Source organism: Belliella calami (genome assembly GCF_022549695.1).
In the GTDB taxonomy this organism is placed as follows: domain Bacteria; phylum Bacteroidota; class Bacteroidia; order Cytophagales; family Cyclobacteriaceae; genus Belliella; species Belliella calami.
Window position 1 is genome coordinate 115344 of record NZ_JAKZGS010000003.1, and the last position, 57671, is coordinate 173014.

General features: G+C 38.5%; 52 protein-coding genes and 1 riboswitch (2 of these 53 cut by a window edge). Of the genes, 33 read left to right on the top strand and 19 right to left on the bottom strand.

Annotated elements, in window-relative coordinates; genetic code table 11:
• From MM236_RS05180 to MM236_RS05190, 3 genes are all read left to right on the top strand, one after another.
• Positions 1-870, top strand: the 3' portion of a protein-coding gene (locus tag MM236_RS05180) for an Lnb N-terminal periplasmic domain-containing protein (protein ID WP_241273883.1). It extends 324 nt beyond the left edge of the window; only the last 870 of its 1194 coding nucleotides appear in the window; the start codon falls outside the window, past its left edge; it ends in the stop codon at positions 868-870.
• A gap of 205 nt (positions 871-1075) precedes the next feature.
• Entirely contained in the window at positions 1076-3118 is a 2043-nt protein-coding gene (gene uvrB, locus MM236_RS05185; RefSeq protein WP_241273884.1) for an excinuclease ABC subunit UvrB, read from the top strand.
• Positions 3119-3811: 693 nt separating this feature from the next.
• Complete coding sequence (locus MM236_RS05190; protein WP_241273885.1) at positions 3812-4447, top strand: AlbA family DNA-binding domain-containing protein; 636 nt, start codon at positions 3812-3814, stop codon at positions 4445-4447.
• Between the two features lies 1 nt (position 4448).
• Here the strand turns inward: MM236_RS05190 and MM236_RS05195 are convergent, their stop codons facing one another.
• On the bottom strand, positions 4449-5366 hold the full coding sequence (locus MM236_RS05195) for a 1-aminocyclopropane-1-carboxylate deaminase/D-cysteine desulfhydrase (protein WP_369415186.1): 918 nt from the start codon (positions 5364-5366) through the stop codon (positions 4449-4451).
• Positions 5367-5425: 59 nt separating this feature from the next.
• Here MM236_RS05195 and MM236_RS05200 point away from each other — a divergent pair, with 59 nt between their 5' ends.
• The gene (locus tag MM236_RS05200) at positions 5426-6466 is read left to right on the top strand and encodes an RluA family pseudouridine synthase (protein WP_241273886.1); all 1041 of its coding nucleotides are present in this window, start codon (positions 5426-5428) and stop codon (positions 6464-6466) included.
• Between the two features lie 753 nt (positions 6467-7219).
• A complete protein-coding gene (locus MM236_RS05205; protein ID WP_241273887.1) occupies positions 7220-11524 on the top strand; it encodes an AsmA family protein in 4305 nt (1434 codons plus the stop codon).
• Positions 11525-11607: 83 nt separating this feature from the next.
• Here the strand turns inward: MM236_RS05205 and mnmC2 are convergent, their stop codons facing one another.
• The 5 genes from mnmC2 to MM236_RS05230 form a co-directional block, all read right to left on the bottom strand.
• Positions 11608-12297, bottom strand: a complete 690-nt coding sequence (gene mnmC2 / locus MM236_RS05210) for a tRNA (5-methylaminomethyl-2-thiouridine)(34)-methyltransferase MnmC2 (RefSeq protein WP_241273888.1) — start codon at positions 12295-12297, stop codon at positions 11608-11610.
• 2 nt (positions 12298-12299) lie between these two features.
• On the bottom strand, positions 12300-12782 hold the full coding sequence (ispF, locus tag MM236_RS05215; protein WP_241273889.1) for a 2-C-methyl-D-erythritol 2,4-cyclodiphosphate synthase: 483 nt from the start codon (positions 12780-12782) through the stop codon (positions 12300-12302).
• A 312-nt stretch (positions 12783-13094) separates the two neighbouring features.
• On the bottom strand, positions 13095-14339 hold the full coding sequence (locus MM236_RS05220) for a M16 family metallopeptidase (RefSeq protein ID WP_241273890.1): 1245 nt from the start codon (positions 14337-14339) through the stop codon (positions 13095-13097).
• Positions 14340-14395: 56 nt separating this feature from the next.
• A complete protein-coding gene (locus MM236_RS05225) occupies positions 14396-14599 on the bottom strand; it encodes a heavy-metal-associated domain-containing protein (RefSeq protein WP_241273891.1) in 204 nt (67 codons plus the stop codon).
• A 105-nt stretch (positions 14600-14704) separates the two neighbouring features.
• Complete coding sequence (locus MM236_RS05230) at positions 14705-16885, bottom strand: heavy metal translocating P-type ATPase (RefSeq protein ID WP_241273892.1); 2181 nt, start codon at positions 16883-16885, stop codon at positions 14705-14707.
• A gap of 211 nt (positions 16886-17096) precedes the next feature.
• Between MM236_RS05230 and MM236_RS05235 the strand changes: the two genes are divergently transcribed.
• The 5 genes from MM236_RS05235 (at position 17097) to MM236_RS05255 (ending at position 21923) form a co-directional block, all read left to right on the top strand.
• Positions 17097-17762, top strand: a complete 666-nt coding sequence (locus MM236_RS05235) for a CBS domain-containing protein (RefSeq protein WP_241273893.1) — start codon at positions 17097-17099, stop codon at positions 17760-17762.
• A gap of 11 nt (positions 17763-17773) precedes the next feature.
• Entirely contained in the window at positions 17774-18649 is an 876-nt protein-coding gene (locus tag MM236_RS05240) for an NAD kinase (RefSeq protein ID WP_241273894.1), read from the top strand.
• Positions 18650-18944: 295 nt separating this feature from the next.
• Positions 18945-19892: a pyridoxal-phosphate dependent enzyme gene (locus tag MM236_RS05245; protein WP_241273895.1), complete on the top strand. Its 948-nt coding sequence runs from the start codon at positions 18945-18947 to the stop codon at positions 19890-19892.
• Positions 19893-19987: 95 nt separating this feature from the next.
• Complete coding sequence (locus MM236_RS05250) at positions 19988-20863, top strand: carbon-nitrogen hydrolase (RefSeq protein ID WP_305037096.1); 876 nt, start codon at positions 19988-19990, stop codon at positions 20861-20863.
• Positions 20850-21923, top strand: a complete 1074-nt coding sequence (locus tag MM236_RS05255; RefSeq protein WP_241273896.1) for an agmatine deiminase family protein — start codon at positions 20850-20852, stop codon at positions 21921-21923. Before MM236_RS05250 ends, MM236_RS05255 begins: the two co-directional genes overlap by 14 nt.
• Before the next feature lie 72 nt (positions 21924-21995).
• On the opposite strand, the gene MM236_RS05260 is transcribed toward MM236_RS05255, so the two are convergent.
• The 5 genes from MM236_RS05260 to porG form a co-directional block, all read right to left on the bottom strand.
• Positions 21996-22550, bottom strand: coding sequence for an OmpH/Skp family outer membrane protein (locus MM236_RS05260; protein ID WP_241273897.1), 555 nt, complete (start codon positions 22548-22550; stop codon positions 21996-21998).
• A 20-nt stretch (positions 22551-22570) separates the two neighbouring features.
• Positions 22571-23104: an OmpH/Skp family outer membrane protein gene (locus tag MM236_RS05265; protein WP_241273898.1), complete on the bottom strand. Its 534-nt coding sequence runs from the start codon at positions 23102-23104 to the stop codon at positions 22571-22573.
• 2 nt (positions 23105-23106) lie between these two features.
• On the bottom strand, positions 23107-25803 hold the full coding sequence (locus tag MM236_RS05270) for a BamA/OMP85 family outer membrane protein (protein ID WP_241273899.1): 2697 nt from the start codon (positions 25801-25803) through the stop codon (positions 23107-23109).
• Between the two features lie 7 nt (positions 25804-25810).
• Entirely contained in the window at positions 25811-26548 is a 738-nt protein-coding gene (gene uppS, locus MM236_RS05275) for an undecaprenyl pyrophosphate synthase (RefSeq protein WP_241273900.1), read from the bottom strand.
• A gap of 84 nt (positions 26549-26632) precedes the next feature.
• Positions 26633-27403, bottom strand: a complete 771-nt coding sequence (gene porG, locus MM236_RS05280) for a type IX secretion system protein PorG (protein ID WP_241273901.1) — start codon at positions 27401-27403, stop codon at positions 26633-26635.
• Between the two features lie 607 nt (positions 27404-28010).
• Between porG and MM236_RS05285 the strand changes: the two genes are divergently transcribed.
• A complete protein-coding gene (locus MM236_RS05285) occupies positions 28011-28682 on the top strand; it encodes a peptidoglycan DD-metalloendopeptidase family protein (RefSeq protein ID WP_241273902.1) in 672 nt (223 codons plus the stop codon).
• Here MM236_RS05285 and MM236_RS05290 read toward each other — a convergent pair.
• Positions 28666-29451, bottom strand: a complete 786-nt coding sequence (locus MM236_RS05290; RefSeq protein ID WP_241273903.1) for a type III pantothenate kinase — start codon at positions 29449-29451, stop codon at positions 28666-28668. The two genes, MM236_RS05285 and MM236_RS05290, sit on opposite strands and share 17 nt — an antisense overlap.
• A 71-nt stretch (positions 29452-29522) precedes the next feature.
• Here MM236_RS05290 and MM236_RS05295 point away from each other — a divergent pair, with 71 nt between their 5' ends.
• Positions 29523-29999: a GNAT family N-acetyltransferase gene (locus tag MM236_RS05295; RefSeq protein WP_241273904.1), complete on the top strand. Its 477-nt coding sequence runs from the start codon at positions 29523-29525 to the stop codon at positions 29997-29999.
• Between the two features lie 258 nt (positions 30000-30257).
• Here MM236_RS05295 and MM236_RS05300 read toward each other — a convergent pair whose 3' ends face one another.
• Positions 30258-30860, bottom strand: a complete 603-nt coding sequence (locus MM236_RS05300) for a trimeric intracellular cation channel family protein (protein ID WP_241273905.1) — start codon at positions 30858-30860, stop codon at positions 30258-30260.
• A 93-nt stretch (positions 30861-30953) separates the two neighbouring features.
• Between MM236_RS05300 and MM236_RS05305 the strand changes: the two genes are divergently transcribed.
• Positions 30954-31193, top strand: a complete 240-nt coding sequence (locus MM236_RS05305; RefSeq protein WP_241273906.1) for a Kazal-type serine protease inhibitor family protein — start codon at positions 30954-30956, stop codon at positions 31191-31193.
• Positions 31194-31195: 2 nt separating this feature from the next.
• Here MM236_RS05305 and MM236_RS05310 read toward each other — a convergent pair whose 3' ends face one another.
• Entirely contained in the window at positions 31196-31408 is a 213-nt protein-coding gene (locus MM236_RS05310) for a hypothetical protein (protein ID WP_241273907.1), read from the bottom strand.
• A gap of 65 nt (positions 31409-31473) precedes the next feature.
• On the opposite strand from MM236_RS05310, the gene MM236_RS05315 reads away from it, so the two are divergent.
• Both MM236_RS05315 and MM236_RS05320 read left to right on the top strand, forming a co-directional pair.
• The gene (locus tag MM236_RS05315) at positions 31474-32574 is read left to right on the top strand and encodes a vWA domain-containing protein (RefSeq protein WP_241273908.1); all 1101 of its coding nucleotides are present in this window, start codon (positions 31474-31476) and stop codon (positions 32572-32574) included.
• A gap of 5 nt (positions 32575-32579) precedes the next feature.
• A complete protein-coding gene (locus MM236_RS05320) occupies positions 32580-34103 on the top strand; it encodes a P-loop NTPase family protein (protein ID WP_241273909.1) in 1524 nt (507 codons plus the stop codon).
• Between the two features lie 363 nt (positions 34104-34466).
• Here MM236_RS05320 and MM236_RS05325 read toward each other — a convergent pair whose 3' ends face one another.
• The gene (locus tag MM236_RS05325; protein ID WP_241273910.1) at positions 34467-34889 is read right to left on the bottom strand and encodes a nucleoside-diphosphate kinase; all 423 of its coding nucleotides are present in this window, start codon (positions 34887-34889) and stop codon (positions 34467-34469) included.
• Positions 34890-35080: 191 nt separating this feature from the next.
• Here MM236_RS05325 and MM236_RS05330 point away from each other — a divergent pair, with 191 nt between their 5' ends.
• The 6 genes from MM236_RS05330 to deoC all read left to right on the top strand — a co-directional run bounded on the left by MM236_RS05330 (position 35081) and on the right by deoC (position 40483).
• Positions 35081-36121 carry a DHH family phosphoesterase gene (locus tag MM236_RS05330; RefSeq protein WP_241273911.1) on the top strand — a complete coding sequence of 347 codons (1041 nt, stop codon included), beginning with the start codon at positions 35081-35083 and terminating at the stop codon, positions 36119-36121.
• Complete coding sequence (locus MM236_RS05335; RefSeq protein ID WP_241273912.1) at positions 36108-37046, top strand: FKBP-type peptidyl-prolyl cis-trans isomerase; 939 nt, start codon at positions 36108-36110, stop codon at positions 37044-37046. The genes MM236_RS05330 and MM236_RS05335 overlap by 14 nt, the downstream gene beginning before the upstream one ends.
• A 131-nt stretch (positions 37047-37177) precedes the next feature.
• Entirely contained in the window at positions 37178-37723 is a 546-nt protein-coding gene (locus MM236_RS05340; RefSeq protein WP_241273913.1) for an FKBP-type peptidyl-prolyl cis-trans isomerase, read from the top strand.
• 25 nt (positions 37724-37748) lie between these two features.
• Positions 37749-38300: an FKBP-type peptidyl-prolyl cis-trans isomerase gene (locus MM236_RS05345; protein WP_241273914.1), complete on the top strand. Its 552-nt coding sequence runs from the start codon at positions 37749-37751 to the stop codon at positions 38298-38300.
• Positions 38301-38612: 312 nt separating this feature from the next.
• Positions 38613-39830: an NAD(P)-dependent oxidoreductase gene (locus tag MM236_RS05350; RefSeq protein WP_241273915.1), complete on the top strand. Its 1218-nt coding sequence runs from the start codon at positions 38613-38615 to the stop codon at positions 39828-39830.
• Positions 39827-40483: a deoxyribose-phosphate aldolase gene (gene deoC, locus MM236_RS05355; RefSeq protein ID WP_241273916.1), complete on the top strand. Its 657-nt coding sequence runs from the start codon at positions 39827-39829 to the stop codon at positions 40481-40483. The genes MM236_RS05350 and deoC overlap by 4 nt, the downstream gene beginning before the upstream one ends.
• 2 nt (positions 40484-40485) lie before the next feature.
• Here the strand turns inward: deoC and MM236_RS05360 are convergent, their stop codons facing one another.
• On the bottom strand, positions 40486-41658 hold the full coding sequence (locus MM236_RS05360; protein ID WP_241273917.1) for a Na/Pi symporter: 1173 nt from the start codon (positions 41656-41658) through the stop codon (positions 40486-40488).
• 326 nt (positions 41659-41984) lie between these two features.
• Here MM236_RS05360 and MM236_RS05365 point away from each other — a divergent pair, with 326 nt between their 5' ends.
• The 7 genes from MM236_RS05365 to MM236_RS05395 all read left to right on the top strand — a co-directional run bounded on the left by MM236_RS05365 (position 41985) and on the right by MM236_RS05395 (position 49096).
• Positions 41985-43115, top strand: a complete 1131-nt coding sequence (locus MM236_RS05365) for a hypothetical protein (protein WP_241273918.1) — start codon at positions 41985-41987, stop codon at positions 43113-43115.
• A gap of 256 nt (positions 43116-43371) precedes the next feature.
• Positions 43372-43815: a nucleoside deaminase gene (locus MM236_RS05370; protein WP_241273919.1), complete on the top strand. Its 444-nt coding sequence runs from the start codon at positions 43372-43374 to the stop codon at positions 43813-43815.
• A gap of 105 nt (positions 43816-43920) precedes the next feature.
• Entirely contained in the window at positions 43921-44523 is a 603-nt protein-coding gene (locus MM236_RS05375) for a superoxide dismutase (protein ID WP_241273920.1), read from the top strand.
• A gap of 562 nt (positions 44524-45085) precedes the next feature.
• A complete protein-coding gene (locus tag MM236_RS05380) occupies positions 45086-45274 on the top strand; it encodes a hypothetical protein (protein WP_241273921.1) in 189 nt (62 codons plus the stop codon).
• A gap of 1 nt (position 45275) precedes the next feature.
• Positions 45276-45467: a hypothetical protein gene (locus tag MM236_RS05385; RefSeq protein WP_241273922.1), complete on the top strand. Its 192-nt coding sequence runs from the start codon at positions 45276-45278 to the stop codon at positions 45465-45467.
• A gap of 5 nt (positions 45468-45472) precedes the next feature.
• Positions 45473-46456: a hypothetical protein gene (locus MM236_RS05390; RefSeq protein ID WP_241273923.1), complete on the top strand. Its 984-nt coding sequence runs from the start codon at positions 45473-45475 to the stop codon at positions 46454-46456.
• A gap of 207 nt (positions 46457-46663) precedes the next feature.
• Positions 46664-49096: a TonB-dependent receptor gene (locus MM236_RS05395; RefSeq protein ID WP_241273924.1), complete on the top strand. Its 2433-nt coding sequence runs from the start codon at positions 46664-46666 to the stop codon at positions 49094-49096.
• Positions 49097-49162: 66 nt separating this feature from the next.
• Here MM236_RS05395 and MM236_RS05400 read toward each other — a convergent pair whose 3' ends face one another.
• Positions 49163-51736, bottom strand: coding sequence for a M14 family zinc carboxypeptidase (locus tag MM236_RS05400; RefSeq protein ID WP_241273925.1), 2574 nt, complete (start codon positions 51734-51736; stop codon positions 49163-49165).
• Between the two features lie 104 nt (positions 51737-51840).
• On the opposite strand from MM236_RS05400, the gene MM236_RS05405 reads away from it, so the two are divergent.
• From MM236_RS05405 to MM236_RS05415, 3 genes are read left to right on the top strand one after another with little or no spacing between them, the layout of a single operon-like run.
• Entirely contained in the window at positions 51841-52047 is a 207-nt protein-coding gene (locus tag MM236_RS05405) for a PLDc N-terminal domain-containing protein (protein WP_241274168.1), read from the top strand.
• Positions 52044-52286 (top strand): PLDc N-terminal domain-containing protein, encoded by a 243-nt coding sequence (locus MM236_RS19685; protein ID WP_255742340.1) that lies wholly within the window; start codon positions 52044-52046, stop codon positions 52284-52286. The genes MM236_RS05405 and MM236_RS19685 overlap by 4 nt, the downstream gene beginning before the upstream one ends.
• 5 nt (positions 52287-52291) lie before the next feature.
• Positions 52292-52465 carry a PLDc N-terminal domain-containing protein gene (locus MM236_RS05415; RefSeq protein WP_241273926.1) on the top strand — a complete coding sequence of 58 codons (174 nt, stop codon included), beginning with the start codon at positions 52292-52294 and terminating at the stop codon, positions 52463-52465.
• A gap of 305 nt (positions 52466-52770) precedes the next feature.
• Here the strand turns inward: MM236_RS05415 and MM236_RS05420 are convergent, their stop codons facing one another.
• Positions 52771-53682, bottom strand: a complete 912-nt coding sequence (locus MM236_RS05420) for a TIGR01777 family oxidoreductase (protein ID WP_241273927.1) — start codon at positions 53680-53682, stop codon at positions 52771-52773.
• 137 nt (positions 53683-53819) lie between these two features.
• Positions 53820-53886, top strand: a riboswitch (Fluoride riboswitch).
• Between the two features lie 56 nt (positions 53887-53942).
• Here MM236_RS05420 and MM236_RS05425 point away from each other — a divergent pair.
• Both MM236_RS05425 and aspS read left to right on the top strand, forming a co-directional pair.
• A complete protein-coding gene (locus MM236_RS05425; protein WP_241273928.1) occupies positions 53943-55229 on the top strand; it encodes a voltage-gated chloride channel family protein in 1287 nt (428 codons plus the stop codon).
• A 468-nt stretch (positions 55230-55697) separates the two neighbouring features.
• Positions 55698-57455 carry an aspartate--tRNA ligase gene (gene aspS / locus MM236_RS05430; protein ID WP_241273929.1) on the top strand — a complete coding sequence of 586 codons (1758 nt, stop codon included), beginning with the start codon at positions 55698-55700 and terminating at the stop codon, positions 57453-57455.
• A 61-nt stretch (positions 57456-57516) separates the two neighbouring features.
• On the opposite strand, the gene MM236_RS05435 is transcribed toward aspS, so the two are convergent.
• Positions 57517-57671: the end of a hypothetical protein gene (locus tag MM236_RS05435; protein WP_241273930.1), read on the bottom strand. Its footprint extends 517 nt past the window's final position; only the last 155 of its 672 coding nucleotides appear in the window; its start codon lies off the right edge, out of view; the stop codon is at positions 57517-57519.

The window sequence follows — 57671 nt, forward strand, 5'->3', positions numbered from 1 at the left end:
CAAGTTCTTGACCTCAATGAAGAGCAAAAGCTGGAAGTCATTAAATTTCTCAAAATCAACAGCCTCCCCGAGAATAAGCTCTATCGATATGACTTTTTTTATGATAATTGTGCTACGAGAATCCGTGATTTGTTTGAGGAAGTACTGGGTAAGCAGCTGAAATGGAATGAAATAAATGATCCTGAGGAAAAGTCATTTAGGGATTTGATTGATGAGTATGTGTACCCTTTACCATGGTATGACTTGGGTATTGATTTGGCATTGGGATCTGTAATAGATGCAAAAGCGAGTGAGAGAGAAAAACAGTTTTTGCCTGATTATATGGAGATGGCTTTTGAAAGAGCAAGTATAGAAGGAGATGGACCTACTCGACCTCTTGTAAAGTCCCAAAGGGTAATTTTGGAGTTTCCGGAGAGAAACCTTTCAGGAAGTTTATTTAACCCATATTTAATTATGTGGCTGATTGCTATCATTTTTATGGTAATCACTTATTTGGGTTATAAGAGGAAAAGGCTATTTGTGGGTTTTGATGTTACTTTGTTTGGGGCTTTGGGACTTATTGGTTTATTGGTAGCAGTGCTATGGTTTTTGACTTTTCATTCACAGACTAAGTGGAACTGGAATATTCTGTGGGCATTTCCCGGTCATTTGGTTTTGGTTTATGGCCTGTTGAAAAAGAATGCATCTGCTTGGGTTAGAAAATACCTGATGTTTGCATTGATCATGGCTGATGCTGCTGTGGTCTTTTGGATTTTGGGATGGCAGTCATTTCACCCAAGTCTTATCCCAATCATGTTAGTCATTATTTTGAGGACTAATTTCCTTTATTACAATTATGAAAAAAGTAAATCAAGTATAAAATTGAAGTAATTCTCTAGAGTGAAAATGGCCGATTAGCTATGATAAACATGATAATTGTGGCTAAGATACGCTCTAATTGCGTTTTACAAATTTGCTATTTGAAGCCAATAGGAGTCAATGACACAAGAGTCAGAAGAATCAGATTTGGAAAAGTGAATTTATTAAAACTATTTGGTAGTCTTTCGTTGTTTAGCATTGATAGCCCAAAGACAATATGGATTTTAACTTACAATCAGAGTACAAACCAACAGGTGATCAGCCAATAGCCATTGAGCAATTGGTTCATGGAATCAATGAAGGTGATCCTGCGCAAGTTTTGTTGGGAGTGACAGGTTCTGGAAAAACATTCACTGTAGCTAACGTCATTCAGCAAGTTCAAAAACCAACTTTGGTATTGAGCCACAACAAAACCCTCGCCGCCCAATTGTATGGAGAGTTCAAGCAGTTTTTTCCGGAGAATTCGGTGGAATATTTTATCTCCTACTATGATTACTATCAGCCTGAGGCTTTTATTCCTACCAGTGGAACTTACATAGAAAAAGACCTTTCCATCAATGAAGAGATAGAAAAACTTCGATTGAGTGCAACTTCTGCACTTTTGTCGGGAAGGAGAGATGTGATTGTAGTAGCTTCTGTATCCTGTATCTATGGTATTGGAAACCCTGACGAATTTGCCAAAAATGTCATTCGACTTCAGGAAGGAGACAGAATCCCCCGAAATCAATTGCTTTTCAAATTGGTAGATATTCTCTACAGCCGAACCAATGCTGACCTTACACATGGTACTTTCAGGGTAAAAGGAGATACGGTTGATGTTTTCGTCGCTTATGCGGATTTTGCATATAGGATTTTCTTCTGGGGAGATGAAATCGAAGCGATCCAAAGAGTAGACCCCGCCACGGGAAAGAAAATTTCTGACGAGAAAATTATCTCAATTTTCCCTGCCAACCTTTTTGTAACCGGAAGAGATGTAATCGATACAGCCATTCATGAGATTCAAGATGATATGATGGCTCAAGTTTCGTTTTTTGAAAAAGACATGAAGCTTATAGAGGCCAAGCGACTGAAAGAGCGGACAGAATTTGATTTGGAAATGATCCGTGAATTGGGCTATTGTTCGGGTGTGGAGAACTATTCGCGCTATTTTGACAGAAGGATGCCTGGAACACGGCCTTTCTGTTTGTTGGATTATTTTCCTGATGATTTTTTATTGGTCATAGATGAAAGTCATGTCACTGTACCCCAAGTAAGGGCAATGTGGGGTGGTGATCGGTCCAGAAAGGTGAATTTGGTGGATTACGGATTCAGATTGCCATCAGCTTTGGATAATAGACCTTTAAAATTTGATGAATTCGAAAGTTTGACAAATCAAGTGATCTATGTAAGTGCCACGCCAGCTGACTATGAACTTGCTCAGACGGAAGGTGTGGTTGTGGAGCAAATCATCCGTCCTACAGGTTTGCTGGATCCATTGATTGAAGTAAGGCCAAGTGCCAATCAAATAGATGATCTTTTGGAAGAAATAGACCAGACGATCAAAACAGATGCAAGGGTTTTGGTTACAACCTTGACCAAAAGAATGGCAGAGGAATTGCAAAAATACCTAGAGCGAACAGGTGTAAAAAGCCGCTATATCCACTCAGAAGTGAAGCCTTTGGATCGTGTTGAGATCTTGAGGGAATTGAGACTGGGTGTGTTTGATGTGTTGGTGGGAGTGAACTTGTTGAGAGAGGGTTTGGATTTGCCAGAGGTTTCTTTAGTTGCCATATTAGATGCTGATAAGGAAGGTTTTTTGCGAAATGAAAGGAGTTTGGTGCAGACAATAGGACGAGCTGCCCGAAATGAAAACGGCCGTGTAATCATGTATGCAGATAGGGTTACAGATTCCATGAAAATGGCCATTGATGAAACCAAGCGAAGAAGAGGTGTCCAAATGGAGTACAATGAAAAACATGGTATCACGCCAAAAACTATCCTCAAGTCCAGAGAGAAAATCATGGGGCAAACCAAAGTCGCTGATAGCAAGAAAAATGCGAAACTGTATCAGGAGAATCTTGAGTTGGAAGCGATGGTTGCTGCCGATCCATTGGTTCAGTATCTCAGCAAAGACAAACTGGAAAAGTTGATTGGCCATACACAAAAGCAAATGGAAAAAGCAGCCAAAGAACTCAACTTCATGGAAGCAGCGCGTCTGAGAGATGAATGGCAAGGAATGAAAAATCGTCTTGCTGACATGGAGAGAGGAGTCAAGAAATAAACCTCCAAACCTTTGGGGTTTCCCAAAACCCCGAAGGTTTGTGCCAATGAAAAGCGAGAGAAGAGAAGCGAGCAGAAAGACCTAAAGAAGTGTGAAGATGAAAAGTGTCAAAATTTCAGTTCGAGATTTCTCCCCGCAATTCTGCGGGACAGGCTCCACGCCTCCCTTACGGGAGGTAAATTCGAAATGACCACCAAGTCACCTCGATCCTGAAAGCATTGGGGAGAAGCTTGTCCCACAGAATTGCGGGGAGGTCTAGTCCTTTCATTGATGGAAGCGAGACAGAAGCAGGGATGAGATCAACCACGAAGTGCCTGTCCCGAGAATCGGGAGCTTCAACATTTCAATAACTTGTCCGCCGTGACGGAACCCCGGATTGCTATCCGGGGATCAAAGTCGATGAGCGAAACAACAACCCCGAAGCGTCTGTCCCGACAGTTTCGGGAGGTTGAACTCTACTAATTGTAAGAAAAAGTGTCAACTATTTTCAGGATGAGACAGATGCAGGAAAGTTAAAATTGAACATGGAATGTGAAATTTTTCGTTAAATTTCTCCTTTTAATTCTACGAGGCAAGCTACTCTAGTCGAAATAAATTGTCTCTAAAACGAGGGGTAAGTGTAAAATAAGTCTCAACTATTTTAAAAATAAATTTAAACATAACGCCAAACCCTTTTCAATAAAAATCAGCAACATGACATTGCAAGACATCCATAGATATGCACAGCAAGGAGAGGGCTTGAAGATTGAATTCAAGAAAAAAGCAGCTTATCCTGAGAAAATCGTCAGGGAACTTATTGCTTTGGCAAATACTGAAGGTGGGGTTTTGCTGATAGGTGTAGATGATGATGGAACTGTAAGCGGTCAGCGATTTATAGAAGAAGAGGTTTTTGTGATGGAAAAAGCCATCAGGGAAAGGATTTTTCCCGTCCTAGATTATGAAATTGGTGTTTTTAAACTGAATCCGAAAAAAGGAGTAGCTGTATTTCAAATCCCTAAATCAGATGGAAGACCACATTATCTCAAAGAAGATGAAAGAAAAAAAGCTTATATCCGAGTAGGCGACAAGACTGTACAGGCAAGTAGGGAGGTTTGGGAGATTTTGAGGAGAGGAAAAAATCCCAAAGACATCGTTTTTACCTACGGTCAAAAGGAAACCATTTTGATGCAAGCCTTGGCAGAACGTGAGCGGATTACCTTGAAGGAATTCGCATATCTGGCAAAGTTGCCTAAGTTTTTAGCTTCCAAAACACTCATAAGGCTGGTATTGGCTAATGTACTAAAGATTATTCCCCAAGAACTCGAAGATCAGTATATGCTCAAGTCATAATTTACAATGGAAGCGATAAGCCATATCGATGATTGAAACCTGCCAAACCCTGCAATCCACCAGTGTGGAGGATCAGGATTTTTGAACCTGACTCTATTTGATCATCCTTGATCATTTCAAACAAGCCATAAATCATTTTTCCTGTATATATCGGTTCTATCGCAATTTCAAATTCTTTGTAAAACCACCTGACAAAATCAATCAAATCAGAATTGACTTTACCATAGCCACCAAAATGATATTGGTCAACAACTTGCGTCTTTCCTTCTGGTGTAATTTTATACTTTTCAAGTAGGAATTTTATTTCGTCATGGATAAAATCACCTTTCAGGGAAGAGAAACCCATAAGGATTTGATCTTTGTTGATTTTATTTGCAAGGCCTGAGAATGTGCCTCCAGTTCCAATAGAAGTAGTAATATGAGTAAATTCCGAATCATCTTGGGATAAAATTTCAGTTGTCCCTTTGATAGCCTCTTCATTGTTGCCACCTTCTGGAATCATGTAAAAATTCCCAAACTTTTCTTTCAATGAAACTAAGAAATCGCTTTCGGTTTTTTTTCTGTATTCTTCCCTGCTCACATAATGAATATGCATACCATGCTCCAATGCACTAGCGATAGTTGGGTTTAGCGGGAGTGTTTCCTCTCCTCGAATTATGCCAATGCTGTGGAGGTTTGCTGATTTTGCGGCAGCAGCACTTGCGTAGATATGATTGGAGTATGCACCGCCAAAAGTCAAAATAGTGTCATGTCCCTCACTTATTGCTTTTTCCAGATTGTATTTTAGTTTGAAAAATTTATTACCAGAAGCAAGTTCATGGATTTGATCCAGTCTTTTGATCGAAACTTCTATTCCTTTGTCCTCCCAAAGTGGGTAAGAGATTTTTTCGGTGGTGATCGATCGTGGTATTAGCATCATTGTTGGATTTATATGGGCAAATATCCGAAACTTTGTTAAACTAGCCTTACTTTTGTACCATGGCAGAGGAATTTGAATTAGAAAACTTCGAAGAAGAGGAAGTAGAGCTTTTTGAGCATTATAGTTTCAATATAGACAAAAAACAGTCTTTAATAAGGATTGATAAGTTTTTGACTGATAAAATAGCAAATTCGACTAGAAACAAAGTGCAGACAGCGATCGATAATGGTCACATTACTGTCAATGGAGGTGTAGTCAAGTCAAATTACAAAATCAAACCAATGGATGAAATCAAGGTTTACTTGGAAAAACCTGTGATGAACTCCGAAGTAATACCCGAAGAGATTCCATTGGATATAGTTTTTGAAGATGAATATCTTTTGATTATCAATAAGCCAGCAGGAATGGTCGTACATCCAGCCCATGGTAATTGGACGGGGACTTTGGTCAATGGGTTGGTGCATTATTTCAATCAATTGCCAGAATTGCCAGGAAACAGCGGTAGGCCTGGATTGGTGCACAGGATTGATAAAGATACATCGGGTCTGCTTGTTATCGCAAAATCCGAGACGGCGATGACTGATTTGGCAAACCAATTTTTTCACCATACTATAGACAGAACATACTTGGCATTGGTTTGGGGAGAACCTCAAGAGGATGAAGGAACGATCAATGCACATGTAGGTAGAAGTGCCAAGGATCGAAAAGTGATGGCTGCATTTCCAGATGGAAGTGAGGGCAAGCACGCGATTACACATTATAAAGTAATCAAAAGATTGAGATATGTTTCCTTGATACAGTGCAATTTGGAGACAGGAAGAACCCATCAGATCCGTGCCCACATGAAGCATATTGGCCATCCTTTGTTCAATGATGCGATGTATGGAGGAGACAAAATCAGAAAAGGAACACAGTTTTCGAAATACAAATCATTTATCCAAAATTGCTTCAAAATAATCCCAAGACAGGCGCTTCATGCGAAGTCCCTTGGTTTTGTACACCCTATCACCAAAGAAAGGATGTATTTCGAGGCGCCATTGCCAGAAGATTTTTTGACTGTATTGGAAAAATGGGATCAGTATGTAGTTTATGAAAGTTGAGTGCCAAATTTTATTTTGTTCAAATCCAAACAATAGAAAATGCATCGGTGCTTTTTCATTCATTTGGACCTACTGATTCGAAATCTATAATCAAGCTCGAAAAGAGGCTGAATTTTACTCTAATTTAGCCTCTTTTTGTTTCTGATACTGAATAACTAAAAGCTTTTAGCGTATTTAAGTGAGGTGGAAACTGATATGCAGTTATCAAGTTTTCAATAATTGAATTTTCGCAATCGTTGTAATTATTATTCGATCAAATAAAACGGCTTAAAATTAAATATAATGTAAATTTTTTAGCATTTCGTTATAATATTTTCAAGAATAAAATTTGGTGCTTATCTTTGTAAGGTAATCAGAGATAAAAAGTGTCTCTTTTTAATGTTTGAAGTGAGACGGTCACGATTCAAGAAATGAATAGAGGTTCGATTCCTTATCAATCATCAGGTTATTTTGGGTTTATTGTTAATTGACTAAGCTATGAAATTGTATTTCATAGCTTTTTTTATTTCTATTTGTGGGAGTTTGTTTGAATTTGGTAATTTTATCCATCGATTTTTACCACAAACATACCATAAACAATGGATTTTTGCGTTATCCAACATGCCTTGGCCTTGAGAGTAAATCTCAATCTCTTATCAGGGTGTGATATTGTCTTAAAACACTTCTTTTACATTCTAATTGTATTACTTTTACTTTAGTAGAATGATGATGCCTGATTCAAAAAGCCAAAATGAAAAATCAAAAAACAATGGTTTGAAGTATCTCAAACCAATTGGAATCGTCATGGCTATTCTTTTGACGCTACAGATCATTATTTATTATTCCTCTGATTTTTTTTTAAGAAGCTATGTCAAGCAGAAAGTCAGTGAGTCTTCTGAAGAAAAATATGAAGTGGATTTTGATAGATTTTACATTTCTCTTTTTCAAAGAGGGATTATTTTTGAGGGTTTCTCACTCAATCCAGTCGATGAGGTATTTTCTGATTTGACGGATATTCCTTATTATAAAATATCTATTCCTCAGATATCAATCACGCGCTTAAATTATCTTTTTAGAAAAAAAGAATTGCAATTAGGGATGATTCATCTCAAAAGCCCGTCGATTGAGTTTCGATTGGAAGATGAATTGGAAGAAATGTACCAAGAAGGTGAGACTTCTGCACTGAAATTACTGGAAGAAGAAATCAAAAAATCTTTCGGAGACATAGGTTTGGAGGAAATTAGGATCAAGAATCTTAATGTTGATGATGCAGATTTATTATTTAAGAATTTTATTTCTCAGCGTGCCATAAAAATGGATAATGCAAATATCCATCTAAAGGATATTCAATTGTTGAATTCCAGAAGTCCAGAAACGCCTTTCAATGCAGAAGGCTTCACCTTGGATTTGGAAAATTTTGAGATTTTATTGGCTGATAGTGTTCATACTATTCAGGCTCAAGAAGTTCATGTTTCTTCTTTAGACCAGTTTATTAAAGCAAAAAAAGTAGATATTACACCTGATTTAGACAGATTCTCGACCAATTATTTCCAAATCAGTCTTGAAGATTTAAAGTTGACAGATGCTGATATCAATAAGGTTTTTTATACCTCTGAAGTCGAAGTAGGAGAGTTGAAATTACTAAAGCCAGAATTTGTATTGTATACCACTGTCAATGAATCTAAATCAGATAAAGGGATATTTGATTTGTACGAATTGGTAAAGGGGATTCTTAGTGCAATCTCAATCCAAAACTTAAATATTGAAAAAGGGAAGTTCACCCAAAGAGATGTGAATGACCGCAAAAACCATAGAATAAAAGCTGATCAGATAAACTTTGAAATGCAGGAGGTCTATGTAGGTCCAAATGAAATCAAAAAGAGAGATCAGTTTTTTTATGCGCAAGAAGCATCCCTTGAACTTAAAAAAGTAGAAGTCGCTCTGGGAGATAAAATTCACTTGATTAAAAGTGAATTGGTGACTTTGTCCTCTTTTACTGATGACATCAATATCCAAGAAGCGGTCATAGCTCCTATAGACGACCTTCAAATCACCAACGAAGTGACCCTATTTGAAATCAAAGTGCCAGAATTGGGTATTAGTAAAGCCAATCTAAGGAAGATCTACAATGAAGGGATTATTGATATAAAAGATGTTTTTTTGGATCGTCCCGAAATTGTACTTCGGGATGTCGTTGGAGATTTTGATGGGGAAAGTAAGCCTTTTGATTTACAAGGATTGACGGAAGATTTTTTGAAAGCTATATATGTCCAAAGGTTTGAGGTAAACCAGGGTTCATTGGTAGTTGACAATAAGATTAGGGTAAGGCAGGATAGCATGTCTTTTGGAAACATCAGTTTTGTTTTGGAGAAATTTGCCTTGGATGATTTTACCAACAAAGGAGATCGAAAAGGATTCTTTTTGGCGGAAGAACTCCAATTGGAGTTGACAGATTATGCGCTAAAACTGGCTGATAATTTGCATGTTTTTAAGGCCGACAGGTTGTTTTTGGATACCAAAACTTCTAGAGTCCAAATTGATGGTTTTTCCTTAAAACCTTTCTCGCCAGATCAAATTCAGGTTTCTTTAGATAGATATGATAAAAATACAATATTGGATATTTCGGTGCCTCATTTTTTGGCTACTGGCGTGGATATTTCAGAAGCCATTTTCAATGATAAACTCAAAATAGATCAAATCCGTGTTCCTTCACCTAAGATCAATGTCTATAGCTACAGAAGTAAAGATGATGATGAGGAGGATGAAAAAGTGGAAAAAGAAGAGATTCTTGATTTGCTTAGAAATTATTTTAGTGAAGTTTCCGTCGATTCGCTCATCTTGATCAAAGGAAGTCTAAATTATGAAAACTATGTGAGAGACAGGATGCGGACATTTGCAGAAGATAATGTCAGCATAGCCATTAAGAATTTCCACATTCATAAGGATACCAAACCCGAAGATTTTAGACTGCTTTATTCTGAAGAGGTGGATTTGAGGTTGAACAATTACGTATTTAGCATCGCGGATGGGAAATACAATATCATCGCAGATAGAATAAATTTCAATACTTCTAGAGAAGAAATTGTTACGACAAATGTCCGGCTAACACCAAGTAATTCTACGGACTTTAAGACACAGGTTTCTGCAATTATCCCGTCACTTTCATTCACAGGAGTAGATCTGGAAGCATTCCTTTTCGACAACAGCCTTAGTTTGAACAAAGTGAAATTTTCGGGCTCCTCGGTAAATGTTTTGGTCAATCGTGACTTGGATGATGACGACAATTCTCAGACTGCAAAAAGCAGGGAGAGGACTTTGCCAAAAACAATCAATACCATAAATATCGATACAGTATCTGCTGAAAATGCAAATTTCAGTCTTTCTTTTCAAGAGGAGGGGAGCAGAAGAGAATTAGTGAATACAGGGATCAACCTTTCTGTATATGATTTCCTGCTAGATTCAGCAATTTTGGCAAAAGGTGATATTTCAGGTTTCTTTGGTGGATTGGCTCTTGATGTCGATGAGTTTTGGTTGACTCTGTCTGACAGTATCCATAAAGTGACATTTTCTAAAGTAGAGTTAGATACAAGGTATGAGGGTGTTTTGTTGAATAACCTGAGGGTGATTCCCAATACTTTGTCTGGAAACCCGGGCTCTCCTGTGTTTTCTGGCCATATTCCCACAGCTTTGATCAAAACATCCGCTTTAGCGGATATCCAAATGAAAAAAGACCTTTGGATCAGTGAATTGAGATTGTTTAGACCGGACATTGAGATTTTTTTGGATGATGTAGATGTGAAAGACCAAGAAAAAGAATTGAAAGAAGATGTAGAATCAGTGCTGGAAACCATCAGGATCGATGAATTCGAAATTGTGGATGGCAATGTGGCTATTTTCAATAAGGATACCTCCAAAGACCCAAGGCATTTCAATAACCTGAATATCACATTGGATAAGATGCATCTAAATCTAGATGATTTAGAGAATTTTGATAAATCAGATATCTTAAAAAAGGAATTTGAAGTTAGTATTCCAAATTATAAATTTTATACAAAGGACTGTTTGAACGTAATAAATATCGGCTTAGCTACTGTTAGAAACGATTTGATTTCTCTTCAAAATGTCACTATGAAACCTAGAATTGGGCGCTTTGCTTATGCTAGGCAAGTGGGGAAAGAAACTGACATTGTAGAAATTTTTATTCCTGAAGTCTTGGTGCACAATCCAAATCTGGAGTTGCTGATAGATCATCAAGAGCTTCAGGCCACTTTGTTGGAAGTTTTAGATCTGGATGCAGTTATTTACAGAGACAAAAGATTTCCTGCTCCAGAAGGTGTGTACAAGTTCATGCCTCAAGAGCTCATGAAACAAGTTGGGTTTGTAGCTCAATTGGATACCCTTGATTTGAAAAATGGAATAATAAAGTATGTGGAATTCCCTAAAAATGGGCTGGTACCAGGGAAAATCCATTTTGCAGAGCTTTATGCTACCATATTCCCTTTCCACTTGGGTAAGGATCAAGAAAACTATCAAGTGGAACAGGCTACACTTCTCGCATCTGCAAAACTTAATGGGGAAGCCGCACTCAACCTTCAAGGCGAAATGTCCTTTGTTGCACCTTACCCAATGACACTCAATGTGCAAATCGGTGAGTTTGACCTTCGATCGATCAATTCCATTCTAATCCCAAATGCATTTGCCCAGATTAGGGAAGGGACAGTCAAAAGTGGTCATTGGAACTTTACAGCGGATAATAAAGAGGCTGTAGGAAGTATGCTTTTTCTTTACAATGACCTCAAGCTTGACCTATTGGATGAAAGGACATTGGAAAAAGGTCTTGGAAGAAAGAAAATTTTAACCTTTGTCTTAAATGTGTTTGCTGTGCGAAGTAACAATCCCCGCAAATTCCCAAGGAACACAGTAAGAGGGTCAATCTACGAACCAAGGAATACCGAGAAATTTATATTCAATTATTGGTGGACTACCACTATTTCTGGCTTGAAGGGAAGTGTAGGCCTCGGGCAATCAAAACCACCAAAAAAACTTCCCATCTTGAAGAGGAAAGAGGATGAAAAATAACGCGAAATTAGTTAGTTTTTAAAGAGGGTTTTTTATTCTCATTTGACTAATAATCAATTTGTAGCGTGATTCTTAAAAGCGACTTAGAAATTCTTCTTTATTGCTCTAGTCATTTCTTTTTTTCCTGGAGGGCCAGGTAGCGTTTCCACTGTCAATCCTAACTCTTGCAAGTCTCTTTTGAGCTGTCCTTTTGCAGAGTAAGTCATAAATAGCCCTTCAGGGTTCATGAAATCAACCACCTTTGAAAGAATTTCTTTTGTCCAAAGCTCTGGCTGCTTGCTTGGTGCAAAAGCATCATAAAAGACGATGTCCGAAGGGTACAATTGTGCTTCCTCCAATGTGACAATATCTTTTTTCATGTTGAAATATTCAGTAACTACTCCTCCTTCATTCCAAGGCTCTTTGTGTAGAATTTGGAAAAATGGTTCGTAATGCATGATCGTTTCATCGATCTTGGTATAATTCAATTGCGAATAAATTGCTTCTTCCAAAGGAAATGGCTCGATGCTATGGTAGAGTACCGGGATTTTGTTTTGCTCTGCCCACACCAAAGTGAGCCAGGCGTTCAATCCTGTGCCAAAACCTACCTCAAAAATGCGGATTGGTTGAATGCCTTGATTTCTCGTAAACCATGTTTCCAATCCATAAAGCATAAATACATGTACAGACTCCCTATATGCACCATGAAAAGAATGGTATGATTCGTTGAGTTCAGGAAGAAACAAAGAATGAGATCCGTCCTCTGTGGTGATTATCTTAACTTCTCTTGACATAACTACTTTTTTTCAATTAATACGGCACAATAAGCTGAAACACCCTCTTGTCTGCCTACAAAACCTAATTTCTCAGTTGTGGTTGCTTTGATTGAAATATCTTCTTCATCGATTCCCATGACTTCGGCAAGGCATTTTTTCATTTCAGGAATATGCGGATTGATCTTTGGGAGCTGAAGGCAGATAGTAGAATCAACATTGCCGACCTGATAGCCTTTGTCACGTAGGAGAAGCATTACATCTTTGAGAAGTATTTTGCTGTCAATTCCTTTGTACTGTGGGTCAGTATCGGAGAAATGAAAGCCAATATCTCGCATATTTGCAGCACCTAACAGGGCATCGCAGATCACGTGGATCAATACATCCGCATCAGAATGGCCAACAGCGCCTTTTTCGAAAGGAATTTGTATTCCTCCCAACCAAAAATCATATCCTTCTTTCAGTTGATGGACATCATAACCAAAACCTACTCTAATTTTTCCCATTTTTTAAATAAAATAATTAATTCACGTGATTTTCTGGTGTTTCAAAATGACTTCTGTTTTCTCAAGGATTACAGAGGCGCAACGGTTGCAATGCAACTACCTGAAAACAGTTGACTCTTTTTTTATAATTACGAGCTCGCTTTTGAGCCAAGTCATTTCGATCCCGAAAGCATTCGGGAGAAGCCTGCCCCGTAGAATTTCGGGGAGAAATCTCCAACCGAAATTTAGATACTGTTCTTTTTCCTGCTTCTTTAGGCCTTACTTCCTAAGCCCCTTAATAACCTAATCAACTAATAACCAATTCCCAATACCTTAACTTGAGGCCTTACTCTTATAATATAATACCGACGAATTTTCTTCTCTCAGAAGTGTATTCGCCCAATCCAAGATTTTCTCAGAAGGGATTTTGGTTTTTTTCTCGTACTCTATTTGGTTATAATCAGGATTACCCAAATGGGCATAATACGCCAAACTCATCGCTCTATTCAGAAGTTGGATAGATTCATAGGTCTTCATGGCTTCTGCCTGATTTTTTACTTTGGATAGAATGCTGTCTGATATTGTGTTTTTCTTAAACTCCTCTATAACTTCATCCAAAGCCAATTCAGCATCTTCGGCACTTTGTCCCTTTTCCATTTTTCCGGAAAATACCATCAATCCAGGATCCACCGTGCCAAGAACATACCCGCCCACAGATGCGAAAATGTCACCGTTTTTGACCAAAGCTTGCTCTAAAGTGGAGGATCTGCCAAACCCAAGGATATCAGTAATCAAATCGGCTTCGAGATAGCCTTGATGCATTCTTCCTGGCACATGATACACTTTGTACAATGCGTCAGTCGGTACATCGGCTTCAATAAATTTTGTCTTTTTATTGATCTGTGGCAATTCTTCGGTGATGGTTTTCTTTGGGATTTCTCCTGAAGGAATATCAGCAAACCATTTTTGCGAAAGTTGTTTCACTTGTTCAAGTGTGACATCTCCAGCCACCACCATGACAGCATTGTCTGGTCTGTAATGGGTGAAGTAGAATTCCTCTACATATTCCTTTTTATAATTTACAATATCTTCAATGTTTCTGCCGATTGTAGGCCATCTGTATGGATGTCTATCGTAAGCCATCTCTCGAATATGATGGAAAACATCCCCGTAAGGTTGATTCAGATATCTTTGCTTGAACTCTTCAATGACTACCTTTCTCTGCGTCTCTATCGTTTTTTCATTGAGACTCAAGTGCATCATCCTGTCAGACTCCAACCAAAAGGCCGTTTCTAAATTGATAGCTGGGAGGGTGATGTAGTAATTTGTGATATCTGTATTGGTAAATGCATTGCAAGAGCCACCAACTTTCTCAAGCGCTGTATCGAATACTGGAACATGCTTAGAACTGCCAAACATCAAATGCTCAAAATAATGCGCAAGCCCTGTTTTACCTTCGATTTCATTCCTTGAGCCAACTTTGTACAAAGTATTGACCACGGCGATTTTGGTACTGTGATCCTCGTGGACTAGTACGTGTAAGCCATTGTCAAGTATGAATTGTTGGTAGTTAATCATATTATTGTTTTGGGCAAAGCTAAGAAAATAAAGCTATTTGATTGAAGATTGTTCCATCAAATCTTTTCCGCTTTATAACCTGATCTTTCCAGCGCTGCTGAAATCTCAATTTCAGTAGCTTCTCCTTCCACAGTTAGAATCCTATCCGGGTGGGTCAGATCTACTTTCCATACTGTTTTCCCCATTTTTTCCATTTCTGGAGTGATTGCAGCTACACAAGCTCCACATTTCACGTTAGTCTTAAATTGCTGTGTTTTCATGTGTTTAAAATTTGTTTTTCAGAGGTCACATGGTTGATAATCATCCCAGTGTGTGACGTTCTTCGTCATGCCTGTCTGCCCCAGGCAGGCTTGATTTCATATGTTTCATCTTTTTAGTCTCAAACTATTCATTACCACCGAAACCGATGAAAGTGCCATCGCAGCCCCAGCTACCATTGGATTCAAAAGGAAACCAAACATAGGAAATAACACTCCCGCAGCTACAGGGATTCCAATGATATTATAAATAAATGCCCAAAATAGGTTTTGATGGATAATTTTAATGGATTTTTTGGTGAGATTTAATGCTTTTGGAATATCAATCAAATCTGAATGTACCAAAGTGATCTCCGCGATGTCCATAGCGATATCTGTCCCGTGACCTATTGCAATACTCAGGTCAGCAACACTCAAAGCCTCACTGTCATTTATTCCATCTCCCACCATCCCGACTTTTTTTCCTTGAGATTGGAGTTTTTTGATGTATTTCGATTTGTGTTCTGGAAGCATCTCTGCTTGATAATGTGCTACTCCTACTGCTTTGGCAACCATACTGGCAGTTTTTTCCTGATCTCCAGTGAGCATATGAACTTCGATATCCATTTTTTTCAAGATAGCAATTGCTTCTTTGGAAGTTTCCTTTATGAGATCTGCTATTTTAAAGAATCCGAGTATTTGGTTATTTTTGGAAGCAAAAACTACTATAAATCCTTCTTCCAGCGCATTTTGAGACTTTTTTTCAAGTTCAGGGTGGAGGATTGTTTCTGAAGTTTTTATCCATTTTAAATTACCAACTTTATAGATTTGGTTCTCAGCTACTCCTTGTACACCATGTCCTGTCATACTTCTGAAATCCTGGATTGCCATTTCTTCTGCTGATAAATAATCTGCAATAGCATCCGCTAGCGGATGCTCACTTTTCTTTTCTAAGCTATAAATAACCTGCCTATCCAGCTTTGTGCAATTTCCCATTTCCACAAACTCAGAGACTTTAGGGCTTCCTTCCGTAATGGTGCCTGTCTTGTCAAGAATGATGGTGTCAATTTTAACTCCCTTTTCCAAGCTCTCCGCATCTTTGATCAAGATGCCCATCTCTGCACCTTTTCCCATTGCTGTGATGATTGCAGTTGGTGTTGCCAACCCCAAAGCACATGGGCAGGCAATGACAAATACTGTAATCATTGCCATCATTCCTCTCAGCCAAGCTTCTTCCACACCACTGAATCCCCAAACAACCATTGTAAGCAAGCCTATCAATAAGACTGCAGGAACAAAAACCGACGCTACTTTATCTACCAGTTTCTGTACAGGTGCTTTAGATCCTTGTGCAGATTTGACTCGGTCTACAATTTGGGATAAAAGCGTGTTTTTGCTGATCTTTTCTACTTCAAATACAAAACTCCCCGCTTGGTTGATTGTACCCGCAAAGACTTGTGAATGCAAGGACTTCAAGATAGGTATGGGTTCTCCTGTCAGCATATTTTCATTTACATAGGATTCTCCTTCGATAATTTTTCCATCCAGAGGGATTTTTTGCCCAGGTTTGATCAATATCAATTCGCCAAGCTGAACGTCGATAGTTTTTTTGGTAAGCTCTTCCCCATTTTTTAAAACAATAAGATCAGTCGGCTGCAATCCCATCAGTTTTTTCAAAGCCTCGCCTGTTCCTGCTTTAGCACCAGCTTCCAAGGTTTTTCCCAATAAAATAAAAAACAAAATCACTGCTGCGGCCTCAAAGTACACATGCGGATCAAGTCCCTTCACTTCTAGGAATGAAGGGAAAAATGTATTGAAGCTACTATACAAATAAGCAATTCCAGTACTGATTGCTACCAAAGAATCCATATTGGCGCTAAGATTTTTGGTTTGATTCCATGCGCTTCTGAAAAATTGATTGCCAAAAACAAATAGAATTGGTGTTGTAAATGCCCACATAATGAAGTTTCCATATGGCAAATTCATCCAAAACATTCCAATGATAAATACTGGCAAAGCTAAAAGCCCTGCATAGATTGTCTTGGCTTTGATTTTTTTGTAAGCGAGCCGCTGCTTTTCTTCTAATTCTTCTTGTTCAATATCGGCTATCAGCAGATCATATCCTGTTCCTTGGATTTGTTTTTGAAGTGCTTCCAAGGTTACTGTTTTCTCGTCCCATTCAATGGTAGCAGCATGGTTGGCATAATTTACCGCTGCCAACTTAACCCCGGGTTGGGATTTTAGTGTGTTTTCCACAGAAATGGCACAAGCAGCACAACTCATTCCATCTACAGGGATTTCCTTTTTCATACCTTTTCCTATTCATTTATACCAGCAAAGGTAGAGCGTAAGACTTTGGTTGGCTTACAAAATTTTTGATAAAGGTTATGTAAGGTTAAAAAAACTAATATTTCATTTTATCTTTAATCATTTCCCTATTCCATTATTTTCTCCCTTTTCCCGAACCTCTTATATCTATATTTAGTTTTATAATTCAATAGCAATTTAATATCTTTAGAACATGCAGGCCTACGACTTTATAAATAATCTGATTCCGCCATTGAAAGTTACGGACAATGCCAAAAAAGCATTGGCTTGGATGGAAGAAATCCGTATCAATGTCTTGCCTGTAGTTGATGATGGAGAATTCAAAGGCTTGGTAACTGATGATTTGATTTATACAGTCAATAACCCCAACCTAGAGATAGGGAAAATGGAAACCGAATCACTGGCTTGTTTTGTATACCAGGACAAACATATTTATGATGTATTGAGAGTTGCTTCCGAGCACCATTCTAATATGGTAGCAGTGTTGGATAGAGACCTGAGGTATTTGGGAGTGATCACGATGGAGGACGCAATTGCGGCATTCACCGATAGTCTTTCCATTCAGGCACAAGGAGCCGTTGTGGTACTTTCGATGTTTATGACCGATTATAGCATGTATGAAATTTCTCGCGTGATCGAATCGGAAAATGCCAAGATTTTATCCAGTTTTATTACAGTTGACCCTTTGGATGATAGCAAGATTAAAGTGACTCTAAAACTCGATAAAGTCGAATTGAGACATATCAAAGCTACATTAGAAAGATTTGGCTACAGAATTATCGATCATTATCAGGAAGAAAATGAACCTGATAGAGAGCAAGATCGTATTGGAAATCTATTAAGATTTTTGGACATTTAAACCAACCATAAATGAACATCGCAATTCACGGGATAGGATTTCCCAAAGAATTTGTACCTCATATTGAGCAATTGATTGCTAGCTTGAAATCCCATAATATCAGGATTTTTTTTACGGAAGCATTTTCAAAATCACTCAAAAAGAATAATGTTAAGTTAGATGGTTATGAGCCACTAAACCCAAAAACCCTCGTAGAGCAAATGGACTTTGTCCTGTCTGTGGGAGGGGATGGAACCCTACTGGATACCGTCTGCTTGGTTGGTGAATACGAAATTCCGATTGTGGGGATCAATTCCGGTAGATTGGGATTTTTGGCGACTGTAGCAAAAGAAGAAATAGAAAATGCAATCAATCAACTTATATCAGGTCAATTTGCTGTAGAGAAAAGAGCCCTTGTATGTGTCAATACAGAAAAGCAGATTTTCAATGGGATTAATTTTGGATTGAATGAATTTACCATTCATAAAAGAGATACCTCCTCCATGATTACCATTCATACCTACATTGATGATCAATATCTAAATAGTTACTGGGCTGATGGTTTGATTGTAGCCACGCCTACTGGATCTACAGGATATTCTTTGAGTTGCGGGGGGCCATTGATCACCCCAGGAGCTAGGAATTTTGTGATTACCCCAGTAAGTCCACACAACCTCAATGTCCGACCAATTATCATTTCGGATGAAAGCGAAATGTGCTTTCGGATAGAAGGAAGAGGTGAAAAATTTCTCGTTTCTTTGGATTCTAGGTCTACTACTGTCGACGCCACAGACGAGCTGAAAGTCAAAAAAGCAAGCTTTTCTGCCAATCTTGTCAAATTTCACGATTACCATTTCTTCGATACCCTCAGACAAAAACTCAATTGGGGATTTGATATGAGGAATTAGGAGATTTAGATATGAGATTTGAGACGTGAGATATGAGTGCCCTGAAGGGGCATTTGATATAAGCATCGGGTCATGACCCGATGTGAAAAAGAATCCAGTTTAATTTTTGCCCAGAAAGGGCAATTGAAAACAATTCGGCATTCAAAAAGAAGGCAAGAAAATAATGTCAACTAATTTCAGAACTAGACATTTGATCTAAGCAACATTGAAAACATTGCCTCTTAAAAATCTCCTCTCTGAGAATGAAAAATATACATACCAACCCTCTAACTCTAATTCATCAGACTATTTTCCCATGCAAAACTTCCCAACTTTAGAAGATATAAAGGCAGCACATCAGCGAATTCAGCCATACATTCACCGTACACCCATATTGAGTTCATCGGCAATCAATGAACTGGCTGAATGTAAAGTGTTTTTTAAGTGTGAAAACTTCCAAAAAGTAGGAGCATTCAAGGCTAGAGGGGCTGCAAATGCAGTAGTCAAACTCACGGAGGAGCAAAAGAAAAATGGAGTAGCTACTCACTCATCTGGTAATCACGCAGCAGCTTTGGCTCGGGCAGCAACTGTGGCTGGAATTAAATCATACATCGTTATGCCATCTTCTGCACCTGAAATCAAAAAGAAGGCAGTCAAATCCTATGGAGGTGAGATCATAGAATGTGAGCCCAATTTAATGGCAAGGGAAACTACTTTAAATGCAGTAGTAGAAAAAACTGGAGCCACATTTATTCCTCCCTATGATTATTTCGATGTCATTGAAGGACAAGCCACGTGTGCTTTGGAAATGTGGGACGAAGGAATTGACTTCCATACCATCATGGCTCCAGTAGGCGGAGGAGGGCTCTTGGGAGGCACTGCACTGACTACCAAATATAATTCACCTACAACCAAAGTTATTGGTGCAGAGCCAGAAGGGGCTGACGACGCATTTAGATCATTTCAGTCAAAAAAACTAATCCCCATGCAAGGGCCAAACACCATAGCGGATGGATTATTGACATCTTTGGGCATATTGAATTTTGAAATCATCTTGGAGTATGTGGATGATATTCTCACGGTCAATGACGAAGAAATCATCGCTGCAATGCGTCTGATTTATGAAAGAATGAAAATCGTCATCGAACCCAGCTGTGCAGTCCCATTGGCAGCTTTGCTCAAAAACAAAGAGCATTTCAAAGACCAAAATGTTGGGATTATTCTAAGTGGAGGAAATGTGGATTTAGGGAAATTGCCTTTTTGAATTTCTGTTAACAAAAAAAATATGTTATTTTTTAAAAAAATGGTTTAGATTTAAACCATTAATTGCCAATTCTACATATAAAATAAATAATCGACTTGAAAAGAAGAGTTAAAGTTGGTCTGGTTCAGAATTCCTGTGCCAAAGACCTTTCAGAAAACAGAAAAAAGGCTGAAGAAGGTATTAGGGAAGCTGCTGCAAATGGCGCTCAGATCATATGCTTACAGGAGCTATTTGGTTCACTATATTTCTGTGATGTAGAAGACCATGCCAATTTCGAATTGGCAGAAAAAATCCCAGGCCCTTCTACAGATTTTCTTTCTACTATATCCAAGGAATTGGGAATCGTGATCATTGCATCCCTCTTCGAAAAAAGAGCCGAAGGACTGTACCACAATACCACGGCAGTCTTGGATACAGATGGGACTTACTTGGGGAAATACAGGAAAATGCATATTCCAGATGATCCAGGATACTATGAAAAATTCTATTTCACACCAGGGGATTTGGGATACAAGGTGTTCAAGACAAAGGTTGCTACGATAGGAGTTCTGATCTGTTGGGATCAATGGTATCCGGAAGCTTCAAGGATTACGGCTTTGATGGGAGCAGAGATCTTGTTTTATCCTACTGCCATTGGTTGGCACAAGGATCAAGATGAGACCACTAACAAGGAGCAATACCACGCTTGGCAGACCATCCAAAAATCCCATGCTGTAGCAAATGGTGTCCCCGTGGTTTCGGTGAATAGGGTTGGGATAGAAGGAGATATGAGATTCTGGGGAGGTTCTTTTGTGACCAATGCCTTTGGTTGGGTGACTTATCAGGCCAGTCACGAAGACGAAACGATTCACGTCGAAGAATTGGACATGGAAAATTCCGACAGATACCGCACACATTGGCCTTTCCTAAGAGACAGACGCATAGAAACCTACAGCCCAATCACCAAGCGCTACATAGATGAAGACGAATAGCCTCTCACAAAAATCCGAGGGACAAGCAACGCCCAAGGAATTGGGATATGCATTTCCTGCTGAATTTGCCCCACATCAAGCGACTTGGCTGAGTTGGCCACACAAGGAAGCCTCTTGGCCGGGAAAGATCCATACCATTTTCCCTGCTTATGCAAATTTTGTAAAAGCCTTGGCCGCTGTAGAAGAAGTGCATATCAATGTAGCAGATCAACAAATGAAGTCCTTCGCCACGAAGCATTTGGAGGCAGTAGGTACGGACTTGTTAAAAGTCTTTTTTCATGATTTTCCTACCAATGACGCCTGGTGCCGAGACCATGGCCCCGCTTTTTTGACAAATCCACGCTCCGATCAGCCCAAGGCTTTGGTAAAATGGAATTACAACGCCTGGGGAGGAAAATATCCACCATTTGACCTTGACAATCAAATTCCACATCACATCGCAGCATACAGAAATATCCCATGTTTCACACCTGGCATTGTCATGGAAGGAGGTTCCATAGAAGTCAATGGAAAGGGCACACTTTTGACTACCGAAGCTTGCCTTTGCAATCCAAATAGAAACCCACACCTTACCAAATCACAGATAGAAAAGTACTTGGAGGATTATTATGGAGTGGAGAACATCCTTTGGCTAGGGGATGGGATTGAAGGGGATGATACAGATGGGCACATCGATGACCTGACCAGATTTGTCAATGAAGACACCGTGCTGACAGTGGTGGAACACAACAAGAAAGATGTCAATTACAAGCCACTGAAGGAAAATACAAAATTACTTCACAAGCTTAGGCTCGAAAATGGAAAGCAGTTGAGTATAATCGAATTGCCTATGCCTGCTCCAATCATATTTGAAGACATGAGGTTACCGGCTTCTTATGCCAATTTCTATATCGCCAATGACTTGGTTGTAGTGCCGACTTTTAGGGATGACAATGATGAAAAAGCATTGGAGATCATCGCATCTGCTTTTCCAGAAAGAAAAGTAATAGGCATAGATTCCTTAGACTTGATTTGGGGACTCGGCAGTTTTCACTGCTTAAGTCAGCAAGAACCTGTATAAAATAAGAAAGCCCCAAATTTGGGGCTTTTTTAATATTTGTAACCTTGCATTTACAGGGCAACTAATTTCGGATTAGTTAGATCCACCTTGTACTCCACCTTGTGGAATTGGAATCCCTAACTTAGTCAAAACCAATTCAGTGAATTTGTCATCATCTCTTGTATAAAGCAATACTGGAGATTGTCCAGCAGACTCAGAGAATATATGAGTATAATTGTTCTCTGCTGCTACTGCATTGATTGCGTTGAATACCTTAGTTTGAACAGGCTCCAAAAGTTCTTGCAATTTTCTTTGGTAAGAAACCTGAGTGTCTTCTTGATACTTCTGAAGATCTTGTTGAAGTTTTGTTAATTCTTGAACTTTAGTGTTTCTAGCTTCTTCTGTCATAGTTTGTGCTGCTTGCTCGTAAGCCTGCACTTGTCTTTGGAAATCCCCAGTCTTAGTTTGAACTTGAGTTTGCAATTGTTGTGAATAATCTTGGATATCTGCACCGATTTGTTCCATTTCTGGCATCAAGTCCATAATCAATTCAACATTGGTATAACCAATTTTCACATCTTGAGCCTGAGCTACGAATCCTACGCAAAAGATAGCGATTGCCGAAAGGATAAATTTTGCTTTCATCATTTTAGTTTTTATTTGTTTTTTTATTTGTTTTCTATTCCTAATTCTTCCAATACAAACTCGGAGTAATCATGACGGGGATCTGTATAGATCAAGCCCATATTGGCAGCTTTGTCATGCAAGGCAGCAAGCCCATTTCTTTTGGCCACCCGATCGATGGCGTCAAAGATTTTGGATTGTAGTGGTTGTAGCAATTCTGATTGTTTTTGGTAATATTGGCCATTGATGCCAAATACCCTGTTGTTGAATGCTACAGCACCCTTTTGCTTCTCCTCGATCGCTGACATGCGCTCTTGGTACATTTCCTCTGTCAATAGTACTTCCTCCGCTTTGAGGTTTGAAAGCATTTCTTTCACTTCTCTTTCCAAATTTTGTGCCTCTTTTTTCCAGGCCGTATTCAGTGCTTCCAATTCATTCTGAACAAGCTTGTAGTCAGGATGTTTGTTCAGAATATACTCGGAGTCTATATAACCCCATTTCTGTGCAGCTACTTGTTGAATACCTGTTGCCAGCACCAATATTGCTGACAAAATTAACAAATTCAAGAAATTTTTCATGCTTATCTGAATTGTTGTCCAATTGTAAAGTGGAATTGAGGCCCACTTCTTTGATTGGTTCCTGGAGCATTGTCAAATCCATATCCCCAATCAATACCCAATAAACCGAATGCCGGCATAAATATCCTTGCACCTACACCCGCAGACTTGTAAAGGTTATACGGATTGTATTCTGCGTAGGATCCCCAGTTGTTCCCTGCCTCAGCAAAGCCAAGAAGGAAGATTGTAGCTGATGGATTTGGCGATACCAAAAATCGCAACTCCATGACATGTTTGTTGTAAACAATACCTCCATAACCCTGAGTAGAATTTTCATCGAATCTAGTATCAGCTCCAGGTGTAATCGTTTGGTTTTCATAACCTCTAAGACCAACAATTTCTTGACCTAAAGCAAAGTTGTTGAAGGTCATTCCATCTCCACCCATCACAAACCTTTCCAATGGAATTATTCCAATCCTATCACCATATGATCCTAGGAAGCCCATGTGTGTTCTTGCACTTACCACCCATTTTGTAGATCCAAATACTGGCGTATAGAAGGTAGCATCAAACATCCACTTATGATATTCCAACCATTTGAATCTTTCTTCATCGGGTGATTCCCTGTTGATGTTTTTGTTCAGAGATGAATAGGGAGGTGTGAATGAAGTAGCCAAAGAGATGTTGGATCCAAATCTTGGATAGATAGGGCTATCTACATTGTTTCTAGTAATGGTAGTATTCAACGCCAAACTGTTTGACCTTCCTGTGCCATAACTCAAACCAAACTGCCTTCCAAATTCATCAAAATTGTAGATTTGAAATGCGAGTGAATTACTAATCATAAAGTAATCATCTGGCCAAGTAATTCTTTTTGCCAATCCCAAAGTTGCTCCTGTGATTTGGAAAGAGCCAACTTCTCTTCCTGGGTTTGCCCCGAAGAAATCTAATTGTCTCTGAACAGAGTGGTTAAAGCTTAAGCTAAGTGCATTTGGTTTCTTACCTCCAAACCAAGGTTCGGTTAGGGAAGCACTGTAGTTTTGGAAAGACCTACCATTTGCCTGTACTCTCAGGGAAAGTTTCTGTCCATCTCCTACTGGAAGAGGTCTCCATTTTTCAAAATTTCCGATGTTTTTGATAGAGAAATTATTGAAAACCAAACCTACTGTCCCAACAAAGCCGAAGAATCCTCCCCATCCACCAGATAATTCTACTTGGTCATTAGGTCTCTCTTCTAGTTTAAACACAATATCCACAGTAGCATCTTCAAAATTTGGACGCATATCAGGTTCTATATTTTCCGGATCAAAATACCCTAATTGAGAAAGCTCACGAATCGTTCTTACTAGCAAACTTCTATTGAATTTCTGACCTGGAAGTATCCTAATTTCCCGCATCACAACATGATCAGATGTCCGCTCGTTTCCTTCTATGGATACAGAGTTTACCGTTACCTGAGGGCCTTCCAAAATCCTCAATTCGATATCGATGGAGTCATTTTGGACATTTACTTCTACTGGATCAATGTTGAAAAACAGATACCCATCATCTTGGTATAGGGAAGATATATCATCTCCTTTTTGCGGATCATAATTTAACCTGTTGCTTAATTTTTCCTTGTTATAGACATCACCTTTTTGGATACCTAATTTTGCCAACAAAACGCTATCGGAATAGATGTAGTTACCTGTAAAATTAATGTCTCTATAATAGTATTTGTTTCCTTCTTCTAAAGCCAAACCTACGTTGATGGTGTTTTCTGTAAATTTGTAAACTGTATCAGAAAGGATTTCAGCATCTCTAAATCCTCTGGAGTTATAAAAGTCTATCACTTTTTCCTTGTCTTCCCTGAAGTCCTTAGCCACGAATTTTGACCCGTTGAAGAAATTCAGCTTGAAGTTTTTGTTCATATAGGTGATCACCTCTTCGTCAGATACTGGGTTTCTATAGACGATAGCTTCTTTTGCTGACTTCGGAGTTGTATTGGTAAGCCTGCTGTATATTTCTCTAAAGATGTGTAGACGTGGATGTTCTTTCGTGCCTTTAAGTTTGCCCTTTACTTTTCTGTCACTGATTTCTTCATTTCCATCAATGATTATTTCATTGATTTTAACTTTTGATTTGGTGTCCACTGCAAATTTCAACTTCACGCTATTTGGCAAAGTAGTGTCTCTTTCTTGAATGACCTTTACTTCGGTATTCAAGAAACCTTTATCTACAAAGTATTGACGGATATTTCTTTGGGAGGTGTTTAGTACATCATCTCTGACAATTCGTCCTCGAATTTTTACTTTATCCTTCAATTCACTTTCTTGGGTTTTGTTGACACCAGAAAACTCCACGATGCTAAATCGAGGCCTTTCTGTCAAATCCAATAAAAGATAAATATCATCACCTTCAATCTTCGTCACCAAAATTTTGACATCCCCTATAATCCCTTGTCCCCAAAGTTTTTTGAGTGCATTGGAAATCGCATCTCCAGGGACAGAAATCATGTCGTCCACTTTCAATCCTGAAAGGGAAATAATCGCAATTTCATCAAGTGTTGCAAGGCCAACAGCCTTAATCTCTGCTATCCTAAACTTTTGCGGTTTTGAATAATTAAGTTCCAAAATATCCACCGGTTTTGGAGATACATATCGACTCTGACCCAAGCGAATCTGAGCATGAAGTGAACCTGCCGTAAGGAGGAAAGCTAGGATAATAAAATACTTTTTCATCAATTATTTATGATTTAATCTGAGTTCCGGTTTTACCAAACCTTCTCTCTCTCTTTTGATAATCCAGAATCGCAGCTTCTAAATGCTCCTTTCTGAAATCGGGCCACAATACATCTGTAAAGTACAGCTCTGTATATGCCATTTGCCAAAGTAGAAAATTGCTGATTCTCAGCTCTCCACTCGTCCTGATCAATAGTTCAGGATCGGGCATGTCATTGGTATTTAAATGGGAAGCAATCGCTTCCTGATTTATATCTTCTACGGTCATTTGACCATCGACTACTTTTTTGGCAATGTTTTTTACAGCTTCTTCCAACTCCCACCTTCCACTGTAGCTCAAAGCAAGATTCACTCGGACTCCAGTGTTGTTCTTCGTTGTTTCTACTGTGTTTCTGAGGTTTTTTTGCATTCCTTCAGGCAGACTTCGGATGTCCCCTATTGCAGTCAGCCTTACGTTGTTCTTGACCATCCTTGGAAGTTCGCTGATGAAACTATTGATCATAATTTCCATCAATGCGCTAACCTCGTCCGCTGGTCTAGACCAATTCTCTGTAGAAAATGCATAAAGTGTTACGATTTTCACCCCCAAATCATCGGCTGCTTCAATGGTATCCCGTACCGCTGCCAAGGCATGTTTATGCCCAAAAATTCGCATAGCTCCCTTTTTTTGCGCCCAGCGGCCATTGCCGTCCATTATAATCGCTATGTGTTGAGGGATTTTTGTACTGTCTATTGATTCCTTCATTCCGTTCAAATCCAAATACGGTGGTTTTTTGGAGGTACAAAAATGCTATTTCTTTTTCAATATTCTAACCTAACGGTCAATTAATTAATAAGCGTAGCATTTATATGAGTTTATGGAGTAGCTCAAAGTTACCCCCAAAAAATAATACCAATCTTTGTCACTGTAATTTCCAAAGTATATTGCATCGTAATTGTTTGCTGGAATTGGTTGAGGATTACCATCAGGGTCTACAGGAAGTGAAAATCTAGGTTTGCTGTCGATTCTATCCAAGAAATCCGTAAATGTTGCCCGGAAACCCATTTCAGTAGCTAAAGTCCAATTGTTTGTAAGTTTATACTTTACCCCTATACCAAAGGGTATAACAGGTGTGCCCAATGAATATCGACCTCTATCATCATTTCCATCAAAATTGAATGCACCCTTTCCGGAAAATAAGGTAAATCCAAGGCCAAAGAACCCATATGGTGAAAACCTATGCTCTGATTGTGGATGTAAATAATCCAGAAAATGATATTCCATCACTGCCGATGCTTCAAAGATGTTTCCTTTGAAGTAGGCATTACGGAATTCAGCAACTGGATCTATTGGATTGATACTATCTGCAGCACTGATACGGCCATAGGATAACCCGGCTCTCAGTGACCATACATTGTCAAAATTTCGTCTGCCAAACAACGTGCCTTGAAGCCCTACCCTGCCCTTATCCAATCTCCTTACAAGATCACCAGAGTAAGCAGCTACTCCCAAACCTCCCCCAATTTCATATTGCTGCGCTTTTGCTTCTTGAAAACCATTGAGGCTAAAGAGGCAAATCACAATCAAAAACGAGTAAAGATAAAAGTTGACTTTTTTCAAGACGTTGCAATTTATGAAGTACTAAACGATATAAAAACCTACTTTGGTATTTACAGGGTTAATTTATGTTAAGACAAGTTTTGTATGGGCAAATATGGGAAGTTTAGTGCCAATTAACAAGTTCTCCCCCTCTGTATAAAATTTGTACATTATAAAATTAATGGTTACTTTTTTTATTGATTTCTCTTTATTTCCGTTAGCCATTCAATTGCCTTCCGATAAGAATGCGGGACAGGCTTTTTGAGCGAGAAGCGAGACAGAAGCAGGGATGAGATCAACCACTAAGTGCCTGTCCCGATACTGATGATCATCGGGAGTTAAACTTTGAATAGCCCCGGATTGCTATCCGGGGATCAAAGTCGATGAGCGAAACAGCAACCCCAAAGCGTCTGTCCCGACAGTTTCGGGAGGTTGAACTCTACTATTTGTAAGAAAAAGTGTCAACTATTTTCAGGACGAGATATCTTGCCTCTCGTTTCACACTCTTGTCTCAAATCTTGTGTCTTGTGTCTTACGTCTTTTATGTTTTCAAAGTCATCTCATATCTTGTTTCTCATTTCTCCTCCTAAATCATATATTTGTTTTACGTATCAGAAAACCTGAATCTATGTCAATTGCAACCTTGAGTTCTTTAGATTATTTCCCTATCATGGGAGAGAAGCTTGATCAATCAAATACACTTCCCTTGGATTTTTCTCCTTCAAACAAAAGTTTGGCTTTGGTGGAATTGGGAATCACAACTGAATTTGATTCCTATGTTTTTGGGCAATTGAAAGATGCTGGAAAGCAATACGGAATTGGAGGATATATGGAGCATAGGTCCATTTATGGTAGGAGTAATGTTTTTGCCACTCAAGAGCACGATTTTAGAGATATTCATTTAGGTATTGATATCTGGGCTGTTGCAGGACATCCTGTCTTCGCTCCATTGGATGGAGAAATCCACAGCTTTCAGGACAATGCTGGATTTGGAAATTATGGACCGACCATCATCCTTCAGCATAGAATTGAAGCTAGTACGTTTTACAGTCTTTACGGGCATCTATCACTCAAAGACTTGCAAGGAATTGCAATAGGCCAAAACATAAAAAAAGGTGATTTGCTTTGCCACTTGGGGCCATTTCCAGAAAATGGAGATTGGCCACCACATTTGCACTTCCAATTGATGTGGGATATGCATGGATTGAGTGGCGACTTTCCTGGGGTATGCTCACATAGAGAAAAGGAGAAGTTTCTCAAAATCTGTCCTGATCCAAATTTAATTATTGGTTTTCAATAGATGAATTTGCATTTGTGATCAACCTGATTCCTTCAAGTGTTAGGTTCTTGTCAACAATATCAAATGTCGATTTGAGATTGGATAATATAGATGAAAGTCCACCAGTAGCAATGACCTTAAAAGGTAAGTTTGCCTCATTCGAAATTGCTTCAATCATTCCTTTGACCAAACCTGTGTATCCATAAAGAATTCCAGCCTGGATGGATTCCACCGTATTTTTGCCTATTGCTGATTTTGGGAATTTCAATTCTACCTCGGGAAGTTTTGAGGTATGATGAAAAAGTGAGCGTTTTGCAGTATTCAATCCAGGAACTATATTCACCCCCATCACATTACCCTTTTCTCCAACTATTGTAAATGTCAAAGCGGTCCCGAAATCCACAATAATGCAATTTGACTTGAATATCTCGTATGCAGCAGTCACATTACACATCAGATCTGTACCGATTTCGTTTGGCCTCTTTGTTGATATTTTTAGTTTTTGGTAACTTTTTCCCGAGATCAGGTACAATGGGGCTCGTAGAAACTCTGCACAAAACTGTTTGATAACGGGATTAATTTCTGGGACTACAGAGCTAAAACCTATCGTTTTGATTTGTTCATGCTTGATGTCATTTTCCAAAAAAAACAAGTGCAAGTCCCTCTCTATTTCTATAGCGGTAATATCTGCTTTTGTTTGGATTCTACATTCATATCTCCAAAAAGCTTTCTGATTGTCATAAAATCCAAACACTATATTCGAGTTGCCCGCGTCAATTGAAAGAAACATAGGTAGGTGATTTTTTTGTCCAAATATAAAAATTGATTTCAACCTTTTTAGAATTTTGGCTAATTTCGAATATGTATAAGATTAGAAAAGGAGAAAAAGAAGATCTTCCAAGGGTTTTGGAACTGATAAAGGAACTTGCACTTTATGAAAAAGCACCCGAGCAAGTTTCGAATACTATCGAAATGATGGAAGTGGATGGATTTGGTCCAAATCCAATTTATGGTTTTTTTGTCGCAGTCAAAGAGGCAACACAAGAGATTATTGGTATCTCAATTTATTATTATCGCTATAGCACTTGGAAAGGTAAAAGACTTTATCTAGAAGATATTGTGGTGACAGAATCTGAAAGAGGGTTCGGTGCTGGAAAGTTGCTTTTTGACAGAACCATGATGAAGTGCCTTGAAGACAAATGTTCTGGAATGATGTGGCAGGTACTCGACTGGAATGAACCTGCTATCAATTTCTATAAAAAATATGGTGCGGATTTGGATGGTGAATGGATCAATTGCAATCTTCAAGCTGATGAAATCCAAGCTTTGCTTTCATAAATTGGAACTTAAAAAACATGTTAATCCCCAATGACACCTTTAGGTGGATTTTCACATGAAATCATGCGGATAATCGTTATTTATGTTGCTTCTGTGTGCCTTGGCATAGCACACAGGGGTAATTAGGCGATTAGTTATCAGTGTGCCAATTGATTTAAAACATATCATTTTGCTTAGCTCCTAATAAGAAAGCGGACTTACTGATTCAAAAAATAGCCATTCAAGGATGCATATTGGTTTTATTGCATCCTTTTACCTTTAATCCAAGCTAGGCAAACTCAATTTGTACTTGACGGCGATCATTCGAATGGAAATTACTACTGACATGGAGATAAGCAGATTGTAATCACGTTCTAAGCCAAAGTGGTTCAACACCAGATACAATATAGCTCCAGTCAAACAAGCGGAAGCATAAATTTCTTTTCTAAATAAAATCGGGATTTCATTGGTCAGGGTATCTCGCAATACCCCGCCCATTACTGCAGAGAACATTCCCATGATCGCTGCAATCTCTACACTTACACCCAAGCTAAGCGCTTTTTCTACTCCCAATACAGTGAAAAAACCAATACCCAATGTATCAAAAAGGAACATGGTCTTCCGAAGTTTCAGCAAAAATCGCTGAAAGAAAAATGCAGCTAAAATCCCCCCGAAAATCGCATACAAAACATGCACATCCCCAATCCAAACCAAAGGATAGCTCCCAAGTAGAATGTCTCTCAAGCTACCACCTCCGATGGCGGTGATAAAACCTGTAAAACCTGCACCAAAGAGATCATGTTCACGATCTCTTACAGCAAGCGCTCCAGAAATAGCAAAGACAAAGGTTCCGGCAAGTTCTAGGGGGTATTGTAAATCCATAGGGTGACGATTGAAATTTCCCCCAAAGATACCAAAAAATTATCTGTAGCGTTTTCTAATCGAATTACGTCTATAGGGAAAATTGTTGACCTTATGAAAAATCTAAAATTTCCTGCCATACTATTATTCTTGATGACAGCTTTTGCATTTCAGTGCGAGGATATCAAGCCAAATGATGTAACTGATTGCATTGATCCATCAAAAATCAATAAACAGTATGCCTGTATTGAAATTTATGATCCAGTATGTGGCTGTGACAATAAAACTTACGGAAACAGTTGCCATGCGATCAATGCAGGGGTGAAGTCATATACTAAAGGAGCATGTGAGTAATTCTAATCTTGCTGATCTTCATACCATTTTTCTTCGAATGTTGACTCCACTTCAACATCAGCTGTCAGTACTTTGTAAACCATCCAAAGTATAAGGAGTGGTGAGATTGAGAATATGAATAAAATTACAGAGATATTGATGTTAGTAAATAAGAATGTCACATAAATAATCAAGATTGCAGTGACCCAATAGATTGGTGAGAGGAAATTTTTCATGATTTTTTTGTTTATTCTTTCAATAAGGTAAACTAGCAAGCACCTATTCTTGTTATGTGCCTGTTATGAAAGGATTCAGATTTACACAATATATACCGCCACAAGACCCCGAGAAAAATAATTTTGAAAATTTGCTGAATATCTTCCTCCAATTAGTGACCATGACTGGAGGAGATGCTGCTGAAGCATTGAGTTGGTTGACCAATTTGGACAAACAATACAACCTGACCAACCCTCAATATGGCATTGGGGATTTTATCGAAGACCTCAAGTCAAAAGGATATTTGACAGAGCAAAATCAAAAAGGGGAATTCAAAATCACTGGGAAAGCAGAGCAATCAATTAGAAAATCTGCGCTAGAGGAGATTTTTGGGAAATTGAAAAAATCAAAAGGAGGACAACACAAGACCAAACATTCTGGAACAGGAGATGAAAGAGGTACCGATAGGAGACCTTATTCTTTTGGAGACAATTTGGATCAGATTGCACTTACTGATTCCTTGAGAAATGCCCAAGTCAATCATGGTTTTTCTGGGGATTATTTACTCACAGAAGACGATCTTGAAATCGTGGAAAATGAAGTCAGAACACAGACTTCTACTGTTTTGATGATTGACATTTCCCATTCCATGATCCTATATGGAGAAGATAGGATCACACCTGCCAAAAAAGTCGCTATGGCGCTGGCTGAATTGATAAAAACTCGCTACCCTAAAGACACTTTGGATATTATTGTTTTCGGCAATGATGCTTGGCAGATCGAAATCAAGGATTTGCCTTATTTGCAAGTCGGCCCATACCACACCAATACTGTTGCCGGATTGGAGCTTGCGATGGATTTGCTTCGAAGAAGAAAGAATCCAAACAAGCAGATATTCATGATTACAGATGGTAAGCCTACCTGCTTGAAAGTTGGGATTAAGTATTATAAAAACAGCTTTGGAATAGATAGTAAAATCTTAAGCGAAACCCTCAAACTGGCAGCACAATGTAGAAAATTGAAAATTCCGGTAACAACATTTATGATTGCTTCCGATCCTTATTTGAAAGAGTTTGTAAAGGAATTTACAAAAGTAAACAATGGAAATGCGTACTACAGTAGCTTGAAAGGATTGGGAGATTTGATTTTTGAAGATTATAAGCGTAATAGAACTAAAAGATTTTAAATAAAATGGAGTATAATAAACTAACTGCAAAAGAATTACTGAATATAAAAACATTGGGAGAGTTAAAGGCTGCTGGCTACGAACCCAAATCTATCAAAGAAGAGCTCAGGCAGAATCTGATTGCCAAAATCCAAAAGGGAGAAAATGTCTTTGAGGGAATTTGGGGGTATGAGGATACGGTCATTCCTGATATCGAAAGGGCGATTCTTTCTAGACACAATATCAATCTACTCGGATTGCGAGGACAGGCAAAGACAAGAATTGCTAGGATGATGACATTTTTGTTGGATGAATTTGTGCCAGTTATAGAAGGTTCGGAGCTTAATGATGATCCTTTAGCACCACTTTCTTCATCATCCTTGGCACTGATAGAGGCCAAAGGAGATAATACACCAATCACCTGGTGGCACAGGGCTGATCGCTACACTGAAAAATTGGCTACCCCAGATGTTTCCGTAGCTGATTTGATAGGTGATGTGGATCCCATCAAAGCTGCGACTTTGAAATTGTCATACAATGACGAAAGAGTAATTCATTATGGATTGGTACCGCGCTCACACAGGTCGATTTTCGTGATCAACGAACTTCCAGATTTGCAAGCCCGAATCCAAGTAGCACTTTTCAATATCTTGCAAGAAGGCGATATTCAGATCAGAGGATTTAAGTTGAGGCTGCCTTTGGACATTCAATTTGTATTCACCGCGAATCCGGAGGATTATACCAATAGGGGTTCGATCGTCACACCTTTGAAAGACAGGATTGAAAGTCAAATCATTACACACTATCCAAAAACAATAGAAATAGGCAAGCAAATCACAGCCCAAGAAGCAAAACTTGATGGCAAGCCTTTGGACAAGATACATGTGCCAGAGCTGATGAAGGATTTGATCGAACAGATTGCCATAGAAGCAAGGCATAGCGAATATGTGGACGAGAAAAGTGGTGTTTCAGCTAGATTGACTATTTCTGCTTATGAAAACTTGATTTCTGCTGCCGAGCGAAGGCTTTATAAAAATAAGGAAGAAAATACCGTTGTCAGAATTTCAGATCTGATAGGAGTGATTCCAGCGATCACAGGAAAAGTCGAATTGGTCTATGAAGGAGAGCAAGAAGGAGCAGGGTTGGTTGCATACAACTTAATCGGTAAGGCAATTAGGACCATGTTCGTTGATTATTTCCCTTCTCCAGAGCAAAAGAAAAAAGACAAAGAGGGGAATCCTTACGTGTTGCCATTATCCTGGTTTGGTGAAGGGAATTCACTTGATATTCTTGCATCCCAATCTGACAAAGAGTACAAAACAGCATTACACAATGTGCCGGGTTTGGAAGAGATAATTACGGCAACAATCAAAGGACTTCCTGAAAAAGAAAAAGAGTTCTTTATGGAATTTGCCTTACATGGCTTGGCAGAATACAGCCAACTTAGCAAAAAATTGCTTGATACAGGCATGCAATTCAAAGACCTCTTCAGTTCTATGTTTGACATGGGAGCTCCCGATGAAGATGAATTCGATGAGGATGATAATTGATACCTTTATCTAAAGTAGAAAAACAATTTCGTCTCGACAAAAAGGTCTTTGAAAAAAAAGGGGCGTTAGCCCTGTTCTCTTGGTAGAAAATAAACAAAAGACTATTAAACGAGGGGCGTAGCCCTGAAATCTAAAGGATAGTAAGCGAATTAAAAAAGCCCATAGCCTGAATAAAATCGGGCTATGGGCTTTTATGCTAAAATCGAGTGCTTTGAAGAATCCTCTAAGTCCTATAATAGAGCCTCTAGTGACAATATAAGTGGTAGTTATTTATATTTCGCCGTAGGCTTATTTCAACCATATTTCAAAAGACCTTATCATGTTTCTCTTGCTTAGCTGTTTTACTTTTCCTTAGAATTCTGATTAAAGAACTCTCTCAGCTTGATTGAAGAAGAAGTTTCCTTCGATTGCTGCATTTTCGTCAGAGTCAGAACCATGAACGGCATTCGCCTCGATAGATGTAGCGAAGATTTTTCTGATTGTTCCTTCTGCTGCATCTGCAGGGTTTGTAGCACCGATCAATTTACGGAAATCCTCTACTGCGTTGTCTTTTTCCAAGATCGCTGCGAAGATAGGTCCTGAAGACATATAAGCACAAAGGTCAGCGTAGAATGGTCTAGCCTGATGAACTTCGTAGAATTTACCTGCCAATTCAGGAGTCAATTTAGTAGCTTTCATTGCTACTACTTTGAAACCAGCTTCTTCGATCATTTTCAAGATAGCACCAGCATTCCCTGCTGCAAAAGCATCAGGTTTGATCATGGTGAAAGTTCTGTTAGTTGCCATATTATTAGATTTATTTCGTTTTTATGAATTAGGGTGCAAAAATACGGGAAATAAATGAAGTTCCGAATGATGTATATAAAATCTGTGTTATCTCTTTTGTTTTGAGTGCCTTATAGATATTGGGATTTTTAAAAAATTATCATGACCTTTGCAAACTGTGTTCTAAAAAGAACAGGTACAAAAGCTTTAAAATGCAAGCATTCGAGTTATTTAAAAATAAAATCGCCACTCCAGCAAAAATAGTCATAACTACCCATTACAAGCCAGATGCAGACGCATTGGGTTCCTCGTTGGGATTAGCTAACTATCTGCTGAAAAAGGGGCATGAAGTTTCAGTGATTACACCATCTGATTATCCATCTTTCCTTCACTGGATGAAGGGCAATGATGCTGTAATCAACTTTGAGGATAAAAGTGTCCAGCAAGAAGCAATAAAGAAAATTCAGGAAGCTGAAATTATTTTTTGCCTCGATTTTTCATGTTTGAGCAGGCTTCAGGCCATGCAGGACTATGTCAAAGATTCCAAAGCTTACAAAGTGAATATAGATCACCACCAAGATCCAAAGGATTTTTGTGATTTTAGATTTTGGAGTACTGATGCTGCCGCTACTTGTGAATTGCTGTATGAATTGATCGTAAAGGTTGGGGACAAGGATCTTTTGGATTCTGATATTGCAGAATGTCTTTATTCTGGGATCATGACAGATACAGGAGGATTCAGACATCCCAATACGACAAAAAATGTGCACCTAATTACAGCAGAATTGATTGAGCTGGGAGCAGACAATTCAAAAATCTCAAAATTGATTTATGATACCAATAGCGTCAACAGGCTAAAATTCATAGGTTTTGCGATTTCTAGAAGGTTGGTAATCAATGAAGATCTCAAAATCGCCTATTTTGCCATCAGCAAAAAAGACCTTCGCAAATACTCTTCTCAAACAGGAGACACTGAAGGTTTGGTCAATTATGCTTTGTCAATAGGAGGAATCAAAATAGCAGCATTATTCACAGAAAGAGAAGATGGTATCAAGATATCCTTCAGATCTACCGAGGAAGTGGCTGTCAATAAATTTGCACAAGAATATTTCAATGGTGGTGGACACAAAAATGCTTCCGGTGGAAAATCGGACTTGACTTTGAGCGAAACAACAGAGAAATTTGAGAAATTAATTAAAGAAAACTATAACACATTATTCAAACAACTTGAACTTATCCATGAAAAAAATTAAGAGTCTTTTATTATCAACCGTCGTTTTTGCAGCTGCAATAGGTATGGTTTCTTGTACCAAAACAAAGAAAACGACAACTGATGGCATCGAATATACTTACATCAAAGAAGGTAAAGATAGCCCAAAAAATGGTGAGTTTGTTCTTTATAATCTTATTGTGACAACAGAGAATGATTCTACATTCATTTCTACATATGACCAAAATGCCCCACAATATTTTATGTATAATGATTCGTTAGAATCTAGTGTGGGAATTGAAGAAATCCTACTTGGACTTAAGAAAGGTGATAGTATTGTGTTCCAAGCGCCTTCTGTAAAGATTTTCGGTGAGTTTAACACACCTCCTTTTATCAAAGACAGTTCTGATGTGAAAGTTAGGATTGGTGTGATTGATGTGTTGGATGAAGATGGAACCAAAGCTTATTTTACAGCGCTTCAAGATGCACAAGTGAAAAAGCAAGCAGAACTATCTGTAAAACAGCTTGAAGAAGATGTGAAAATTATAGAAGAATATATTTCTAAAAATAATTTGAATGCAAGCAGGACAGAATCAGGTCTATTTTACGTCATAGAAGAAGAAGGAAGTGGTGATCAGATTGAGACTGGTCAAGTAGCTTCTGTTAATTATTCAGGATACCTGATCGACGGGACGGTTTTTGACACGAGTGTGAAAGAGAAAGCGCAAGAAGCTGGTGTTTACAACGAACAAAGAGACCAATTTGACGGATATGCACCTCTTGATGTAGAAGTGGGGATGGGAAGAGTGATTCCAGGATGGGATGAAGGTTTAGGATTGTTGAAAAAAGGTTCTAAAGCTAAATTGATTATCCCTTCTACTTTGGCATATGGTGAAAGAGGTTCAGGAGCGGTTATCAAACCAAACTCTGTTTTGGTATTTGATGTAGAAGTTACTGACGTCAAATAATTATAGAATTGGAAATTAATCCGGATAAAACAATCATTACTTCTATAGCGAAATGATTGTTTTATCCGTTCTAGATTCTACCCGATCAGTGTTCGGAGCTAATTTTGACATTTCAAATCAATAATAAACAAATGAAAAAAGTAAGCTTAATTGTGTTTTCGGCATTTATCCTTTTGTCGGCATGTATTTCCGAACAAGAAAATTTTAGTGTTAGACTAGAGCAAGATAAAGAGGCCATATTAAAGTACATAGCAGAGAATCCACTGCCTGGTGGAAAGACCTTCAAAGATGAACCCAATGGATTTTATATCTTTTGGGAAGAAGCAATGAATACTACTGACTCTCTTAGAATAGGCGATACTTTGTATATCGATTATACAGGAAAGCTGCTTGATAATACTGTCTTTGACACATCTATCGATAGCATTGCGCAAGCCAATAACATAAAAGTGCAACAAAGGGAATACAAACCATTGCAATTTATTGTAGGGAGAGATAGACTCATTGAAGGTTTTATGTTTGCTCTTTCTAAAATGCAAGAAGGTGATAAGGCTACTACTATATTCCCTTCACTTTACGGTTATGGGCCTTCAGCGAGTGGAAGGATTCCAGCGAATTCTCCTTTGATTTTTGATATACATCTTAAGGAAGTCAGGAGGAATACCTTAAATGATTAACTTAAATTTAAAAATAAACTTCTAAATGAAGCATTTAAAATACTTACTTATCCTTTTTACTGTTGGTGCAATTATAAGTTGTGATCAACAATTGCCTGGAGGAGATCGATATGATGCCGCGGGGAATTTTGCGATCGACAGCGTAAAAATTGCTGAATACCTTAGGGATAATCCAATCGAAGGTGAGAGAATAGATGATCCTTCTGGCGTAGTTATATTCATTCAGGAAGAAGGGGCTGGAAGTCGACCGACTGACGGAACTGTTGTTTATACAGACTTCGTCGGAAGCTTACTTGACGGATCTGTGTTTGATACGACTATTGAAGCTGTAGCTAGGGAAAATGATATCTATCAAGAAAACAGAAATTACAATGTTTTTATATTCACAGTCCCACAAATAGGAAGTACAGGTGGAACTATTCAGGGTTTTGGTTTTGGTTTTAGAAGGCTAAGGCCACAATCAAAAGCTGTTCTGATAATTCCATCACCTTTAGGTTATAGAAATTCTGATGATATTGAAAACATTCCACCAAACTCTGTACTAAGATTTGATGTGGATTTCAAAGGGATAGATTAAATGCAAGAATAAAAAAAGGCAGCTCAGAGAGTTGCCTTTTTTGTTATAGTACAATTTTTTTACCCTGAAGCATTACCTTTTTCTAAAATCCTTATGATTTTTTTATAACTTGAGAAGTGCAGATCAATGAATTCAGATCTTTAGTTTAAACCCATATAATAACGTAAATCAAGTCTGATATGAGAAAGAAACTTTTAAATCGAATCCAAGACCTAATTTTGATTCAATCCAAAAGGCCATGTAGCCTATTCAGGTGTTGATCGAAACTGATTTTTAAATATAATTAAGAGATAACCTCATTGTTTTAAGTTTATGAAAATAGGATTGATAAAGGAAGGGAAAAGTCCAGCTGACAGACGGGTAGCATTCACCCCAGAACAAATTTTGGAACTCGTTAGAAGGCATCAACATATTGAAGTTTTTGTTGAAAAAAGTGATGTGCGATGCTATTCTGATGACGAATATGAAGCCAGAGGAATAAAGGTCTTGGATGATCTTAGCCAATGTGACTTTCTTTTTGGTATCAAAGAAGTTCCGATAGCGCTATTGATTCCCAACAAAACTTATGCATTTTTTTCACATACTATAAAAAAGCAACCATACAACAGAGGGTTGCTCCAAGCGATAATTGAGAAAAATATTAAGCTAATAGATTATGAAGCGCTAAAAAACGAAAATGGTCAAAGGGTTACTGCATTTGGGAGATGGGCTGGAATTGTTGGAGCTTACAATGGATTGTGGACTTATGGGCAGAAGACAGGTCTTTATCATTTAAGAAGGGCTTATGATTGCTTTGATCTAATGGAGCTCAAAGATGAGCTCAAAAAAGTCCAACTGCCACCGATCAAAATTGTAGTTACAGGATCTGGAAGAGTTGGTAGAGGGGTTTTGGAAGTGCTGGATACTGTTGGGATAAAGCAGATTGATCCGCATGATTTTCTGTTTAATTATTATGAAGAACCCGTGTTTACATTACTGGGTTCTTCAGATTACAATCGTAGAAAAACTGACGGAGGATATGATAGGGATGAATTCTATTCAAATCCCCAAAAATATGAGAGCCATTTTCTCAAGTTCACAGAAGTAAGTGACATCTTTGTTTCTGCTGCATATTGGGATAATAGAGCACCTAGACTTTTTAGGATGCAGGATATCAAATCTGAAGATTTCAATATTTCTGTAATAGCAGATATTACATGCGACATCGATGGATCTCTTCCTACCACAATACGAGCTAGCAAAGTCCATGACCCTGTTTTTGACATTGATAGGGATACATTCGAAGAACTAGTACCTTTCGGAAAGCAAAACAGTATCTCTATAATGGCTATAGATAATTTGCCAACTGAATTGCCAAGAGATGCATCAAAAGATTTTGGGGAGCAATTGATGAAGTATTTGGTTCCAGAAATCCTTGAGCCAAGCTCAGAGATGGTCGACCGAGCTACAATTGCAAAAGATGGGGATTTGACTCTTGAATTTATATATTTGAGAGATTATTTGGATGGAATAAATGAATCGGATAAATGAAAAACTTAGCGAGGTATATTGAGCAGACAGTACTCAAACCACTTACTTTGGACTCAGATATTGAGAAGTTGGTAAATGAAGCAAAAGAATTTGGATTTGTAGGAATCTGTGTGCCTCCTTTTTGGGTAAAGAAAGCCAAAAGGGAAATTGGTAATGCAGATATTCAGTTGGTAACTGTAGTTGGTTTTCCTCTTGGGTATAATATGTCCGAGACAAAGGTTTTTGAAACGGAACAAGCCATCAAAGATGGAGCTGACGAGATCGATGTAGTCTGGTCCTTGACAGCATTCAAAGCAGGCTTGAACTGGCCAAAGATAGAGTTGGCCAAACTTGCCACTCTATGCCATCAACATGAGCGGATTCTGAAGGTAATCATTGAGACAGCATATCTTTCCGATGAAGAAATTGTGAAGGCCTGTGAGATTTGTAGAGATGCAGGTGTAGATTATGTAAAGACATCTACAGGATTTGCCCCAGAAGGAGCAAAGGTGGAAGATATTAGGCTAATGAGAGCAAATCTTCCCAGCAATGTGGGTATCAAAGCAAGCGGAGGAATCAAAACACTGGCGCAAGCAAAGGCACTGATCGAAGCCGGTGCAGATAGGATAGGAACTAGCTCGGGTGTCCAGATTTTGGAAGAAAATTCTGAGTAAGGTTATTTATCTACAGAGAACTCCGTCTTTGTTTTGACTTGGTAATGTGACTGCCTTACATCTTCATTCTTGTTGAAATAGATCAAAAGAAACGGGATGATGAAAAATGTGAGTAAAATGTATGCAAACCCAATAAATCTGGTTCTTACAGATTCTCGGCCGAGAAAAGTAGCGATTTTTACAGGGATGTTCCTTATAGAAGGAAAAGGTAAGATAATAAGTGCCCCGAGAACATTGAACAAAATGTGTACAATCGCTATGCTTATGGCTGCTTCGGTTTTATAAATTGCCGCTATCACGGCTGTAATGGTTGTGCCTATATTTGCACCGACGATAAATGGAAATACTTTGATCAATGAGACCTTTCTATTGGCTACAGCAGGTACTATCAATGAAGTGGTCACGGTGCTTGACTGAACAGCTGCTGTGAAGAAAATTCCATATACAAAGGCAATTCCCGGATTTTTGAATATGTGTTTGCTTACTTTTTTGAAGTTTCCTGATACAAAAGATTTGAATACAGTCTCAGAAAGCAGTTTGATAGCCCCAAATACTAGTAGCACACTCAGAATCATACCGATAACTGGAGCATTGATTTTGGATACGAGCCATAATGTGGCAGGTCGCGTAAAAATCACATTGTATTGATAATTTGTCCCTGAATTATTGTCTGATTCAAAGAAAGTGTGAGTTAGAAATAAGGCTGAGTTACTCAAAAACCCAAAGTACATTTCAAGTGGAAATAAGATAACTACTGTTATGATATTGAAAATATCATGAATCACACCTGCAGACAGCGCTTTTTTGAATTCTCCTTTTTTCATAATGAAAGAAAAAGAAACCAAGGTACTTGTGATGGTAGTGCCAATATTTGCACCCATAACCAAAGGTACTGCCTGCATTAAACTCAAGTTTCCCGATGCCACTACAGCTACAATCATTGCGGTGACTGTAGAACTACTTTGGATCAATGCAGTCATCAGCAAACCAATAAAAAGTCCCACAAATGGATTGTTTGTAGCTTGCAGAATGTCTCTTGCTATCTCGCTGTTTAGCTGGAGCATAGAGACAGTAAGCATGTCTATAGAAAACATAAAAACCAACAACGCAAATATCATCTGCAGTATGAAGATTGCTTTATTGGGTTTGTTTGCACCTTGAGTTATCCCTGTCATCTATAGAAAAACCAGCCTAACGATTTAATAGTCAAAATTATCTCACAAAGTAAAAGCAGAACATCCATATTTAAGTGGAAAGCATATGAAGATATTGTTAATATTAATAATGAAGAAGTCCGGATAAAAATTTACAAAATGAAATTTTATTCTTTATTTTGAGCTATGTAATTCTTAATATTTGGTTTGGTCTAGAAAAATCGATCCCAAATGCGCAAAGTCCTAGTGTTAATAAAAGGTATCATTGACTTAACAATAAATTAACATTCAAGCCAAATAATCTTCTTTAACTTTGCACTCAAACTCAAACACGCCAATTTAAAATTATGGCCAAACTTAAAGATCAAAACATCAATCAGGATGCGCTCTCAAAAGCCTCCTATTCACTTTTTGATTTCACTAGAAAAGAAAAACCTTTTTTAATAGTAATTCTGATTCTGGTTTCGATAGCAGGAATTATTACTCCATATACCTATGCAGCCATGTGGTTTGGTTTTGCTCTGGCAGCTTATTCAGCTATCGCCAATGACAGTATCCAGACCATAGGAACATTTATCGCTTCTAACCAAAGTAGAAAATGGTACTGGCTTTGGCTTTTTATGGGGCTGATTTTCGTTGGTACAGTCACTTACAGTTGGCTGACTTTCAATGGAGATGTGAGTTATGAAAGACTTCAAGTGCCTGGCTTGGAACAAGCACCTACAAATTTTGTCTTTTTGCAGATTGCAGCACCGATAGTTTTGTTGGTAATGACACGATTGAGAATGCCGGTTTCTACCACATTTTTGTTGCTGAATGTTTTTACTTACAAAGCAGGAACGATCGTCAGTGTCATGCAAAAGAGTTTTCTCGGATATCTTTTGGCATTTTTCATTGCTATAATCGTATGGTTTACACTTGAAAAATTCGTCAAAACCTATTTGAAAGGTCAAGCAAAGCCTTATTGGTACGTGTTGCAGTGGATTACTTCAGGTACACTTTGGGCAGTGTGGATCATGCAAGATGCAGCTAATATAGCTGTGTTTCTTCCACGTCAATTAAATGTTTGGGAATTTGTAGCCTACACAGGATTTGTATTTATAGGTTTAGGATTTTTATTCTACCTCAAAGGAGACAGAATCCAAGGTATAGTAAATGAAAAAACCAAAGTAACCGATGTAAGGGCAGCTACGATAGTGGACTTTGTCTATGCCATAATCCTCTTCTATTTCAAAATAGTGAGTAATGTACCAATGAGTACTACTTGGGTATTTATAGGGTTGCTTGGAGGTAGAGAATTGTCAATTGCATTGGCAAAATCAAGGAAGTTGAAGAAAAGAAAAGCGAGATTGGTAAGAGCTTATAGACTTGCAAGAAAAGATGTGGTCAGGGCGATGATTGGTTTGATCGTATCATTGATCCTAGCTTTAATCATCAATGAAGGAGTAAGAAAAGAGATGATTGATTTGATATTCTAATATATTCGGTCAAAAATTAACTCGAAAGAAACGAGATAAAGAAATAGGAGACCTCAAAAGTTTTGGAAACTTTTGAGGTCTTTTTTTCGCTTACCATATTCAAAATAGAGCTAGATTTTGGTATGGTCATAATCCTGACCAATCCTCAAACCCTTTCCACATTTCCCTAAATCAACCATTCAACTGATAACCATTTCCAATTAACTACATGATTTTTTTAACTTGCAGGTATATTTACGTTAAACAACAAAAATACATGGAGCTTTTGACTGATGAGTTTTTTATGAATGAAGCTATGAAAATGGCTAAAATGGCCTTTGAAGATGATGAAATCCCCGTTGGTGCTGTAGTCGTGTGTAGAAACAGAATTATAGCAAAAGCTTATAACCAAACAGAAAAACTTACAGATGCGACAGCCCATGCTGAAATGCTGGCGATTACTTCAGCCGCAAATGCCTTGGGATCAAAGTATCTTAATGAATGCAAATTGTATGTGACTTTGGAGCCTTGTGTCATGTGTGCAGGAGCGAGCTACTGGTCACAACTTGGAGAGATCCATTATGCGGCTTCTGACCCAAGCAGAGGTTTCTCAAGAGTGGCAGAGCGCTTGATTCATCCAAAAACCAAAGTAAAATCAGGATTGATGTCAGATGAATCCAAGCAATTGTTGGATGAATTTTTCAAAAAATTAAGAAAGTGAGATGTTTTAGCGAAAAAGAGAACCATTTTAGTAGAGACTTGGTTTGTTAACTGAATCACGCAAAGAAAATTTAATTTTATTTCTAACTATAAAACTTTAAAAAAAATGGCTTTTGAACTTCCAGAATTACCTTATGACTTAAATGCGCTTGAGCCGCATATTGATGCAAAAACTATGGAAATCCATCATGGCAAGCACCACAATGCTTATGTTACTAATTTGAACAAAGCTGTAGAAGGATCTGATCTTGAAGGAAAATCACTAGAGGATCTGATGAAAGTAGCTGGTTCAAATGCAGCCGTAAGAAATAACGGTGGAGGTCATTTCAACCATAGCCTTTTTTGGACAATTTTAGCTCCGAATGCTGGAGGTCAACCATCAGGTGATTTGGCTAAAGCAATTGATGCTAAATTTGGATCTTTTGATGCTTTGAAAGAAGAATTTAACAAAGCTGCTGCAACTAGATTTGGTTCAGGTTGGGCTTGGTTGTCAGTTTCTAATGGCGAACTAGTAGTAAGCTCTACTCCAAACCAAGACAATCCTACTATGGATGTTGCAGAAGTAAAAGGTACTCCAATCTTAGGATTAGATGTATGGGAACATGCATATTACCTCAACTACCAAAACAGAAGACCTGATTATGTGTCGGCATTTTGGAATCTTGTGAATTGGGAAGAAGTAAGCAAAAGATTTGAAGCAGCTAAATAAGTTGTATTACTTTTCACCCAAAAAAGCCCAGGAAGTTTATCTTTCTGGGCTTTTTTTGTAGGTGTTACGACAAGACACAAAGAATGAATTAGGGGGAGAAATTGTACAAACGATGATTTGCATAAACGAAGTAATCGGAATGGATTTGATATGAATGAAGCAAAGATTGTTTACAGAAGAAGATTCCAGACTTGGTACCTGTCCCTGAATATAAGGATGTTTTCTTGCCTGAAAAGGCTGGGGTTTTTGCAAAAATTTACTGTAAAAAGCTTTCATAATCTTAGGGTCAATTACTATCAATGTTTTTTTAATATGACTATCCGCTTCCTTGCACGTAGCCAAACAATGGGTTGTTGGAAGAACGATTTGTGGTTCTGTTGACTGTGAGCTGTTGTCTGCTGACGAGTATCCGCAACTTATAAAGGTACTTCTTACCCTACGTGCAACATTGCGGATACTCATATTTTTTAATCAAAAAATTTGATGATATTTTTTGCAATTATATTTTTTTTTTTAGTTTTCCACCGTTGTTAATTTTTAAAAACTCTTAAACTAGTTCACAATGAAAAGAAATGTTATTTTGCTAATGGTAAGCTTTTTTTGCTTTAGTAATCCAAAGTTTGAAGTTGCTGCAGTAGTAGCAGGCACAATTGTAAATTGCCCTGGGGGAGATAAGTATATCTGCTATATAAAAGATGGGCTAGAGGTAAGGAAAGGAAGAGGAAGAACTGAGGTTATTATCAATCCTTAATATGAAAAAGATTCTAATATTTACTTATTCGTTGTTTCTTGCTTTTCTGTTGTTTTTTACATTTGAAAATACAGCGCAGGGTAGAAGAGAGGTTATTAGTTGTCCTTCTGGAGATAAATATGTTTGTATGCATTCTCATGGAGAACTTGGTACAATTTACAGGGGGAAAGGCACAGTGGTAGTTATTCATTGATCAGTATGAAAAAAAGTAAATTGTGGGTATCGGTAGTAATGGTGATTGCTACCGGTTTTTTATTTTCATGTGAAGATAGCTCTAACAAAGGACGCCATGATAGGATTTTTGATGAAGTTGTCCTTGTTGATAGTATGTATTTGGAACTGCCTTTGTACCGAATTCAATTCGATCTGGATACTGGATATGGGTATTATTATCCAGAGAAAATGATTTTTAAATTCGATCAAAAATTCCGTACGCTAGATACCTTGGGTAGGTGGGGGGATGGGCCCAAAGAAAATCTTATGGTGAGAAACTTTCAGATCAATCAATCACGTAGTGTGGAAATTTTTGATTCAGAATTGAATAGGTTTAAAATTCAGGATTTTAATGATTCTGTTTATTTTAGTCATAATTTTAGTAAAAGCATCTTGGGGGGATCATATTTCGGTGATAATAAGTTTATTGTTTGGTCTATTGAAGATAAGGCTAAATTAGTTTTTGATTACATAGATATATCTTCTAATGAAATTAAACCTGTTGAGGAGATAAACATTCTGTTTCGAGAAGATCACTCTGGATTAATTTATGAAGGAGTAGTCAATGTTTCGAGGAATGAGCTATTTTTCACTTCATATTTTGCGAGTTTTATGTTTAAATACAATTTTCAAACTGGTGAAGTAACGCATTCTAAGTATATTCAAGACTTCCCTTTGCCACAGGTCTTAGAAATAGGTTCGGGTGTAATGTTGGACAATGCTGCGGAATTAATTTTGGATAGTTTTATTTATGAAGATAAATTGATTTTAATTTCTAATGTAGGAGAAAGAAAGTTTCCTGGTCAAAGAATCTTGGATGTCTACAATACAAAGTCTTTGAAATATGAGAAATCGTTTCTTTTACCTAAATTGAATGACACTGCTCCAGATGAAGGTTTTTTGCATGTGAATGGTCTTATTGGGATTTTGTATGAAGACTTGGTAGGTATTTTTAAAGTCAAAGACTAGTTTGAAAAAAAGCCCAGAAAATTTTATTTCTGGGCTTTTTTGTTTCTATACCGAACGAACGATATGTACGATTATGATACACATAATATTTTGTTTTATTTTTTAAAATACTGAAAATAAGAATGTTAAGAATTATTTTTTGCTTTGGCACTTGTTTTTCATTAGGGAGGATACCAAACGATTCGGACACAATTAATTCCAACACTAATGAAAATCACGATACAAGTATTCACGATCTTTTTCTTCTTCCTTTTAGGAATGAGCAATCTAGCGGCAAAAGATATGACAGAAATCACAGGTCAGGTAAAAGATCAAAAAGGAGAATCTCTTCCTTTCGTAAACGTCATGTTGATGGACGCCCAAAGCGGATCATTGCTGACTGGAGCTGTGACCGACGAAGCAGGGAATTTCAGAATAGAATCTTCCAAAGGAGGAAAGATGCAGCTTGTAATCTCCTCAATAGGGTTTGAAACTTTCGAGTCTGAATCTTTTGAAATTCAATCTGGTGACAAAAAAGATTTTGGTGCAATCACCATGGAGGAAGAGATAGCAGCGCTTGGAGAAGTGACAGTAAGAGCCACAAGACCTGAAGTAATCATCGAGCCTGACAAAACAACAGTAAACATCGAAGGGACAGTAATGGCTGAAGGCAATACAGCCTTAGACGTCATCGGTAGATCTCCAGGAATATATGTAGATCAAAATGGAGTCATCAACCTCAACGGAAGATCAGGCGTGACTGTGATGATCAATGACCGCCAAACATACATGAGTGCAGAAGATCTGGCTAATTTCTTAAGGGCAATGCCTGCTGACAATATCAAAAGCCTGGAAATCATCAACAATCCCACATCAAGGTTTGATGCTGAAGGTGGCGCTGGAGTGATCAATATCAAATTGAAAAAAAATAACATTGACGGTGTATTTGGAAGTGTTCAGGTAGGAGGTCAGTACAATGGACAATTTGCCCCAAATACAGGAGTGACTGTAAATGCCAAGAAAGGCAAATGGACAAACAATGCAAGTGTCAACTACAGTGAATATGCAGTTTTCAACGATTTGGAAATCAACAGGAATTTCCAGTTGGATGAAGGGATTTCAAATTTTGATCAAGAGAGTAGGATTACGACTAGAAATAGAAACCTGTTTTTTTCGGGAGGGTCTGATTACGAAATCAACAAGAATCACAGTGTGGGCGTGAGCGTACAAGCATCTGGATCAAATGGAAAAGATGTGAGTGCTGCACTTACTGAGGTGTCAAATCCTGGGACTGAAGACAGGAACTTTCTCAGATCCCTGAATGATAGCAAGAATCAAAATAGAAGGGTATTTGCAAACTTCCATTATGTTGGTTTGCTGGATACTTTGGGTACCAAAATTACTACTGATGTTGACTTCACAAATATGAATTCAAATGCTGAGGCTGTGCTTTCAAATGCATATTGGTTGAATCAAGAGGAAAGTCAAGCCGTGAATGATAGAATTAGAAATATAAATAGTATGGATTACAACATCTTTACTGCAAAAGTTGATTTCACAAAACCATTTGGAAAGGGAAGAGTGTTGGAGACAGGTTTGAAAGGAAGTTGGGTGAAATCAGACAATGACCTGGACTTGGCTCGCTCGTTGGAAGAAGCTCCTTACACTCCTGATCCCAATAGCAATAGGTTTGTGTACAATGAAAATGTGTTGGCTGCTTATGCTACATACAAGAGCAAGTTTTCAGACAAGGTGAGTTTTCAGGCTGGTTTGAGAGGAGAGTATTCTGATATTCTAGGGACTTCTGTGACATTGGGCCAAGAAAATTCCCAAAAGTACTTTGATCTTTTCCCTAGTGTATTTGTGCAGCACAAGGTGAGTAAGGATTACCAGATTATTTACAATGCAAACAGAAGAATAACCAGACCAAATTATAGGCTATTGAATCCTTTTGTATTCTACATCGATCCCTTGACTACTGAAAGGGGAAATCCAAACTTGAGACCTCAATATGCACACAATCTTGAAATGAATCACGTAATCAAAGGGGCATATCAATTTAGTCTGGGGTATTCTTTGACCACGGATGTCTTTCAGCAAATCTTCGAACAAGATGAAGAGTCCAGAACTACGACTACTTTCAATGCCAATTTGGATAGGTCACAAAATATAAACTTTAGAGCAATAGTTCCTTTGGAAATCACGCCTTGGTGGAATACCAACAACATGCTTCAAGTGAATTATTCCCAGTGGAAGTCCATGATCGGTGATGCAATGCTGGATGTGTCACAAGTGTCTTACATGATGAGATCTCAGCATAATTTTATCTTGCCAAAAGGATTCAAAGCAGAAATCATCGGCATGTACATGGGGCCAATGCTTTGGGGGCAGGCTACAATTGGAGCAATGGGTGGATTGGATGCTGGTATTACAAAATCATTTGCAAAAGAGAAATTCACACTTACAGTCAACGGAACTGATTTATTGAGGACACAAGTGATAAGGGCAAATGTACAGTTTGATCAGATTGATACCACCTTCAGACAGTATAGAAGCAACCAAGGTGTAAGATTGACTTTGAGGTATAAATTTGCTCAAGGAGAAAGCTTTAGGGTGTCAAACAGAAGTGGAAGTACTGAAGAACGAAATAGATTGGATTAGGTTAATCGAAAAGAAGAAAACTCTTCTGAATTGATCAAGCCCCGAGGATTCCTCGGGGCTTGTTTGTTATCTTCCAGTTCCTGCTTTGATTGTTTTGCCAAAGAATATGGCATTCAAATAAAGCTTGTTGGTGCCAAACCAGAATGCACGAAAATTCGGGTTGTCAACAAAGCCAATAACTTTGCCCTTGCCTACACTTGATACACTGATAGTGGCAGATTCTCTGATCTGATCTAAGTTGAATGGATGGACATATCCACTTGCCAAAGGCTCTGACGTGTAGATCATGGGGTTGGCATATGGGTTCTCGGAAGGGATCAAAAACTGATTCCCGCTTCTGAAACTGTAAAGTTCTGGTGATTCGTATCCGTATCCTATTGGATGTGTATTGTCTAAGCGGACATTGAAAATTGCACCTCCGGTAACTCTAGCGCCAGTTGCATTGTTGAAGTCAGCATAGGATTTTTGGGTTTCAGATTCCTGTATTGTTTCAGTTTTGAATTTGAATGAACCAATACCATTTTGATCGAGCCAAGCAAGTGAAGTGCCTTGAGCTACCAATGTCCCTCCTGCATTTATCCAACTTTTCAATTTCTCAATACCTTCTTTTCCCAAGTCATTGAAATTTCCATTTGGTGCTAAGATGGTATTGTACCTATTTAAGTCAGAGGAGCCGAGTCTTTGTAAAGACAATAAAGTAACTGGGATCTCAAACCTTTGATCCAGTAAATGCCATATTTCTCCAGCTTCACTACTGGAGACACCACCATCTACCAGAAGTGCTATCTTGGGAGTGTCAAGCACATCTAAGCTAGGTGATCCAAGGTTGATTCCCTTTGTGTTGCTGCTGTTGATAGCATAGATTTCTATTCCTGTTGATTTGGCAACAGCCTGAAGGTCTGCATAGAAATCGTTATCATTCACCTTACTTTGACCTTTGTCGACAAAGATGCTTCCTCTTTTGAATTTCAAGCCATCATTTGACTCAAGCTCTGCATGGCTTACTCTTACGAGATAGCCTTTTTTCAATAATTGATAAGCGGCTTTTGGGGCATAATACTCTCCCCATTCAAAAGCATAAGTTTTTGCACCAGCATCACCATTCACTTTTCCTTCACTCAATTTATGGGATTTGCTGACTTGTTCCACACTTGCCAAATTGAGTATCCGACTGCTCAAAGCTACGTAATTCATATTAAAGGCCATTGGCATGGTCCAAGCTGAGACATCATAAAACAAACTGTCTTGGAAATCAGTCCTAGTTTCAAATATTCCTTTGATCAATCTGTATTGAGGTTGGTTTAGCGGTACGATATAAGCTTTCTCTTTTTTGAATTCAACCCCATTCACAGTGATATCCTCCATCAAGCTGTAAAGATCAATATCATGCTGTAGGATAAGGTCGGCTAAATGATATCCTCTTCCTGCGTCTTCCTGTGTTCCAAAAATGAAAGCTTTATCAGTATCAAGATCTGATTCTGTTTTTGCCTCTTTGTAAAAGTCTTTCAAATAGGTATTTAATTCTTCCCTGAGCTCTTTGGCAGCTTTTATTGAAGATAGTGTAGTGTTGAATTGATTCTTGATGGTAAATTCGAATTTTAGCGGACCGTAGATACTCTCTTGCAAGTGACCACGAGAAGAAGCTTGCTCAAACAAGATTCCTATTGAGCCCTGTACATCTGGGTAAGTTGAGCCTTTTCCGTAGTTGAAATCATCAAAATCCTCCTTGCTGTAATAGAGTGAACCGATGCTATCCAAGGAGTGTGCATGATACCTGCTGATTTTTTCGGTGAGTTCAAAATTCCTTTTTGGAGTCAATGGGTGGTTTCTACTTGGTACACCAGGTTGGAAAAAGTATGTGCTATTTGCTCCCATTTCGTGAAAATCCAATTGAATGTTTGGCAACCAATCTTGAATGACAGCGACCCTATTTCTTGATTCAGGATGTTGGACAGGTAACCAGTCTCTATTAAGGTCAAACCAATAGTGGTTTGTACGACTTCTTGGCCAAGGTTCATTGAGCTCCCTATTCGCTGGATCACCATTAGGTGTAGAGCTTTTGTTTGAATTGACCCAAGAAGCAAATCTATTTACACCATCGGGATTGAGGGATGGGTCGATTAAGATGATCATGTTTTCCAAATCAGGTGCCACATCTTTCGATGCAGCAAAATGATAGGCTGCCAGCAAGGAAGCGTTGACAGCTGAAGCTTCATTTCCATGGACTGAATAGCCAGCATATACCACTACAGGCATATCTTTGGTATTCAGGTTTACGTTTGGAAGTCTCATCTTTTTTCTTTCAGACTTGATTTCCCCGATTTTGGAATGGTTTGAAGGACTCGTAATCGTCAAAGTCAGCTGTGGTCTCATTTCATAAGTTCTGCCGATTACTTCTACTGTAACCCTATCTGATGCAGCAGCGAGGGCATTCATATACATTACAACTTGGTCATAAGATGCATGCCACTCACCTACTTCAAAACCCAATACATCCTTTGGAGTAGGGATATTAGGGTCATAGAAGTGATTGTCAGGAAGGTAATACGAAAGGTCTATTTGAGAATAACCCAACGTAGAATTGAAAAAAAGAAAGATGGTAAAGCATCTTGTTAAGATATTTTGCGGCAATATTTTCATTTTTATTTATTAGTTGGCTGTAGTTTCAAACTATTTTTTGTAGATTCGATTCATTAGAATTTAAGCTTAAATTTCCAAACATGGAATATGTCTCCCCTAGTTCAATGAATTTAATTGTGCCAAATGCAGTTTTCTTTGCATTTGCACTTTATGCTATACTATGGCTGTGGTGTATTGTTGACTTATTAAGATCCGAATTTAAGGATAAATCAGTAAAGATGCTTTGGGTATTACTCTTGATTTTTGCAAATCCATTGGCACCATTTGTTTATGGCCATTTAGCACGCAAACAAAAACTTAGATATAGATGAATTTATTGATAATTGGAGGGGTAGGCGGAGCCGGTCTTTTGATATTTGGTTTTCTAGCCTTTGTGTTCTTTATTTTTTGGGTTGTCACTATAATTGATATAGTTAGATCTAATTTTCAAGATCCGAATATGAAATTGATTTGGATTTTGATAGTCATATTTACAAATCCAATAGGGACTATTATCTATTGGATAATTGCGCCAAATCAAAAGATTAATAATTTTAACAGATTTAATTAAAAGCTATGTTTGGATTAGGAATAATAGGATTATTGATTTACGCATATACTATATATGACGTATTGACAAGAAGGTTTGGTACAGGGAGTGATAAAATTGTTTGGATTTTGGTGGTGTTGTTTTTGCCATTGCTCGGCACTATCCTTTGGTTTCTTTTTGGTAGAAAAGGGACTAGTTGAAATAGGAAATCTAGCAGTGTCTCATCCTGAAATAGATGATAGTTTTCTGTTAACTTCTCAATATTTCCAGTCACGTCTTGAAAATAGTTGACACTTTTTTTATTGATTTTTCTTTATTTTCGCTAGCCATTCAATTGCCCCGTCTGGTCAAAAGTGGATCAGATATTTACCATTGCATTGGGTTGAAACCCAATGTTATTGTCAGTTGCCCTTACAGGGCATATTCTCATTTCTTTGTCAGTACATTACACTCCTGTCTCTTGTCTTGCTTTACACCTCTCGTCTCAAATGAACAGGTTCAATTTTCAGTCCCTTGATCCTCCCTTTGAGAATGTTTTTTCCAGTGCTTCTTCCAGCGTTGGGTATCGGAATTTAAATCCTGCTGCTTCTATTTTTTTTGAACTGACTTTATTTCCTCCCAATACCATTTGTGCCATTTCACCCAGCACTATTTTCAATAAAAATCCAGGCACTCCTATATTGACAAACATTTTGTCAATTTTCTTTGCAGCAATTTCTGTTACTGTTTTGTTAGTAGCTGGTTGTGGACCAACGCCATTGAAAACTCCCGATAAGGTTTCGTTTTCCACAGCGAAAACAAACATCCTTGCTAAATCCTCAATTTGTATCCAACTCATCCATTGCTCTCCCGAACCCAGTGGTGCTGCAACGGGCGGCTTCATCATTTCTTTTAGTGCACCGCCAGCTTTATCAAGCACAATTCCAATTCTCAACATAACGGTTCTCAAACCAAGATCTTCCATTCGTTGACTTTCATTCTCCCAAGCAATCACTACTTGTGACAAAAAATCATTGCCTTTTGGACTGTTTTCTGTGATCAAATTGTCTCCTGTATCAAAACCATAATAGCCAACAGCACTCGCAGCTACGAAGGTTTTTGGCTTTTTCTCTGCTTTGGATATTGCTTCGGAAAGGATTTGGGTGGAGTGGGTACGGCTGTGGAGGATTGCCTGCTTCCGTTTGGCAGTCCAGCGGCTATCTGCTACCCCTTCACCTGCAAGGTGTATGATTGCGTCTGCCCATTCTATGGCATTTTCATCAATTTTCATAGAATCCAAATCCCAAAAAAATGATTTTTGTTCGTATTTGTCTGGGGATCTACTGAGCCAAGCGACCGTATATCCTTTTGTTTCAAGGTGTGCAGTGATTCTTTTTCCTACCAATCCCGACCCTCCAGTTATTAATATGTTTTTCATGACTTTTTGTTTTCTTATGTGCTTAATTAATAAAATCAATTATTAGCGACTTTGTTTAAGAATAGAAGTTAACCATTTCTACCACGGAAAAAAAGCCTTCTCTAATTTAGCTTTAGAAGCATTCTTTTCTATTTTTGTGAAGTATAGGTGATGGGGTTCCACCTTCAACCGCCCATTTTTGGTGCTGATGACTCCTACTTCAACTTTATTTATTTGTCTTCTGTTGCGTTTATTTCTTCAGAAGAATTCATCATTAGCTTATGTTGGAGCAGGTTATGGCACAATTGAAAATCAAAGAGTTTACAAGACAAGAGTTTTTCCCAAGTATCCAATTTACCGCCAAATGGCTTTTTTTGGCCAGTTTGATCGGGTTATTGGCAGGGTCTGCATCCGCAGGTTTTTTGGTTTCGCTTCACTGGGTGACTGAATACAGGGAAGACAACATGTGGATCATTGCGCTTCTTCCTTTGGGGGGATTACTGATCGGCTGGACTTATCACCAATATGGTCAAGACGTAGTAAAAGGCAATAATCAGCTTTTGGAAGAGTTTTACAATCCGCAGAAAACCATCCCCCTTAGGATGGCACCTTTGGTATTGTTAGGAACATTGGTTACACATCTCTTTGGAGGGTCAGCAGGCCGAGAGGGTACTGCTGTTCAGATGGGTGGTGCAATAGCTGACCAATTTACCAAATGGTTTAAATTGACGAAGGAAGATCGAAGAATCATCATCACGATTGGAGTAGCGGCAGGATTTTCTTCAGTTTTCGGTACGCCATTGGCTGGAGCTGTTTTTGCATTGGAGTGGTTGGTAATAGGGAGAGTTCGCTATGAATCGATATTGCCAGCGTTTATTGCAGCCTTTGTGGCACATTATGCCTGTGCAGAGTTTTGGCAAGTACACCATACAGAATATGAAATCCCGTTTGTGCCAAAAGTAGATTTGATCAATTTATTGCTAATTATCCCAGCAGGGATTTGCTTTGGATTAGCAGGAAGGCTGTTTGCCAAGGCAACACACTTTTGGTCAAAAGTTTTTAAAAAATATATTTCTTACCCTCCTTTGAGGCCAGTTGTTGGGGGTGTAATGGTGGCCCTCATCGTCTTCGCAATGGGAACTACCAAATATATTGGCTTAGGTGTTCCAACTATCGTCGATGCTTTTTCCGAGGATTTGCCTTGGTATGATTTCTTGGCAAAAATAGGAATGACTTCATTGACCCTTGGGGCAGGATTTAAGGGAGGAGAAGTGACACCTTTATTCTATACAGGAGCAACTCTCGGCAATGCACTTGCTTATCTGATTCCATTGCCTATAGCACTGTTGGCAGGAATGGGATTTGTGTCAGTATTTTCTGGTGCTACAAATACACCTTTGGCATGCACACTGATGGGAATAGAACTTTTTGGTGCAGAATCAGGGATTTTTATAGGAATAGCATGTGTTACAGCCTATGTTTTCAGCGGACATTCCGGGATTTACAATTCGCAGCTCACAGGATCTTCTAAAGGAAAAAAATTGGGAAAAGAGAGTCAAGAGACTTGAGGTGATTCGGTGGGTTAGAAGCGAGAAGACCAGATATAGGAGACACAAGATGCAATAGTCACGACAGAGAAGTGAGAAGTGTCATTTTCTGTGAGAAATAATTGGAAAATGTAACCTTCGAACCTACGACCCTTCCAATCTTCCAATTTTCCAATCTTTAGAACCAAGTCCAAAGAACAAATACCACCCATATTGCTAGACCTACCCAACCTTCCAACCTTATAACCTTCGAACTAATCTTCCAATTTTTTAATTTTCCAATCTTTAGAACCAAGTCCAAAGAACAAATACCACCCATATTGCTAGACCTACCTAACCTTCCAACTTTGCAGCCTTGCAACCTTCCAACTAATCTCCCAATCTTTTAGCCCCGATAACATTCATGAATTTTGGATATTAACAGCATGGGTTTAGCATACTTCTAAAGTTTGTTTATCTTTGTCCACTTTAATAAAATCAATCTAAATCATGCTTAGATCTCATACTTGTGGAGAGTTACGTCTCACAGATGTCAATACAGAAGTTACGCTTGCCGGCTGGGTTCAGCGCGTTAGAAATAAAGGGGGACTTTTATGGGTGGATCTGCGGGATCGCTATGGAGTCACCCAATTGATTTTTGAGGAAGGTTCTACAGATAAATCACTTTTGGAAAAAGCAGCCTCACTTGGTCGTGAATTTGTTATCCAGGCGAGTGGTAAAGTAATAGAGAGAACTTCCAAAAATGATAAGATTCCAACAGGGGCTATCGAAATAAAGGCAGAAACACTAGAAGTTTTGAACGCTGCGAAAGTACCGCCATTTATCATCGAAGATGAAACAGACGGTGGAGATGAGCTTCGAATGAAATATAGATACCTAGATCTAAGGAGAAATGTAGTTCGTGAGAAGTTACAGTTGAGGCATCGCATGATGCAGGAAACCAGAAAATACATGGATGCTCAAGACTTCATCGAGGTGGAGACTCCAGTATTGATCAAGTCCACGCCCGAAGGAGCAAGGGACTTTGTGGTGCCATCTAGGGTTAATCCAGGGGAGTTTTATGCTTTGCCACAATCTCCACAGACCTTCAAGCAATTGCTGATGGTAAGTGGTTTTGATAGATATTTTCAGATTGTCAAATGCTTCAGGGATGAAGATCTAAGAGCAGATAGACAGCCTGAGTTTACGCAGATAGATTGCGAAATGTCCTTTGTGACACAAGAAGATATCCTCAGGACTTTTGAAGGCTTGGTGAGGCATTTGTTCACCAATGTCAAAGAGGTTCAGTTGGGAGAAGTAGAGAGGATGACATTTGCCGATGCTATGAAGTACTACGGCAATGACAAGCCTGACTTGAGGTTTGACATGAAGTTTGCTGAATTGAATGATGTTGCACAAGGGAAAGGCTTCGCGATTTTTGACCAAGCAGAATTGGTAGTCGGCATCTGTGCCACAGGGGCAGGGGAATATACCAGAAAGCAAATAGATGCATTGACAGAATGGGTCAAAAGACCGCAAATCGGTGCCAAGGGATTGGTTTATGTCAAATGCAATGAGGATGGAACTTACAAATCATCAGTTGATAAATTTTACAATCAAGAAGACCTGAAAGCTTGGGCCGAGAAAGCTGGAGCAAAAGTCGGGGATTTGATTTTGGTATTGTCAGGCGATGCAAAGTCCACCAGAAAACAAATGTCAGAACTCCGTCTAAAAATGGGCGAAGATTTGGGTTTGAAGGATAGAAATGTTTTCAAACCACTTTGGGTTGTTGATTTTCCACTTTTGGAATGGGATGAAGAAACCCAAAGATTCCATGCCATGCATCATCCATTTACCTCTCCAAAGACGGAAGATATTCCATTGTTGGAAACAGACCCAGGGGCAGTTCGAGCAAATGCTTATGACTTGGTCATCAATGGAGTGGAAATCGGTGGAGGTTCCATCAGGATTCACGACCGACCGACCCAACAGTTGATGTTCAAACATCTAGGCTTTACTGAAGAAGAAGCACAGAAGCAATTCGGGTTCTTGATGGAAGCTTTCGAATATGGAGCACCACCACATGGAGGGATTGCATTCGGGTTTGATAGATTCTGCGCTATTTTTGGCGGATCGGATTCTATCAGGGATTACATTGCATTCCCAAAAAACAATTCTGGAAGAGACGTAATGATCGATTCCCCAAGTACCATTGCCGACGAGCAGTTGAAAGAATTGTCTATTCAGGTGGAGTTGAAAAAGGCTTGAGAATTTATTTGAGTAAAAAAAAGAGGAGGGGCTTTATAGCCACTCCTCTTTTGTTATTGGTTTATTGTATTTCTAAGCCTAAAAGAGTATTTGAGGTGCCAGATTTATTGCCTTTGAAAATCAACAATTTATTTCCTTCTAGCGCTATAATTTCATACTCAACCACCCCTTCGTATTTTTCTTTTTTGAAACTTTCATCTTTATTTCTTATGTTAA

Coding starts and splice junctions, on each gene's coding strand:
- uvrB (WP_241273884.1), top strand. CDS start 1,076: ATGGATTTTAACTTACAATCAGAGTACAAACCAACAGGTGATCAGCCA.
- MM236_RS05190 (WP_241273885.1), top strand. CDS start 3,812: ATGACATTGCAAGACATCCATAGATATGCACAGCAAGGAGAGGGCTTG.
- MM236_RS05195 (WP_369415186.1), bottom strand. CDS start 5,366: ATGATGCTAATACCACGATCGATCACCACCGAAAAAATCTCTTACCCA.
- MM236_RS05200 (WP_241273886.1), top strand. CDS start 5,426: ATGGCAGAGGAATTTGAATTAGAAAACTTCGAAGAAGAGGAAGTAGAG.
- mnmC2 (WP_241273888.1), bottom strand. CDS start 12,297: ATGTCAAGAGAAGTTAAGATAATCACCACAGAGGACGGATCTCATTCT.
- ispF (WP_241273889.1), bottom strand. CDS start 12,782: ATGGGAAAAATTAGAGTAGGTTTTGGTTATGATGTCCATCAACTGAAA.
- MM236_RS05220 (WP_241273890.1), bottom strand. CDS start 14,339: ATGATTAACTACCAACAATTCATACTTGACAATGGCTTACACGTACTA.
- MM236_RS05225 (WP_241273891.1), bottom strand. CDS start 14,599: ATGAAAACACAGCAATTTAAGACTAACGTGAAATGTGGAGCTTGTGTA.
- MM236_RS05230 (WP_241273892.1), bottom strand. CDS start 16,885: ATGAAAAAGGAAATCCCTGTAGATGGAATGAGTTGTGCTGCTTGTGCC.
- MM236_RS05235 (WP_241273893.1), top strand. CDS start 17,097: ATGCAGGCCTACGACTTTATAAATAATCTGATTCCGCCATTGAAAGTT.
- MM236_RS05240 (WP_241273894.1), top strand. CDS start 17,774: ATGAACATCGCAATTCACGGGATAGGATTTCCCAAAGAATTTGTACCT.
- MM236_RS05245 (WP_241273895.1), top strand. CDS start 18,945: ATGCAAAACTTCCCAACTTTAGAAGATATAAAGGCAGCACATCAGCGA.
- MM236_RS05255 (WP_241273896.1), top strand. CDS start 20,850: ATGAAGACGAATAGCCTCTCACAAAAATCCGAGGGACAAGCAACGCCC.
- MM236_RS05260 (WP_241273897.1), bottom strand. CDS start 22,550: ATGATGAAAGCAAAATTTATCCTTTCGGCAATCGCTATCTTTTGCGTA.
- MM236_RS05265 (WP_241273898.1), bottom strand. CDS start 23,104: ATGAAAAATTTCTTGAATTTGTTAATTTTGTCAGCAATATTGGTGCTG.
- MM236_RS05270 (WP_241273899.1), bottom strand. CDS start 25,803: ATGAAAAAGTATTTTATTATCCTAGCTTTCCTCCTTACGGCAGGTTCA.
- uppS (WP_241273900.1), bottom strand. CDS start 26,548: ATGAAGGAATCAATAGACAGTACAAAAATCCCTCAACACATAGCGATT.
- MM236_RS05285 (WP_241273902.1), top strand. CDS start 28,011: ATGTCAATTGCAACCTTGAGTTCTTTAGATTATTTCCCTATCATGGGA.
- MM236_RS05290 (WP_241273903.1), bottom strand. CDS start 29,451: ATGTTTCTTTCAATTGACGCGGGCAACTCGAATATAGTGTTTGGATTT.
- MM236_RS05295 (WP_241273904.1), top strand. CDS start 29,523: ATGTATAAGATTAGAAAAGGAGAAAAAGAAGATCTTCCAAGGGTTTTG.
- MM236_RS05300 (WP_241273905.1), bottom strand. CDS start 30,860: ATGGATTTACAATACCCCCTAGAACTTGCCGGAACCTTTGTCTTTGCT.
- MM236_RS05305 (WP_241273906.1), top strand. CDS start 30,954: ATGAAAAATCTAAAATTTCCTGCCATACTATTATTCTTGATGACAGCT.
- MM236_RS05310 (WP_241273907.1), bottom strand. CDS start 31,408: ATGAAAAATTTCCTCTCACCAATCTATTGGGTCACTGCAATCTTGATT.
- MM236_RS05315 (WP_241273908.1), top strand. CDS start 31,474: ATGAAAGGATTCAGATTTACACAATATATACCGCCACAAGACCCCGAG.
- MM236_RS05320 (WP_241273909.1), top strand. CDS start 32,580: ATGGAGTATAATAAACTAACTGCAAAAGAATTACTGAATATAAAAACA.
- MM236_RS05325 (WP_241273910.1), bottom strand. CDS start 34,889: ATGGCAACTAACAGAACTTTCACCATGATCAAACCTGATGCTTTTGCA.
- MM236_RS05330 (WP_241273911.1), top strand. CDS start 35,081: ATGCAAGCATTCGAGTTATTTAAAAATAAAATCGCCACTCCAGCAAAA.
- MM236_RS05335 (WP_241273912.1), top strand. CDS start 36,108: ATGAAAAAAATTAAGAGTCTTTTATTATCAACCGTCGTTTTTGCAGCT.
- MM236_RS05340 (WP_241273913.1), top strand. CDS start 37,178: ATGAAAAAAGTAAGCTTAATTGTGTTTTCGGCATTTATCCTTTTGTCG.
- MM236_RS05345 (WP_241273914.1), top strand. CDS start 37,749: ATGAAGCATTTAAAATACTTACTTATCCTTTTTACTGTTGGTGCAATT.
- MM236_RS05350 (WP_241273915.1), top strand. CDS start 38,613: ATGAAAATAGGATTGATAAAGGAAGGGAAAAGTCCAGCTGACAGACGG.
- deoC (WP_241273916.1), top strand. CDS start 39,827: ATGAAAAACTTAGCGAGGTATATTGAGCAGACAGTACTCAAACCACTT.
- MM236_RS05360 (WP_241273917.1), bottom strand. CDS start 41,658: ATGACAGGGATAACTCAAGGTGCAAACAAACCCAATAAAGCAATCTTC.
- MM236_RS05365 (WP_241273918.1), top strand. CDS start 41,985: ATGGCCAAACTTAAAGATCAAAACATCAATCAGGATGCGCTCTCAAAA.
- MM236_RS05370 (WP_241273919.1), top strand. CDS start 43,372: ATGGAGCTTTTGACTGATGAGTTTTTTATGAATGAAGCTATGAAAATG.
- MM236_RS05375 (WP_241273920.1), top strand. CDS start 43,921: ATGGCTTTTGAACTTCCAGAATTACCTTATGACTTAAATGCGCTTGAG.
- MM236_RS05380 (WP_241273921.1), top strand. CDS start 45,086: ATGAAAAGAAATGTTATTTTGCTAATGGTAAGCTTTTTTTGCTTTAGT.
- MM236_RS05385 (WP_241273922.1), top strand. CDS start 45,276: ATGAAAAAGATTCTAATATTTACTTATTCGTTGTTTCTTGCTTTTCTG.
- MM236_RS05390 (WP_241273923.1), top strand. CDS start 45,473: ATGAAAAAAAGTAAATTGTGGGTATCGGTAGTAATGGTGATTGCTACC.
- MM236_RS05395 (WP_241273924.1), top strand. CDS start 46,664: ATGAAAATCACGATACAAGTATTCACGATCTTTTTCTTCTTCCTTTTA.
- MM236_RS05400 (WP_241273925.1), bottom strand. CDS start 51,736: ATGAAAATATTGCCGCAAAATATCTTAACAAGATGCTTTACCATCTTT.
- MM236_RS05405 (WP_241274168.1), top strand. CDS start 51,841: ATGAATTTAATTGTGCCAAATGCAGTTTTCTTTGCATTTGCACTTTAT.
- MM236_RS19685 (WP_255742340.1), top strand. CDS start 52,044: ATGAATTTATTGATAATTGGAGGGGTAGGCGGAGCCGGTCTTTTGATA.
- MM236_RS05415 (WP_241273926.1), top strand. CDS start 52,292: ATGTTTGGATTAGGAATAATAGGATTATTGATTTACGCATATACTATA.
- MM236_RS05420 (WP_241273927.1), bottom strand. CDS start 53,682: ATGAAAAACATATTAATAACTGGAGGGTCGGGATTGGTAGGAAAAAGA.
- MM236_RS05425 (WP_241273928.1), top strand. CDS start 53,943: ATGTTGGAGCAGGTTATGGCACAATTGAAAATCAAAGAGTTTACAAGA.
- aspS (WP_241273929.1), top strand. CDS start 55,698: ATGCTTAGATCTCATACTTGTGGAGAGTTACGTCTCACAGATGTCAAT.